Annotated in this window: 54 protein-coding genes; 22 read left to right on the forward strand and 32 right to left on the reverse strand. The window is 67.5% G+C overall.

Annotated features, from left to right (window positions below; genetic code table 11):
* Positions 1-231: 231 nt before the first annotated feature.
* A complete protein-coding gene (locus tag J0J01_RS27580) occupies positions 232-2,022 on the reverse strand; it encodes an alpha/beta fold hydrolase (RefSeq protein WP_296386699.1) in 1,791 nt (596 codons plus the stop codon).
* Positions 2,023-2,061: 39 nt separating this feature from the next.
* Here J0J01_RS27580 and J0J01_RS27585 point away from each other — a divergent pair, with 39 nt between their 5' ends.
* Genes J0J01_RS27585 through J0J01_RS27605 form a run of 5 tightly spaced genes read left to right on the forward strand, consistent with a single transcriptional unit; the run spans position 2,062 to position 7,381 of the window.
* On the forward strand, positions 2,062-2,325 hold the full coding sequence (locus J0J01_RS27585) for an acyl carrier protein (protein WP_296386701.1): 264 nt from the start codon (positions 2,062-2,064) through the stop codon (positions 2,323-2,325).
* Positions 2,322-3,464: an acyl-CoA dehydrogenase family protein gene (locus J0J01_RS27590; RefSeq protein WP_296386703.1), complete on the forward strand. Its 1,143-nt coding sequence runs from the start codon at positions 2,322-2,324 to the stop codon at positions 3,462-3,464. The genes J0J01_RS27585 and J0J01_RS27590 overlap by 4 nt, the downstream gene beginning before the upstream one ends.
* Positions 3,461-4,378, forward strand: a complete 918-nt coding sequence (locus J0J01_RS27595; protein WP_296386705.1) for an amino acid--[acyl-carrier-protein] ligase — start codon at positions 3,461-3,463, stop codon at positions 4,376-4,378. The genes J0J01_RS27590 and J0J01_RS27595 overlap by 4 nt, the downstream gene beginning before the upstream one ends.
* The gene (locus J0J01_RS27600; RefSeq protein WP_296386708.1) at positions 4,362-5,333 is read left to right on the forward strand and encodes a DUF1839 family protein; all 972 of its coding nucleotides are present in this window, start codon (positions 4,362-4,364) and stop codon (positions 5,331-5,333) included. The genes J0J01_RS27595 and J0J01_RS27600 overlap by 17 nt, the downstream gene beginning before the upstream one ends.
* Positions 5,330-7,381 carry a glycoside hydrolase family 2 protein gene (locus J0J01_RS27605; protein WP_296386709.1) on the forward strand — a complete coding sequence of 684 codons (2,052 nt, stop codon included), beginning with the start codon at positions 5,330-5,332 and terminating at the stop codon, positions 7,379-7,381. The genes J0J01_RS27600 and J0J01_RS27605 overlap by 4 nt, the downstream gene beginning before the upstream one ends.
* 50 nt (positions 7,382-7,431) lie before the next feature.
* On the opposite strand, the gene J0J01_RS27610 is transcribed toward J0J01_RS27605, so the two are convergent.
* From J0J01_RS27610 to J0J01_RS27620, 3 genes are all read right to left on the reverse strand, one after another.
* A complete protein-coding gene (locus J0J01_RS27610; RefSeq protein ID WP_296386711.1) occupies positions 7,432-7,908 on the reverse strand; it encodes a cupin domain-containing protein in 477 nt (158 codons plus the stop codon).
* A 116-nt stretch (positions 7,909-8,024) separates the two neighbouring features.
* Positions 8,025-9,710, reverse strand: a complete 1,686-nt coding sequence (locus J0J01_RS27615) for an amidohydrolase family protein (protein ID WP_296386713.1) — start codon at positions 9,708-9,710, stop codon at positions 8,025-8,027.
* Positions 9,711-9,713: 3 nt separating this feature from the next.
* The gene (locus J0J01_RS27620; RefSeq protein WP_296386715.1) at positions 9,714-10,046 is read right to left on the reverse strand and encodes an EthD family reductase; all 333 of its coding nucleotides are present in this window, start codon (positions 10,044-10,046) and stop codon (positions 9,714-9,716) included.
* 35 nt (positions 10,047-10,081) lie between these two features.
* Between J0J01_RS27620 and J0J01_RS27625 the strand changes: the two genes are divergently transcribed.
* Positions 10,082-10,873, forward strand: a complete 792-nt coding sequence (locus J0J01_RS27625; protein WP_296386717.1) for a dienelactone hydrolase family protein — start codon at positions 10,082-10,084, stop codon at positions 10,871-10,873.
* 17 nt (positions 10,874-10,890) lie between these two features.
* Entirely contained in the window at positions 10,891-11,826 is a 936-nt protein-coding gene (locus J0J01_RS27630; protein WP_296386719.1) for an NAD(P)-dependent oxidoreductase, read from the forward strand.
* A gap of 30 nt (positions 11,827-11,856) precedes the next feature.
* Here the strand turns inward: J0J01_RS27630 and J0J01_RS27635 are convergent, their stop codons facing one another.
* The 7 genes from J0J01_RS27635 to J0J01_RS27665 form a co-directional block, all read right to left on the reverse strand.
* Complete coding sequence (locus J0J01_RS27635) at positions 11,857-12,810, reverse strand: tripartite tricarboxylate transporter substrate binding protein (RefSeq protein WP_296386721.1); 954 nt, start codon at positions 12,808-12,810, stop codon at positions 11,857-11,859.
* The gene (locus J0J01_RS27640; protein ID WP_296386725.1) at positions 12,807-14,180 is read right to left on the reverse strand and encodes an MFS transporter; all 1,374 of its coding nucleotides are present in this window, start codon (positions 14,178-14,180) and stop codon (positions 12,807-12,809) included. Before J0J01_RS27640 ends, J0J01_RS27635 begins: the two co-directional genes overlap by 4 nt.
* A gap of 219 nt (positions 14,181-14,399) precedes the next feature.
* The gene (locus J0J01_RS27645) at positions 14,400-15,338 is read right to left on the reverse strand and encodes an arginase family protein (protein ID WP_296386727.1); all 939 of its coding nucleotides are present in this window, start codon (positions 15,336-15,338) and stop codon (positions 14,400-14,402) included.
* A gap of 2 nt (positions 15,339-15,340) precedes the next feature.
* The gene (locus J0J01_RS27650) at positions 15,341-16,591 is read right to left on the reverse strand and encodes a M20/M25/M40 family metallo-hydrolase (RefSeq protein WP_296386729.1); all 1,251 of its coding nucleotides are present in this window, start codon (positions 16,589-16,591) and stop codon (positions 15,341-15,343) included.
* On the reverse strand, positions 16,588-17,253 hold the full coding sequence (locus J0J01_RS27655) for an amino acid ABC transporter permease (RefSeq protein ID WP_296386731.1): 666 nt from the start codon (positions 17,251-17,253) through the stop codon (positions 16,588-16,590). The genes J0J01_RS27650 and J0J01_RS27655 overlap by 4 nt, the downstream gene beginning before the upstream one ends.
* Positions 17,254-17,256: 3 nt before the next feature.
* Positions 17,257-18,057 (reverse strand): ABC transporter substrate-binding protein, encoded by an 801-nt coding sequence (locus J0J01_RS27660; RefSeq protein WP_296386733.1) that lies wholly within the window; start codon positions 18,055-18,057, stop codon positions 17,257-17,259.
* Between the two features lie 19 nt (positions 18,058-18,076).
* A complete protein-coding gene (locus tag J0J01_RS27665) occupies positions 18,077-18,835 on the reverse strand; it encodes an amino acid ABC transporter ATP-binding protein (protein ID WP_296386734.1) in 759 nt (252 codons plus the stop codon).
* A 118-nt stretch (positions 18,836-18,953) separates the two neighbouring features.
* On the opposite strand from J0J01_RS27665, the gene J0J01_RS27670 reads away from it, so the two are divergent.
* Both J0J01_RS27670 and J0J01_RS27675 read left to right on the forward strand, forming a co-directional pair.
* Positions 18,954-19,838, forward strand: coding sequence for a LysR substrate-binding domain-containing protein (locus tag J0J01_RS27670; RefSeq protein WP_296386736.1), 885 nt, complete (start codon positions 18,954-18,956; stop codon positions 19,836-19,838).
* Complete coding sequence (locus J0J01_RS27675; RefSeq protein ID WP_296386738.1) at positions 19,835-21,124, forward strand: M28 family peptidase; 1,290 nt, start codon at positions 19,835-19,837, stop codon at positions 21,122-21,124. The genes J0J01_RS27670 and J0J01_RS27675 overlap by 4 nt, the downstream gene beginning before the upstream one ends.
* Before the next feature lie 102 nt (positions 21,125-21,226).
* On the opposite strand, the gene J0J01_RS27680 is transcribed toward J0J01_RS27675, so the two are convergent.
* Both J0J01_RS27680 and J0J01_RS27685 read right to left on the reverse strand, forming a co-directional pair.
* Entirely contained in the window at positions 21,227-22,354 is a 1,128-nt protein-coding gene (locus J0J01_RS27680) for an alpha/beta hydrolase (protein WP_296386740.1), read from the reverse strand.
* A gap of 71 nt (positions 22,355-22,425) precedes the next feature.
* Positions 22,426-22,785 (reverse strand): hypothetical protein, encoded by a 360-nt coding sequence (locus tag J0J01_RS27685; protein WP_296386742.1) that lies wholly within the window; start codon positions 22,783-22,785, stop codon positions 22,426-22,428.
* A 170-nt stretch (positions 22,786-22,955) separates the two neighbouring features.
* On the opposite strand from J0J01_RS27685, the gene J0J01_RS27690 reads away from it, so the two are divergent.
* Positions 22,956-23,291, forward strand: a complete 336-nt coding sequence (locus J0J01_RS27690; protein WP_296386744.1) for a metalloregulator ArsR/SmtB family transcription factor — start codon at positions 22,956-22,958, stop codon at positions 23,289-23,291.
* Entirely contained in the window at positions 23,288-23,821 is a 534-nt protein-coding gene (locus J0J01_RS27695; protein ID WP_296386746.1) for an SRPBCC family protein, read from the forward strand. Before J0J01_RS27690 ends, J0J01_RS27695 begins: the two co-directional genes overlap by 4 nt.
* 3 nt (positions 23,822-23,824) lie before the next feature.
* Here the strand turns inward: J0J01_RS27695 and J0J01_RS27700 are convergent, their stop codons facing one another.
* Positions 23,825-24,196: a hypothetical protein gene (locus J0J01_RS27700; RefSeq protein ID WP_296386748.1), complete on the reverse strand. Its 372-nt coding sequence runs from the start codon at positions 24,194-24,196 to the stop codon at positions 23,825-23,827.
* 127 nt (positions 24,197-24,323) lie between these two features.
* Between J0J01_RS27700 and J0J01_RS27705 the strand changes: the two genes are divergently transcribed.
* The gene (locus tag J0J01_RS27705; RefSeq protein ID WP_296386837.1) at positions 24,324-25,421 is read left to right on the forward strand and encodes an FUSC family protein; all 1,098 of its coding nucleotides are present in this window, start codon (positions 24,324-24,326) and stop codon (positions 25,419-25,421) included.
* A gap of 192 nt (positions 25,422-25,613) precedes the next feature.
* On the opposite strand, the gene J0J01_RS27710 is transcribed toward J0J01_RS27705, so the two are convergent.
* From J0J01_RS27710 to J0J01_RS27730, 5 genes are all read right to left on the reverse strand, one after another.
* The gene (locus J0J01_RS27710) at positions 25,614-26,780 is read right to left on the reverse strand and encodes an acyl-CoA dehydrogenase family protein (protein WP_296386750.1); all 1,167 of its coding nucleotides are present in this window, start codon (positions 26,778-26,780) and stop codon (positions 25,614-25,616) included.
* Positions 26,781-26,789: 9 nt separating this feature from the next.
* Positions 26,790-27,584 (reverse strand): alpha/beta fold hydrolase, encoded by a 795-nt coding sequence (locus J0J01_RS27715; RefSeq protein ID WP_296386752.1) that lies wholly within the window; start codon positions 27,582-27,584, stop codon positions 26,790-26,792.
* A 102-nt stretch (positions 27,585-27,686) separates the two neighbouring features.
* On the reverse strand, positions 27,687-28,472 hold the full coding sequence (locus J0J01_RS27720) for an SDR family oxidoreductase (RefSeq protein ID WP_296386755.1): 786 nt from the start codon (positions 28,470-28,472) through the stop codon (positions 27,687-27,689).
* Positions 28,469-29,380, reverse strand: coding sequence for a DMT family transporter (locus tag J0J01_RS27725; protein ID WP_296386757.1), 912 nt, complete (start codon positions 29,378-29,380; stop codon positions 28,469-28,471). Before J0J01_RS27725 ends, J0J01_RS27720 begins: the two co-directional genes overlap by 4 nt.
* 6 nt (positions 29,381-29,386) lie before the next feature.
* Positions 29,387-30,172, reverse strand: a complete 786-nt coding sequence (locus J0J01_RS27730; protein ID WP_296386759.1) for a Crp/Fnr family transcriptional regulator — start codon at positions 30,170-30,172, stop codon at positions 29,387-29,389.
* A gap of 109 nt (positions 30,173-30,281) precedes the next feature.
* Between J0J01_RS27730 and J0J01_RS27735 the strand changes: the two genes are divergently transcribed.
* From J0J01_RS27735 to J0J01_RS27755, 5 genes are read left to right on the forward strand one after another with little or no spacing between them, the layout of a single operon-like run.
* Positions 30,282-31,628: a substrate-binding protein gene (locus tag J0J01_RS27735; RefSeq protein WP_296386760.1), complete on the forward strand. Its 1,347-nt coding sequence runs from the start codon at positions 30,282-30,284 to the stop codon at positions 31,626-31,628.
* Between the two features lie 33 nt (positions 31,629-31,661).
* Positions 31,662-32,537, forward strand: coding sequence for a branched-chain amino acid ABC transporter permease (locus J0J01_RS27740; protein WP_296386762.1), 876 nt, complete (start codon positions 31,662-31,664; stop codon positions 32,535-32,537).
* A 10-nt stretch (positions 32,538-32,547) separates the two neighbouring features.
* Complete coding sequence (locus J0J01_RS27745; RefSeq protein WP_296386763.1) at positions 32,548-34,371, forward strand: branched-chain amino acid ABC transporter ATP-binding protein/permease; 1,824 nt, start codon at positions 32,548-32,550, stop codon at positions 34,369-34,371.
* A gap of 10 nt (positions 34,372-34,381) precedes the next feature.
* Entirely contained in the window at positions 34,382-35,080 is a 699-nt protein-coding gene (locus tag J0J01_RS27750; RefSeq protein ID WP_296386765.1) for an ABC transporter ATP-binding protein, read from the forward strand.
* Positions 35,081-35,139: 59 nt separating this feature from the next.
* On the forward strand, positions 35,140-35,883 hold the full coding sequence (locus J0J01_RS27755; protein WP_296386767.1) for a UPF0149 family protein: 744 nt from the start codon (positions 35,140-35,142) through the stop codon (positions 35,881-35,883).
* A gap of 3 nt (positions 35,884-35,886) precedes the next feature.
* On the opposite strand, the gene J0J01_RS27760 is transcribed toward J0J01_RS27755, so the two are convergent.
* The 4 genes from J0J01_RS27760 to J0J01_RS27775 are packed head-to-tail and all read right to left on the reverse strand — an operon-like array spanning position 35,887 to position 39,552.
* The gene (locus J0J01_RS27760) at positions 35,887-37,008 is read right to left on the reverse strand and encodes an ABC transporter permease (RefSeq protein ID WP_296386769.1); all 1,122 of its coding nucleotides are present in this window, start codon (positions 37,006-37,008) and stop codon (positions 35,887-35,889) included.
* Between the two features lie 3 nt (positions 37,009-37,011).
* Entirely contained in the window at positions 37,012-37,938 is a 927-nt protein-coding gene (locus J0J01_RS27765; protein WP_296386771.1) for an ABC transporter ATP-binding protein, read from the reverse strand.
* 4 nt (positions 37,939-37,942) lie between these two features.
* Entirely contained in the window at positions 37,943-38,938 is a 996-nt protein-coding gene (locus tag J0J01_RS27770) for an HlyD family efflux transporter periplasmic adaptor subunit (protein WP_296386772.1), read from the reverse strand.
* Complete coding sequence (locus J0J01_RS27775; protein WP_296386775.1) at positions 38,935-39,552, reverse strand: TetR/AcrR family transcriptional regulator; 618 nt, start codon at positions 39,550-39,552, stop codon at positions 38,935-38,937. The genes J0J01_RS27770 and J0J01_RS27775 overlap by 4 nt, the downstream gene beginning before the upstream one ends.
* A 121-nt stretch (positions 39,553-39,673) precedes the next feature.
* Between J0J01_RS27775 and J0J01_RS27780 the strand changes: the two genes are divergently transcribed.
* Positions 39,674-40,612 carry a tripartite tricarboxylate transporter substrate binding protein gene (locus J0J01_RS27780; protein WP_296386776.1) on the forward strand — a complete coding sequence of 313 codons (939 nt, stop codon included), beginning with the start codon at positions 39,674-39,676 and terminating at the stop codon, positions 40,610-40,612.
* Positions 40,613-40,711: 99 nt separating this feature from the next.
* Here the strand turns inward: J0J01_RS27780 and J0J01_RS27785 are convergent, their stop codons facing one another.
* The 5 genes from J0J01_RS27785 to J0J01_RS27805 all read right to left on the reverse strand — a co-directional run bounded on the left by J0J01_RS27785 (position 40,712) and on the right by J0J01_RS27805 (position 48,138).
* Positions 40,712-42,124: a hypothetical protein gene (locus tag J0J01_RS27785; protein ID WP_296386777.1), complete on the reverse strand. Its 1,413-nt coding sequence runs from the start codon at positions 42,122-42,124 to the stop codon at positions 40,712-40,714.
* Positions 42,125-42,192: 68 nt separating this feature from the next.
* Positions 42,193-43,575, reverse strand: a complete 1,383-nt coding sequence (locus J0J01_RS27790) for a hypothetical protein (RefSeq protein WP_296386779.1) — start codon at positions 43,573-43,575, stop codon at positions 42,193-42,195.
* 9 nt (positions 43,576-43,584) lie between these two features.
* Positions 43,585-44,694: a serine protease gene (locus tag J0J01_RS27795; RefSeq protein WP_296386781.1), complete on the reverse strand. Its 1,110-nt coding sequence runs from the start codon at positions 44,692-44,694 to the stop codon at positions 43,585-43,587.
* The gene (locus J0J01_RS27800) at positions 44,691-46,748 is read right to left on the reverse strand and encodes a DNA/RNA non-specific endonuclease (RefSeq protein WP_296386783.1); all 2,058 of its coding nucleotides are present in this window, start codon (positions 46,746-46,748) and stop codon (positions 44,691-44,693) included. Before J0J01_RS27800 ends, J0J01_RS27795 begins: the two co-directional genes overlap by 4 nt.
* A gap of 166 nt (positions 46,749-46,914) precedes the next feature.
* On the reverse strand, positions 46,915-48,138 hold the full coding sequence (locus J0J01_RS27805; RefSeq protein ID WP_296386785.1) for an acyl-CoA dehydrogenase family protein: 1,224 nt from the start codon (positions 48,136-48,138) through the stop codon (positions 46,915-46,917).
* 115 nt (positions 48,139-48,253) lie between these two features.
* Here J0J01_RS27805 and J0J01_RS27810 point away from each other — a divergent pair, with 115 nt between their 5' ends.
* From J0J01_RS27810 to J0J01_RS27825, 4 genes are all read left to right on the forward strand, one after another.
* Complete coding sequence (locus J0J01_RS27810) at positions 48,254-49,348, forward strand: mandelate racemase/muconate lactonizing enzyme family protein (RefSeq protein WP_296386787.1); 1,095 nt, start codon at positions 48,254-48,256, stop codon at positions 49,346-49,348.
* A gap of 69 nt (positions 49,349-49,417) precedes the next feature.
* Positions 49,418-51,280 carry an AMP-binding protein gene (locus tag J0J01_RS27815; protein WP_296386789.1) on the forward strand — a complete coding sequence of 621 codons (1,863 nt, stop codon included), beginning with the start codon at positions 49,418-49,420 and terminating at the stop codon, positions 51,278-51,280.
* 11 nt (positions 51,281-51,291) lie between these two features.
* A complete protein-coding gene (locus tag J0J01_RS27820; protein WP_296386792.1) occupies positions 51,292-51,663 on the forward strand; it encodes a nuclear transport factor 2 family protein in 372 nt (123 codons plus the stop codon).
* Between the two features lie 93 nt (positions 51,664-51,756).
* Positions 51,757-52,221, forward strand: coding sequence for a nitroreductase family deazaflavin-dependent oxidoreductase (locus J0J01_RS27825; protein ID WP_296386793.1), 465 nt, complete (start codon positions 51,757-51,759; stop codon positions 52,219-52,221).
* A gap of 84 nt (positions 52,222-52,305) precedes the next feature.
* Here J0J01_RS27825 and J0J01_RS27830 read toward each other — a convergent pair whose 3' ends face one another.
* From J0J01_RS27830 to J0J01_RS27845, 4 genes are all read right to left on the reverse strand, one after another.
* A complete protein-coding gene (locus tag J0J01_RS27830) occupies positions 52,306-53,256 on the reverse strand; it encodes a TIGR03619 family F420-dependent LLM class oxidoreductase (RefSeq protein WP_296386795.1) in 951 nt (316 codons plus the stop codon).
* Positions 53,256-54,143 carry a TauD/TfdA family dioxygenase gene (locus tag J0J01_RS27835; protein WP_296386797.1) on the reverse strand — a complete coding sequence of 296 codons (888 nt, stop codon included), beginning with the start codon at positions 54,141-54,143 and terminating at the stop codon, positions 53,256-53,258. The genes J0J01_RS27830 and J0J01_RS27835 overlap by 1 nt, the downstream gene beginning before the upstream one ends.
* An 11-nt stretch (positions 54,144-54,154) precedes the next feature.
* Entirely contained in the window at positions 54,155-54,775 is a 621-nt protein-coding gene (locus J0J01_RS27840) for an NIPSNAP family protein (RefSeq protein WP_296386798.1), read from the reverse strand.
* Positions 54,776-54,870: 95 nt separating this feature from the next.
* Complete coding sequence (locus J0J01_RS27845; protein WP_296386800.1) at positions 54,871-56,049, reverse strand: LLM class flavin-dependent oxidoreductase; 1,179 nt, start codon at positions 56,047-56,049, stop codon at positions 54,871-54,873.
* Positions 56,050-56,064 lie beyond the last annotated feature (15 nt).

Here is a 56,064-nt window from a genome sequence, read left to right on the forward strand (position 1 = left end):
TACAATCTGGTTCGAATCCCCAAGCTCACGGCCGCCTGACCCGGCTCCCACGGATCGACAGATCACCTGACGCCGCCAGACTTTCCAGTGATCGGGCCCCGCCAAGGCCAAAAACTCCGCAGTGAGGAGTTCTTCAGCAGTCTGCTAGACCCTTTAGACAAACCTGTGCTGGCGATGCTCAGGCTGCGGGCGTGTACATGTGATACAATTGCACGTTATATGCGATACAAATTACACCCCGTCCGACGCTGGCCGCCCGGCGAGGACGAACTCGACCATCATGGTCTCGGCCGGCACCCGGCCGGCGGTGATGGTCAGGGAATGATCCATGCCGGGCACGATGCGCATCTCGGCGCCGGGATAGGCGGCGAGCCCCGCGCCGTCGGCGCCGAACTCGGCGGCAAAGGATTCGATGTCCTCCGGGCCGTTGGAGAAGAGGTAGAGCGTACGCACGCCGCGCTGCGACAGCGTCGCCATGGCGCGATGGGCGAAGCTCTTGGTCGAGCGCAGGCCAGCCCGCTGCGCCAGGCGTTCGAGCCGCCCGACCGTCTGGCTGTGCAGATGGAACAGCGCCGCGCGCCGCAGCGCCGCGAGGTTCGAGCGGCCGCCGAGCAGGTTGCCCCAACTGCTCGGCCGCAGCAGCTTGGCGAGATAGTGCCCGGCCGAGCGGCCGCGCTGCTCGAGCTGGCCCAGCGCGTTGGAGGCGGGGACCATGAACACCGGCAGGTTGATCAGCACCAGCGCCGAGACCCGCGGCTCGACCGCGCCCGCATGCAGCGCATGAAAGGCGCCGAGGCAAAGCCCATGCATGGCGAAGCGGCTGAAGCCCAGCGTCTCCAGGGTATCGACCGCCGCCTTGACGTCGGCGGCGCGGTCGGTGAAGGCGTGGCTCAGCACGCGCTCCTTGCCCGGCGGCCCGGCGCTGTCGCCGATGCCTGCGAAGTCGAAGCGGAACGACGCGATGCCGGCCTCGGCCAGCCGCCGCGCCAGCACGACGTTCTGCCGTGCCGCGCCGTAGCTCGGCTCTCGGCCGCCGGTCGGGATCAGCACGATGTCGGTCGGGGTGCCGCGCTCGGGCCGGCAGAGCACGCCAAAAAGCCGGTTTTCCGGGCCGAATCGCAGAGGCGTATCGATGCAGCCGGGCGGCTGCAGCACGAACACCGGCAGGTCGATCGTCGCCATCGACGGCGGCGCCGGCGGCACCGCCTCCTTCAGCCAGGCGATGGCCGGCGTGAAGTCGGCGAGCGGCACCTCGTCGAGCAGCTCCTGGTGCACCAGCGCCTCCAGGCCGTCGAAGCCGCCGCGGGTGACGGCGACGCCGCGGCCGCTCCAGGCGCGCGCGCAGTCGTCTGCCGCCTTCGATTCGGGGCGGGCGAAGATCGCGACCGTCATGTCGGCCGGCGGCACCACCTCGCGCAGGTCTGTTTCGCCGATCTGCGCCACGGTGAGCGAGCCGAAGCGATTCTCGCGGATCTCGAGGCCAAGCTCGCGGGGCATCGATGCGCCGCGCTGCAGGTCGCCCTCGAGGATCAGCTGGCGGATGTGGCTGCGGCCGACGATCACCGGCTCGAACAGCATCAGGCCCGCGACGTCGCGCCGCGCCGCCGCGACCAGGGTGGCGAGCGCGCCGCCGGTGGCCAAGCCCAGGAGCACGACCCGCCGGGCGCCGCTCACGCCGCGCAGCCAGTCGATGGCGCCGTCGATGCTGCGCTGCCAGCTCGTCCAATGCAGTCCCGTCTGGTTGAGATCGCCGTCCAGCGAGTTGCCGGCGGCGGGATAATCGAAGCGCAGCGTCGGATAGCCCGCCGCCGCGAGATCCTGGGCGAGCAGGCGCACAGAGGCATAGGCGAGCGATGCCTCGCGCATCACGCCCGAGCAGATGAGGACCGCAACTTCCCTCTGCCTGCTTTCGCCTGGTCCATGGAACCAGCCGAAGCAGCCGTTGAAACCAACCGGTGTCAGTGTGTCGGGCTCCCCGCCGGCACTGGAATTTTCATCGCAATTGCGATATAATTGTATCACGACTTCTGCTCAGTAGGAAACCGTGAAATCGTGTCGATCATGTCAGTCAGTACGGTCCGAGCCCGCATCCGCGCCGTCCTCAAGGGGACGGATTACCTGCAAGTCGACATCGACGGCCTGGCCGACGATGCCGACCTGTACGCAGCAGGCCTCAGCTCGCATGCAACGGTCAACCTGATGCTGGCCCTGGAGGAGGCGTTCGATGTCGAATTGCCCGACCGGCTGCTGCGCCGCCGCACCTTCTCCAGCGTCTACGCGATGGCCGAGGCCCTGGCCGAGATCGGCGTGAAGGAAGCGGCATGAGCCAGTGGCTCGCCGCGGCGCGCGCGGTGGGTGGCGTGGCGGAGCGGCATGCCGACGACGTCGACCGCGACGCGCGCTTTCCCGGCGAGGCGATCGCCGCCCTGAAGCAGGAGAAGCTGCTCGGCCTGCTGGTGCCCGAGAGCGCGGGCGGCCCGGGCGGGACCATCGCCGACGCGGTTGCGATCTGCCACGCGCTCGGCCAGCACTGTGCCGCGACGGCGATGATCTATGCCATGCACCAGATCCAGGTCGCCTGCATCGTCCGCCATGGCGGCACCGATTGGCACCGCGCCTTCCTGCGCCGCCTCGCCGGCGACCAGCTGCTGCTCGCCTCGGCGACCTCGGAGGCGGGAGTGGGCGGCGACGTGCGTTCCAGCATCTGCTCCATCGAGCAGACCAACGACCGCTTCGCGCTCGCCAAGGAGGCGACGGTCATCTCCTACGGCGCCGATTCGGACGGCATCCTGGTGACGGCGCGGAAGACGCCGCATTCGCCGGCCTCCGACCAGGTGATCGTGGTGGTGCCGAAGGCCGGCTGCGTGCTCGAGCAGGACAGCGGCTGGGACACGCTCGGCATGCGCGGCACCTGCTCCAACGGCTATCACCTCAAGGCGACCGGCGAGATGGCGCAGCTCCTCCCGGTCTCCTATGCCGAGGTCTCGGCGCAGACCATGCTGCCGGTCTCGCACCTGGTGTGGAGCGCGCTGTGGTCGGGCATCGCGACCAACGCGGTGGCGCGGGCGCGCGCCTATGTGCGGGCCGAGGCGCGCAAGAAGAACGGCACGCCGCCGGCACGGCTGGCCGAGGCGGCGAGCCTGCTGCAGCTCATGCGCTCCAACGTCGTGGCGGCGCTGCGCCAGTTCGAGGCCGCGTCCGCCTCGCCCGACGAGCTGCTGTCGATGCCTTTCGCGGTGGCGATGAACAACCTCAAGGTCGGCAGCTCGCAGATGGCGGTTCAGGTGATCAACCACGCACTGCTGATCTGCGGCCTGGCGGGCTATCGCAACGATTCGCCCTACAGCCTCGGCCGGCACCTGCGCGACGCCCATTCGGCGGCCCTGATGGTCAACAACGACCGCATCCTGGCCAACACCGGCACGCTCTTGATGGCGCTGCGCGAGGACCCGGACCTGCTATGACCGTGGCCGATCTGCATCGCGCCTACCGCGACGAATTGCTGGCGCACGGCCTGCTGATCTCGATGGGCGTCGACGGCCTGTACGGCCGCAGCGGCACCTTCGAGGCGGTGGTCGAGGGCATCAACCGCGCGGTCGGCGCGGTCGGCGATGCCGATCGGCCGGAGGTCATGCGCTTCCCGCCCGGCATCGGCAAATGGCAGCTCGAACAGAGCGGCTACCTCAAGAGCTCGCCGCACCTGGTCGGCACGGTGCACAGCTTCACCGGCTCCGATTCCGATCATCGCGCCATGCTCGACACTCTGGCGAAGGGCGAGGACTGGACCGCGAACCAGCGCACCACCGAGGTCGCGCTGGCACCGGCCGCCTGCTACGGCGTCTACCCTGCGATCGGCGCGCGTGGGCGCCTGGGGGCGGAGGGCGCGCTGGTCGATTGCTATACCTACTGCTTCCGTCATGAGCCCTCGGTCGATCCGGCGCGCATGCAGATGTTCCGCCAGCGCGAGCATGTGCGGCTGGGCAGCGAGGACCAGGCGCTGGCCTTCCGCGAGAAATGGAAGGCGCGCGGCCAGGCGATCGTCTCTTCTTTTGCCCTGCCGTTCGAAATAGACATCGCCAACGACCCGTTCTTCGGCCGCACCGGCCGCCTGCTGGCGGCCAGCCAGCGCGAGGAGAGCCTGAAGTTCGAGCTTCTGGTGCCGATCCACGCGACAGAGCACCCGACGGCCTGCGTCAGCTTCAACTACCATCGCGATCTGTTCGGCCAGGCGTGGAAGATCGAGACGGCGGACGGCGCGACGGCCCACACGGCCTGCGTCGGCTTCGGTGTCGAGCGCATCACGCTGGCGCTGTTCAAGCACCACGGCTTGGCGGTCGGCCGGTGGCCGCAGAAGGTACGGGATGTCCTCGGGCTCTGACTCGGCCGACCTCCTGGGCCTCAGCGAGGCCGGTTGGACGCCGCGGCTGCTGCACACCGACGATCGCATCTGGCTCGAGACCAACTGCTACGTCGACGTCTGGGCCGAGCTCCTGCCGGCGCTCGGCCATCCGGCGGAGGCGGCGCTCGCCTTCACCGTGCTCCAGGACTTCGAGGGCGATCATTTCACCTTCTTCAAGTTCCCGCTCGAGGACCTGCAGATCCTGTTCGGCCTCGCGGTGCAGGAGCTCGCCATCTACGACACGGTCGAAAGCCACACGCTCGGCCAGCTCGAGCGCGGCCGGCCGGTGCTGATCGAGGTCGACAGCCACTGGCTGCCCGATGCCGGCCCGGCCTATCGCAAGGCGCATGTGAAGACGACGGTCGCGGCGATCGCGCTGGACCGCGCCAATCGCCGTTTCGGCTACTTCCACAACACCGGCTACCACGAGCTGTCGGGCGAGGATTACGACGGCCTGTTCCGCAAGCCGCCGGCTCCCGACACCCTGTTCCCCTACGTCGAGTTCGTGAAGCGCGACGGCGAGGCGCTGACCGGCGAGGCGTTGCGGCACTGCTCGATCGACCTGTTGTACGCGCATCTGCGGCATCGGCCGAGAAGCAATCCGATCGCGGCCTGGCGCGCCGCACTGCCGAAGCATCTCGCGACGCTGGCGGCGCGCGACATGGACTACTTCCATCTCTACGCCTTCAACCTGCCGCGCCAGCTCGGCGCCAACTTCGAGATGCTGGGCACTTATCTCGACTGGCTGGCCGAACCGGCGCTGGCCGACGCCGCGGCGGCGGCGCGGCGCATCGCCGAGGGCGCCAAGGCGATCCAGTTCCAGCTCGCGCGCATGGCCAACCGCCGCCGCTTCGATCCGGCCAAGCTTGTGCTTGACTCGATCGAAGCCGACTATGATCGGATCATGACGGCGCTCCTCGCGCAGTATCCTTGATCGAGTGGCAGCTCGCGCTGGCCGCTCCGGGCGCGCCGATGCCGGTCGACGGCTGGATCGCCGCACCCGTCCCCGGCACCGCCGCCGAGGCCCTCAAGATCGAGGCTACGGCGCCGACGCCCCTGCACGACAAGGACGTCTGGTACCGCACGCGCTTTCCCGGCACCGGCCGTCGCCTCCTGCGCTTCGAGGGGCTGGCGACCATCGCCGAGGTCTGGCTGAACGGCGCGAAGATCCTCGACTCCGACAACATGTTCCTCCGCCACGACATCGAGGTCGAGTTGCGGGAAGACAACGAGCTGCTGATCGCTTTCCGCTCGCTCGATAAGGCGCTGGAGAGCCGCAAGGGACGGGCGCGCTGGCGCACCAGGATCGTCGAGAACAACGCCCTGCGGCTCGTGCGTACCACCTTGCTCGGCCACATGACGGGATGGCAGCCACCGGTCCACGCCGTCGGCCCGTGGCGGCCGATCAAGCTGCTGGAACGCGATCTCGATGTCGACCTGCGTGCCACGCTCGATGGCGATGACGGTGTGCTCGACGTGTCATTGCGGCTCGACGGCGAGGCCGAGATGGTCGTGGGCGACCGTCGCGCGCCGCTTGTGCGCAACGGCGACCGTTTGACCGGCACCTTGCGGCTGCCGAAAGTCGAGAAGTGGTGGCCGCACACGTATGGTACGCCGACGCTCCATGCCGTGAAACTGCGGACGGCCGCGGGCGAGATCGATCTCGGCCGTACCGGCTTCCGTTCGATCGCGGTCGATCGCGACGGCGATGGCAAGGGCTTCGCCCTGGTGGTCAACGGCGTGAAGATCTTCGCCCGCGGCGCCTGCTGGAGCGCCGCCGACCTCGTCTCGCTGGCGGGCGACCGGGAGCGGCTGGCGCCGTGGCTGACGCTGGCGCAAGAGGCGCACATGAACATGATCCGCGTCGGCGGCACCATGACCTACGAGAGCGACGATTTCTTCGCGCTGTGCGACGAGCTCGGCCTGCTGGTCTGGCACGACTTCATGTTCGCGAACATGGATTATCCGATCGCCGATCCGGCCTTTCGCGCCAGCGTCGAGCAGGAGGCCGCGCAGTTCCTGCGGCGCACGCGGCCGCATCCGTCGCTCGCCGTGCTGTGCGGCGGCAGCGAGGTGGCGCAGCAGGTGGCGATGATGGGCCTGCCGCCGGCGCTGTGGACCGGCCCGCTCTACGAGGAGATCCTGCCGGCCGCCGTCGCGGCGCTGCGGCCCGACGTGCCCTACGTGCCGCATTCGCCGGTCGGCGGCGACCTGCCGTTCTCCACCCACACCGGCATCTCGCACTACTACGGCGTCGGCGCCTACAGGCGGACGCTCGAGGATGCTCGTCGCGCCAACGTGCGCTTCACGTCGGAGTGTCTCGCCTTCGCCAACCTGCCCGACGCCGCAAGCGCTCAACCGTCGTGGCCGGCGCCGCGCGACCGCGGCGCCGACTGGGATTTCGAGGATGTCACCCGGCACTATGCGCGACTGCTCTTCGGGTCGGACGCGCCGGAGGCCATGCGTGCCGCGCCCGGCGCGGTCATGGAGGCGACGATCGCCGAATGGCGTCGCGCCGGCTCGTCCTGCCGGGGGGCGCTGGTCTGGATGCTGAAGGACTTCGTGCCCGGCGCGGGCTGGGGTGTGATCGATGCTTCGGGCGCTCCCAAGCCCGCGTGGCATGCGCTGCGTCGCGCCTTCCGGCCGGTGCAGGTGGCGCTGACCGACGAGGGCCTGAACGGGCTCGGCATCCATCTGATCAACGAGACGGCTGGGACGGTGCGGGCCCGGCTCTCGTTGCGCTGCCTCAAGGACGGCGCTGTGGTGATGCGCCGCGAGCGCGACGTCGAGCTGCCGCCGCGCAGCAACCAGACCCTGAGCTCGGCCGAGCTGATCGGCTCGTTCTTCGACATCGCCTGGGCCTACAAATTCGGCCCGCCGCCGCTGGACGTAACGATCGTGTCGCTGGGCGAATGGGCGCGCGCGGTGCATTTTCCGGTCCTTGCGTCGCCGGAGAGTCACTCCCACTTCAAGTCGGGCTGAGTGGCATCGGCGCGCGGCGCCGACCACGCCGATCGGCGACCTGACCGGCCTTAGTGCGGCGTGCCGTCCTTGCGGGTGAACACGTACTTGCCGTCGGCGCCGGCCTTGGCATGGTTGTCGATGTCGGGATAGGTGATCTCGTCGAACGGCGTGCGGTCGCCGACCACTAGGATGACGGCGTCCTTGTCCGTCTTGTTGACGAAGCGATGGGCGTTGCCGCAGCCGGCGGCGAAGCCCGCGCACATGCCGGGTCGCAGCGTCTGGCTGCCCTCGCTGGTCTCCAGCACGACCTCGCCCTCGACCACCCAGATGAACTCGTCCTGCCTGGCATGGGCATGGCGGGCCGAGGACTGCGCGCCCGGCTCGATCCGGGTCAGGTTCACGCCGAAGTTGGTGAGGCCGACATGGTCGCCCAATCGACGGTTCCAGCGCCGGCTGTTGTCGGCCTTGAAAATCGCCGGATAGGCGGTGGCGTTGCTTTCGATCAGGTCCTTCGGGTCGAAGGCGGGAAGGCGGGGTTTATCCATGGCACGGTATCCTAACACCGCGAGGGGGAGGGGCGAGTCGACGGGATTCGCGAGAAAGTCCTGTCCCATCGATATCGGACGCTTCCCGCCGAAGCGGGAAGTTTCGGTAGACGCCGTCAGGCTGCGAAATGGCGCAGCACTTGGCCGGGTCGGCTCTTGGGATCGGCGCAGAAGCCCTTGGCGTCGGCCACCTGCGAGCCGTTGACCCAGACGCCGTGCAGGCCGACCGCGCCGGCGGTCAGCCGTGCGGCGCCGGCGGGCAGGTCGTGGGCGCGCCGCTTGGGGCCGCGGGCCACGGTCGCCGGGTCGAACAGCATCAGGTCGGCGGCCTGGCCTTCCTTCAGCAGGCCGCGATCCTGGATGCCGAACAGCTTGGCCGGCTGGCCGGTCAGGCGATGGACGGCCTGCGGCAGGTCGAGTACGCCCAAGTCGCGGCTCCAGTGGCCGAGCAGGTGCAGGCCGAAGCCGGCGTCGCAGAAGAAGGTGAGATGCGCGCCCGCATCCGACAGCGAGATGTGGATGTCGGGATCGGCCAGGATCTTGCCGACCTCGGTGTCGTCGTTGTGCAGGAGCTGCGCCACGAACAAGGTCCCGAGGTCTTCCGACAGCGCCATGTCGAGGATGCAGTCGAGCGGGTCCTTGCCGCTCTGCTTGGCGAGATCGGCGAGGGTCGCGCCCTCGAGCTTGCGGTTCTCCTCCTTCGCGGTCTCGACGACGAACAGCTTGTGCCATTCGCTGTCGAACAGCAGCCGGCCGCGCCGCTCCTCGAGCTCCTTGCGCACGGTCGCGCGCCAGTTGGGATCGCGGTAGATCCTCTCGAGCTCGCCCGGGTCGTGCGCAGCCATCGCCGGCTTCCAGGCCTGCATGCTCTCGAACAGGTACGGGCTCTTGAAGGTGAAATCCATGCTGAGCGGGCAGGGCGAGGTCTGCGCCACCAGCTGGCGGCCGCGCGCGCGTGCCTGGTTGACTTCGTCGAGGGTGGTGAAGGCGCGCGTCGGGTTGGTGTTGGAATGGAACAGCGCCGCGATCAGCACCGGGCGCCGGGTCTCCGCCGCGATCTCCTCGAGATAGGGGATCGAGGTCATGCTGCCCTTGGTCAGCATGTAGAGGCCGCGGCCGCTGTCGGCCATGGCGCGGACCAGCGCGCGCAGCTCCTTGTCGTCGGCGAGCCGCGAGGGCATCGGCGTGCCGCCTTCGCCATTGTGCGCCTCGGCGGTAGAGGACGCGAAGCCGACGGCGCCCGCCGCCATCGCCTCGCGCACGATCCTGGCCATCGCAGCGATCTCGTCGTCGGTCGCGGTGCGCTCGGTCGCGTCCTCGCCCATCACGAAGGTGCGGATCGCCGAGTGCCCGGCATAGCAGGCGACGTTGGGGCCGACGCCCTGCGTCTCGAGCATGTCGAGATATTGCGGGAAGCTCTCGAAGCCCCAGCGGATGCCGGCGCGCAGCGCGTCGAGCGACATGCCTTCGACATGCGTCAGGTGCCGCATCGTGAGGTCGCGGTCCTTGGGCTTGCACGGCGCGATGGTGAAGCCGCAATTGCCGAGCACCGCCGTGGTGACGCCGAGCGCCGGCGAGGGATCGACGAACGGGTCCCAGGTGATCTGTGCGTCGTAATGGGTGTGGCCGTCGATGATGCCGGGGGCCAGCGCGAGGCCGTCGGCCTTCACCGTCTCCCTGGCCGCGCCGAGCCTCGGGCCGATCTCGACGATCCGGCCGTCGCGGACACCGAGGTCGCCGCGCGCCGGCTTCGCGCCCGTACCGTCGAAGATCTCCGCATCCTTGATGACGAGGTCGAGCATGGCTCACTCCACGATGACTTTCTCCTCGACGATATAGGTCTTGATCCCGCCGATGAAGAGCGCGCCGTCGGCATGCAGGGCCTTCATTTCCGGCGTGCGGGATGCCGTTTCGAGCGCGGCCTGGTCGTCGAACCACAGCTCGGCGATGCCGTCGATCTCGACGGCCGTCGTCTCGATGTCGGCGCGCGTGCGTTCTCCGCTTATGTGGTTCTGCACGTAGCGGCGCAGGCCCGGCACCTTGTGGGCGAGCGGCGCATGGCTCTCGACCCAGTGCTTCACGAACTGCTCGTGCGTCCAGCCGTTCTTGCGCGTCAGCAGGCCGACCGTCTTGATCATTTGGCGGGTCTCCCGTTTGGCCCCTAGTATGGGCCATGCGCCGCGCCCTCGCGATCCTGCTGCTCGTCCTCGCCGCCGGCGGGGCGCGGGCCGAGACCGTGCGCTTCCCCTCGGTCGCGGTCGGCAATGTGGCGGCCGGGCCGGAGATCACCGGCTGGCTGTACCGGCCGGACGGGCCGGGGCCGTTCCCGGCGATGGTGCTGGCCCATCCCTGCAACGGCGTCTCCGAGCACACCAACGGCTGGGGCCGGCTGCTGGCGAGCTGGGGTTACGTGACGGTCGCGCCCGATTCCTTCGGGCCACGCGGCGAGAAGAGCGTGTGCGGCCGCGGCCGGGCGGTGACCGGCGGCATGCGGGTCACCGACGTCGCGGGCGCGCTCGACTGGCTGAACGCCCAGCCGTTCGTGAAGCGCAACACCATCGGCCTGATCGGCCACAGCCACGGCGGCTGGACGACGATGCGCGCCGTGCAGGCCAACGTCGGCCTGGCGCAGCGCGGGCTCAGGGCCGCGGTCGCCTACTATCCGGCGTGCTCGACGCAATTCGACCGCACCGTCGCGGTGCCGCTCTTGATCCTGATCGGCGACAGGGACGACTGGACGCCGGCCGAGGACTGCCGGCGCCTGCAGGCGGCGGGTTTCGCGCAGCCGGCGCTGGTCGAGGCAGTCTACTATCCCAACGCCTATCACAGCTTCGACAACCGCGCGGTCGGCGACCGCACCATCACGGTGGCCGACGGCAAGAGCCATCGGCTCGCCTACAATCCCGTGGCCGGCCCCGACGCCGAGGCACGCGCGCGGGCCTTCTTCGACAAGTACCTGAAGTAACAGTGGCGGAGGAAACGATGCGGGTCGGATTCATCGGGCTCGGTTTGATGGGCTCGGGCATGACCAACAATCTGCAGAAGGCGGGGCACCAGCTCGTGCTGCACGATCTGCGGCGCGAGGCGGCGGAGAAGCTGATCGCGAACGGTGCCGAATGGGCGGCAAGCCCGCGCGACGTCGCCGCTTCGGCCGAGGTGGTGTTCACCTCGCTGCCCGGCCCGCCGGAGTTCGAGGCGGTGGCGGCCGGCAGGAACGGGCTGATCGAGGGCATGCAGCGCGGCCAGGCGCTGTTCGACCTGTCGACCAACTCGCCGACGGTGATCCGCCGCCTGCACAAGCTGTTCGCCGACAAGGGCGCGCACCTGCTCGACAGCCCGGTGAGCGGCGGCCCGGCCGGCGCGGCCTCGGGCAAGATGGCGCTGTGGATCTCGGGCGACGAGCCGAGCTACAGCAAGTACCGCCCGGTGATCGACGCGATGGGCGACCAGATCTTCTACATGGGCGATGTCGGCGCCGCATCGGTCGCCAAGCTGGTGCACAATCTCGCGGGCTACATGGTCAACACCGCGCTCGCCGAGTGCTTCACGATGGGCGTGAAGGCGGGCGTCGATCCGCTGCTGCTGTGGAAGGCGGTGCGCCAGGGCGCCAACGGCCGGCGGCGGACCTTCGATACGCTGGCCGAGCACTTTCTGCCCAACCACTACGACCCGGCGCGGTTCGCGCTCAAGCTCGCCCACAAAGACGTGTCGCTCGCCACCCAGGTCGGCAAGGAGATGGGCGTACCGATGCGGCTGGCCAACCTCACGCTCGAGGAGATGACCGAGGCGCTGGGCCGTGGCTGGCAGGCGCGCGATTCACGCTCGTCGATGATCCTCCAAGCCGAGCGTGCCGGCGTGAAGATCGCCGTCGATCCGGAGGACCTGCGCGCCATCCTGCGCGCCGACTCGAACTCATAACACCTCCCCCGTATGACGGGGGAGGAAGTATCAGTCGAGCTTGATGTCGGCCTGCTTGGCGAGCTCGCGCCATTGCGCGATCTCGCGGGCGATCAGGGCCTTGAACGCGGCCGGTCCGGTGCCGACCGGCTCGACCGCATCCTTGTCGAAGCGCGCCTGCACGTCGGGCCGCTTGACCGCGCGCTTGGCTGCCGCGGCGAGCCTGTCGATCACCGACTGGGGCGTGCCGGCGGGCGCCAGCAGGCCCATCCACAGATAGCCCTCGAAGCCCGGCACGCTCTCCATCACCGTCGGCACGCCGGGAAGCTGCTTCAGCCGCCGGTCGCTGGTGACCGCGAGCGCGTTCAGCCGCTTGTCGGCGACGAACTGCGCCGAGGTCGTGTAGGTGTCGAGCTTGGCCTGGACCTGGCCGGCGACCAGGTCGGCGAGCGCCGGGGCGGCGCCGCGATACGGCACGTGGGTCGCCCGCATCCGCTCCTTGACTTGCAGCAGCTCCATCGTGATGTGCGGCAGCGTGCCGTTGCCGGCATGGCTGACATTGAGCTTGCCCGGGTTCTGGCGCGCATACGCGACGAAGCCCTCGTAGTCCCTGAACGGCAGCGAGGGATGGCTGACCAGGAGCATCGGCACCTGGCCGATCACCGCGATCGGCGTCAGGTCCTTCTCGGTGTCGAACGGCATCGCGCGGCGCAGCGCGGCGTTGATCGTGTGGTTGGGCGTGGTGAACAGGATCGTGTAGCCGTCGGCCGGCGCCTTGGCGACGATCTCGGTGGCGATCACGCCGCCCGCACCGGCCTTGTTGTCGACGATCACCGGCTGGCCGAACTCGGCGCTCAGACGCTCGGCGGTGAGGCGGGCCACCACGTCGGTGACGCCGCCCGCCGGGAACGGCACGATCAGGCGGATCGGCCGCTCCGGATACTCGGCTCGCGCGACCGTCGTGAACGGCAGCGCGAGCAGCAAGGCGAGCAGGACGCGCCTCACTGCGCCGGCGCGAGCCGCCGGCTGCGGTCCTCGGCCGTCGTCGGATCGGGAATGCGCAGGAACAGCCAGCACACCACCGCCGAGATGAAGCTCAGGAGCGCCAGCCCATAGACGCCGCCGGAGAAAGTGCCGGTGGCGTCCTTCATGATGCCGACCCACAGTGGCCCGATGACGCCGCCGAGGTTGCCCAACGAGTTGATCCAGGCGATGCCGGCGGCGAGCGCCGTGCCGCTCAGGAACATCGGCGGCATGGCGAAGAACGGCCCCTTCGACCCGTAGAATCCCATGGCCGCCAGCGACATGCCGACCAGCGCCCACCACGTGCCCATGGTGAGGCCGGCCATCACCAGCCCGCCGGTCGACAGCAGGCAGGCGAGCAGCAGGTTCCAGCGTCGCTCGTTCATGCGGTCGGAGATGCGGCCCCACACCACCAGGGCGATGCCGCCGCAGACATAGGGAATCATGGTCAGCATGATCGCCATGGTGTCGCTGACGTCGGTGCCCAGTTGCTTGATGATCTGCGGGATGAAGAACAGCATGCCGAGGCTGGCGGTGACGATGCCGAGGTAGTTGAGCGCCAGCAGCAGCACGCGCGGGTTCCACATCGATTCGAATATCGAGTAGACGCGGACCTGTTCCTTGGCCTTGCGTTCGCTGGCGATCTTGTCGGTCAGCCAGTCTTTCTCTTCCTGCGTAAGGAATTTGGCCTGCTGCGGCCGGTCGGTCATCACGAAATAGCAGAGGATACCGAGCACGATGGTCGGGAAGCCCTCGGCAAAGTACATGATCTGCCAGCCTCTGTAGCCGAACAGGCCGTGCAGGCTGAGCAGGGCGGTCGAAACCGGCGAGCCGAGCGCCACCGCGACCGGCAGCCCGACCAGGAAGCCCGAGACGATGCGGGCGTGATGCTTGGCCGGGAACCAGTAGGTGAAGTAGAGGATCAGTCCGGGGAAGAAGCCCGCCTCGCCCATACCGAGCAGGAATCGCACGATCGCGAAGTCGGTGATCTTCATGTCGACCGTCCAGCCGAACAGGCCGAACGCGATCGTGAAATAGGTCTCGTTGGTGACGAACGCAGTCGCCGCCGCGAAGATGCCCCAGGTGATCATGATGCGGGCGATCCAGATGCGCGCGCCCACCTTCTCCATGATGATGTTGGAGGGCACCTCGAACAGGAAGTAGGCCCAGTAGAAGGTCCCGACCGCGAAGCCGTACTCGGCGGCGGACAGCTTGAGGTCGCCGCGCATGGTGAGCGCGGCAAAGGTGCTGTTGATGCGGTCGATGTACGCCAGGATGTAGCACAGCACCGCGAACGGCAGCAGACGCACGTACACTTTACGCATGGTCGAGGCTTCGAGCGACGCGTCCATGAACGATCCTCCCAAGGATCTATGTTTTTTGGATTCCGACCTCCGCTTTACGCACGCAAAGCAACAACCGACGCTAGAGCATATTCCGTTCGGCTGGAATCAGGCGAACGGAATATGCCTGCTGCAACAACAACCCCCGTGCGCGCATTTCCGAGCAGATGGAACCGCGAGCGGTTCCATCTGCTCGGAAATCGCTCTAGCAAACGCGTCTGTCGGGAGCTAGCAATCGCCTGCCAAACCCATCTGCCTGCACAGCAGAACGAGCGTTTCGTAAATCACATGCGCGCAGAGATGCGCCGCCATGCCGTTGACGTCCTGCGGCGGGCTCACGGTGTTCACATCGACTGCGACGATGTTGAGATCGGTCAGGCAGCGCAGCAGATCGATGCCTTCGCGCGCGCTCAAGCCGCCCCAGGTCGGCGTGCAGACGCCCGGCGCGACGGAAGGATCGAACACGTCCATGTCGAAGCAGAGATAGACCGGGCGTTTGCCGACCCGGTCGCGGAACTCGGCCATGCGCTGCGCGAAGCCGCCGCGCACCAGCTCGTCGAGCGTGACGACCTTGTAGCCGAGGCTCATGGCGCGCGGCACGACGCCCTGGGCGTAGGTCGTGCCGCGGATGCCGACGTGCCAGGAGAATTCGGGATCGACCAGCCCTTCCTCGGCGACGTGGGTGAACTGGGTGGCGGAGTTGTATTTCTCCTCCGATCCGTAGGGATAGGAATCGGTGTGCGCATCGATGTGCAGCGCCGCCATCCCGCGGTGCTTCTTGCCGACCGCGCGCGCCACCGGGACGGTGACCGAGCCGTCGCCGCCGATGGTGACCGGGATGGCGCCGGCCTGCACGATGCGGTCGACCGCCTGCTCGGTACGCGCGAAGGCGTCGTCGATCTTCGACGGCGTGAGCTTGACGTTGCCGCAATCGACCAGCCCGAGCGCCGCGATCGGATCGAAGTCGCCGATGGTGGCGCCGAAGCGGCGGATCAGCGCCGACTGCTGGCGCACCGAATCGGGGCCGCCGCGCGCGCCGATGCGCATGTTGGTGCCGCAGTCGAACGGGATGCCGAGGATCGCCGCCTTGTTGCCCGGCCCGGGCCGACCGTAGGGCGCGTCCATGAAGGTCATGGGCGAGGTGAAGAGCTCGTCGTCGGAGTACATGGTCAGCCGCCTGTGAGGAAATCGAAGGCCGTCAGCGTGTGGATCTTGGCGACGGCGAGCAGCTCGTCGACCAGAACATACTCGTCCGGCCCGCCCATGTTGAAGGGCGTCAGTCCCAGCACCACCGTCGGCACGCCGGCCGGCCGGTACCAGCGCGAATCCGACCCGCCGACGCGCATGTTCACCGCCGGCGCCGTGCCCAGCACTTCGGCTGCGACCTTCGCCGTGCGCACGACGATCTCTGAATCGGGCGGTGTGAACGAGGCCTCGAAGCGGCGGATGGCGCGCCAGGTCACGCCCTCCAGCGGCGCCAGCCAGTCGTCGAGCTTCGCCGCCAGAACGTCGGTGGTGATGCCGACCGGCAGGCGGATGTCGGCGCGCGCGATGGCGTGCGTCGGCACCAGGTTGGGCGACGTGCCGCCTTCGATCATGCCGATGTTCACGGTCACCCGTTGCAGGGTCTTGGATTCGCCGACGCCCGACAGGGGCTCCGAGATCGTTTTGGCCGTGGCGATCGCCCGGGTGACGACCGGCGGCGCCTGAAAAGGAATCGTCTCGAGATCTTTCAGTCGATCGAGTGCGGCCCGCAGACGGTCGATGGCATTGACGCCGCGATGGACATGAGCGCCGTGCGCCGGCGAGCCGGTCGCCTCGACCTCGACCCACATCAGGCCCTTCTCGCCGAAACGCACGACCTTGGGGGAACCGACATCGCCGCAGATATTGGCGTCGCCTTTGGCATGCGGCACATGCTCCAGCATCCAGCCGGTGCCGAGCGAACCCATGTTCTCCTCGTCGCCCGCCAAGGTCAGCACGATCTCGCCCGACCACGCCTCGCGGTTCTCGGCCAGCAGTTGAGCGGCCAGCAGCGAGCAGGCCATGCCGCCCTTCATGTCGCAGACGCCGCGGCCGTAGAGCTTGCCGTCCCTCAGCACGCCGCCCAGCGGCGGCACCGTCCAGGGCAGCTGCTCGAGGATCGGGAAGGTGTCGAGATGACCGTTGAAGATCAGACGGCGGCCCGGTCGGCCGCTCTTGATGCGGCCGATCAGGCTCTTCACCCGAGGCGCGGGCTCGATCACCTCGACCTCGATGCCGGGGATCTCGCGCAGCAGCGCCTCGGCGACCTTGGCGATCTCCTCGGTGTCGCTCGGCGGGTTGGGCGAGGCGACGGCGACCAGCCGCTGGCTGACGGCGATCAGGCGATCGAGCGAGGCGTCGACGGCCTGCGCCAGCGTGGAGCGCAGGTCGGTCATTGTGCCTGCAGCCGCCGTTCCCACCAGCGGATGCCCATGGCGAGCGGCCAGCAGATCAGGAAGTAGACCACGGCGATGAAGGTGAAGGTCTCGAGCGGACGGAAGTTGGTGGCGCTGAGCTCCATGCCGCGTCGGGTGATCTCGCTGACCGAGATCACCGCGCCGAGCGAGGAGAACTTGATCAGCTGCACGAAGTTGGAGGCAAGCGGCGGCAGGGTCATGCGGATCGCCTGCGGCAGCACGATGCGCACGAAGTTCTGCAGCGGCGTCAGCCCCAGCACCTGCGCCGCCTCGGAATGGCCGCGCGGCACGCTCTGGATGCCGGAACGATACACTTCGGAGATGAAGGCGCCCTGGTAGAGCGAGAGGCCGATAACCAGGGCGACCAGCGATTCGATACGCACGCCGAACACGATCGGCAGCACGTAGTAGACCCAGAGCAGCTGCACCAGGATCGGCGTGTTGCGGATGATCTCGCCGAAGGTGACGCCGATCCAGCGCGCCGGCGGGAACTTCGACATGTCGAGCAGCGCGATCACCAGTCCCGCCAGCATCGCCAGCACCAGGGTGATGCCGGAGACGATCAGGGTCATCTGCAACCCCGCCATCAGGAAGTCGAAACTTCCCCAGACGGTGTCCCAGCGGAACTGGTATTTGAACATCGGTTACTGCGCGACGATCGGATCGAGCTTGTGCTTCTTGGCGTACTTCAGGAGCCGGCCGTCGAGCTTGATGGTGTCGACGAACAGGTTGATGTAGTTCAGCCAGATCTGGTCGCCCTGCGGCACGACGTAGGCATAGGGTGTGATCGCGAGCTTCTCGTTCGGCATGATCGTCACTGCCCAGTCGAATTCGTCGGTGACTTTGATCGCGGTCGGGAAGTCGGTGATGATGATGTCGACGCGCTGCGCCACCAGCTCGGCCTCGCGGGTGTTGGGCGGCGCCACCGACACCACCTCGGCGTTCTTCAGGTAGCTCTTCATGAACGGCTCGATGTAGCTGCCGAGCGAGACGGCGGCCTTGATGCCCTTCTGGTCGACGTCCTCCCACTTCTTGACCTTGCTGTCCTTGCGCGTGACCGCATAGATGTTGGTCAGCAGGTAGGGATGGGAGAACTCGACCGCCTGCGCGCGCTTCAAGGTCGCGCCGACGCCGAACATGCCGATCTCGCACTTGTTGGCCTGCAGGTCGGCGATGAAGCTGCCGAAGCTCGATTCGACGATCTCGAGCTTGGCGTCGAGCTCCTTGGCGAGCTCCTCGGCCAGGTCGGCGTCGATGCCCTCGATCTTGCCGCTCTTCGGATTGCGGAACGAGATCGAATAGTAGAGCGGAAACTGGCAGACCCGGAGCTTCTTGCTCTTGGTCACCTCGTAGAGCCGCGACTGCGTTTGCTGCGCCTCGGCCGGCAGGGCGGCCGTCATCAGGCCCGCCGCGGCGAGCATTCCCAGGATTGCCTTCGGTCCCATCGCTGTCTCCCTTCTCCCGTCAGTCCTCGAACTGCTGCAGGAAGCGCTGCGCGCGCTCCGTCTTCGGCGAATCGAAGAAGGCGGAGCCCAGCGCCTCCTCGACGATCTCGCCGCGATCCATGAACACGGTGCGCGTGCCGACATGGCGCGCGAAATTCATCTCGTGGGTCACGACCAGCATGGTCATGCCCTCCTGCGCGAGCTGACGCATGACCAGCAGCACCTCGCGGCGCAGCTCGGGATCGAGCGCGCTGGTCGCCTCGTCGAACAGCAGGACCTTGGGCGCCATGGCGAGCGCCCGGGCGATCGCCACGCGTTGCTGCTGGCCTCCCGACAATCGTGCCGGATAGGCATCGCGCTTGTCGGAGAGGCCGACCTTGGCCAGCAGCGTCTCGGCGCTGGCCACCGCCTGGTCCTTCGGCAGCTTCTTCACCCGGAGCGGCGCCTCGATCAGGTTCTCCAGCACGGTCATGTGCGGCCACAGGTTGAAGTGCTGGAACACCATGCCGATGTCGGAGCGCACGGCGCGCGCCGCGGCCTTCACCGGCTTCTCCTGCTGCGGCGTCGAGATCGCCGTGCCCTGCATCACGATGCGGCCCTCGCTCGGCGTCTCGAGCAGCGCGATGCAGCGCAGCAGCGTCGTCTTGCCCGAGCCGCTGGGGCCGACGACGCAGACCACGTCGCGCTCCATCACCGGCAGCGAGACGCGGGTCAGCACCTGGTTGGTGCCGAACGTCTTGCTGACGCCCTCCGCGACGATGATCGGTATGCCGGCCATGTTCAGAGCATAAGCAAATCCTATGCCGTCAAACAAGGGCCTGTCCGAATGTAGCGATGTCTTTGCTTATGGTTACGCATTTACGCTATGAATCGGCAATAAGGAGTTCTTATAGCGTATGGACGTCAAGCTCCTCGAAGCGTTCCGGGCGGTGGTCGACAGCCGCTCGGTCACGGCCGCTGCCCAGGCGCTGGGCATCACCCAGCCGGCGGTGTCGGTCCAGATCGCCAAGCTCGAGGAGAGCGTCGGCTTTCCCTTGTTCGAGCGCGCCGGCGGCCGGCTCAAGCCGACGCCCGAAGGCATGCTGTTCTATACCGAGGCGAGCCGCGTGCTCGGCGAGTTCGACCGCCTCGCCGCGACCACGGTGCAGATCCGCGAGGGCCAGTCGGGACGGCTGGTCATCGCCAGCCACCCGGCGGCGGCGATCTCGATCCTGCCGGCGCTGGTCGCCGCCTTCGTCGCCGAGCGGCCGGGCGTGTCGGTGCGCCTGGTGTCGCGCCATTCCGACGTGGTCAGCCAGCTCCTGCCGACCGAGGGCTACGACCTCGGCATCGCCGAGCTGCCGGTCGACGAGACCGACGTGCGGCTGGTGCGCTACCAGATGCGCTGCGTCGCGATCCTGCCGCCGCGCCATGCGCTCGCCTCGCGCAAGCTGCTGACGCCGGCGCTGCTGTCGGGCCAGCCGATGGTGGCGCCGGCGCGCTCGCCGCAGATGCTGAGCCGGGTCTACGGCACCTTCGCCGGCGCCGATGCGCAGATCAATGCGGTGGTCGAAGCGGAGTTCTTCGCGAGCTGCTGCGCGTTGGTCGCGGCCGGCACCGGCTGGTCGCTGGTCGATCCTTTGTCGGCGCAGAGCTTCAGCCATCTCGGCCTGGTCACGCGGCCGTTCGAGCCCGCGGTGATGTACGAGATCGGCGTCTTCCATCGCCGCGACCGCGAGCCGTCGGTGCTGGCGGCGGCCTTCCTCGAACTGCTCGATGCCAAACTCGGGAGCGCGCGATGAGCACCGGCTATCAATTGCCCTCCATGCTGGCGGCGCGTCTGGCCGCCGATCGCGATCTGTGGCGCGACTTCAGCGACATCTGCGACTGCGGCGGCCGGCTCGCCGGCACGGACAGCGAGAAGAAGGCCTTCGCCCTGCTGCGCGAGCGCGTGCGTGCGGCCTCGCCGGCGAATTCGGGTCGGTCGATCCCGGTGCCCTACAATGGCTGGCAGGCGAGACGCGCGACGTTGCGCCTGCCGGGCGGAACGATGGCCGCGTGTCATCCATTGGTGCGCACCATCGCGACGGCGAAGGACGGCCTCACGGCCGAGGTGATCGATATCGGCCGCGGCACGCCGGAGGAATTCGCCGAGCATGCCGCGGAGATCAAAGGGCGCATCGTGCTGGTGCGGCACGAGCTGATGTTCGCGGCCGGCACCATCCATCGCCGCCGCAAGTACGACATGGCCCGCGCCAACGGCGCCGTCGGCTTCCTGATCGCGGGACCGTTGCCGGGGCACGTCGTGGCCGGCTCGTCGGGCCGTGACAGCGGACCCGGTTTGCCGGCGCTCGGTATCGCACCGGAGACGGCAGCCAAGCTGGCGCGCCGGCCCGACGGCTGGCCGACCGTCACCATGAGGATCGAGACCGACGAGGGGCCGGCCGAGACCGAGACGCTGGTCTACGATTATCCCGGCACGACCGACGAATGGGTCGTGCTGTCGGCGCATGTCGACGGGCATGACCTGGCCGAATCGGCGATGGACAACGGCACCGGCTTGGCCTCGGTCCTGGCCGTGACGCGCGCCCTGTCCAGCGAAGCCGCGAAGTGGCGGCGCGGGCTCCGCGTGATGTTCTTCAGCGTCGAGGAATGGGCGTTGACCGGCTCGGCGCAGTACGTGCAGGCGCTGTCGGAGGCCGAGCGCGCAAAGATCGCGCTGAACGTCAATCTCGATTCGGTCGCCGGCAGCCCGAACCTCGCGGCGCTGAGCAGCGGCTATTCCGGCGTCGAGCCGTTCCTGATGCAGGTCGCGGCCGCCAACGGCCAGTCGCTGCGCACCGTGCGGCCGCTGATGACCAACTCCGACCACGCCAACTTCGCGGCGGGCGGAATCCCGGCGATCCGGCTGGTCGCGGGCTTCGACGATCCCAATGCCCATCTGCGCGTGGTGCTGACGCCTGCCGATACGCGGGACAAGGTGGCGCAAAGCGAACTGCGCCAGGCGACGTTGCTCACGGCAGCGCTGGTCGCCGCTGCCTGCAATGCCGCTCCGGCCGAGGCGGCGAAGTGGCGAACCAAATTCTAGTCACCTCCCCCGTCATGCGGGGGAGGCCGGGAGGGGGAAGGCCACGACGCGTCCTGTTGCTTTCCCCCACCTCTATCCTCCCCCGTATGACGGGGGAGGAGGTCATGACGTCTTGAGGAACTGCAGCAACAGCCGGTTGACCTCGTCCGGCTGCTCCTGCTGCACCCAGTGGCCGGCGCCTTCGATCAGGTGGATCTCCTTCATCTTCGTGCAGGCGGTCTTCTGCATGCGCTCGATCGCGCCCGGTACCTGGTAGATGCCCCAGTCGCTGCGGCCGGAGATGAAGGTCGAGGGCACGTCGACGGTGCGGCCGGTGAAGACCTCGAGCTCGCCGTTGGTGCGGCCGGTGGTGCGCACGCGATACCAGTTCAGCCCGCCCTGGAAGCCGTTGCGCCGGTACTCCTCGCTGTAGACCTTGAGCTCCGCTTCGGTCAGCCACTTGTTGCCGGCGATCTCGGCAGCGGACGGCATCTCCTTGGCCACCGACTCGGCCATGCCGTCGGCGAGATCCATGATGTAATAGGTCGGCATCTTGGCGAGCTCTTCGGCCGTCCAGCTTTTCAGCTCGAACGGCTTGTTGGCGTTCCAGTCGGCGCTCTTGTGATGGTAGTAGGCGCGCAGGAAATCGTGCACGCCCTGCTTGGCGTGCCACATGTTCTCGTTGGCCGGCCGCGTCGAGTAGTACCACTGGTAATGCTTGCGCGGCCGCGCGAGTGCTGCGAGCGCCGCGTGGATGTCCGGCCGCTTCGCCGGCGGTGCGCCGACGGGGACCGTGGGCGGGCCGCCGAACGGCGCGCTCATCAGCACCATGCGCCTGAAGATGTCGGGCCGCACCAGCGCCGCGTAGGCCGCGACCGAGGCGCCGAAGTCGTGGCCGACCACCGCCTCGGCGGTGCGATGGCCTGACGCGAACAGTACGCCGATCGCGTCGCGCAGCAGGTTCATGAACCGGAAGCCGGTGAGGTCGCCGTCATAGTCGGCGTCCCAGCCGGTGGTGCGGCCGTAGCCGCGCTGGTCGGGCGCGATCGCGTGGTAGCCCGCCGCCGCCAGCGCCGGCAGCACCTTGCGCCAGCTATAGGCGATCTCGGGAAAGCCGTGCAGCAGCAGGACGGCCGGGCGGCCCGGCGTCTCGTGGCCGGCCTCGAGCAGGTGGATATCGAGACCGTTGATGCCGGGCACGATACGGGCGCGCACGCCCGAAGGCAGCACGGAGGCGGGCAGGGGTTCCATGCCCGGACTCTAGTCATGAAAAAGACCGGCCAGGCAATGGCCCCGACCGGCCTTCCATCCTCCGGCAGTCTCTACTGCTGCGCGCTGCCGGGAACCGGACGGGTTGCGACATGCCGGTGGGTCTCGCTGGCAATGCACTGGTGATAGCCCAGCGTCATCGGGTCGATGTCGTAGGACATGCAGGCCTGCCGGGCATCGGCGAGGCGCCGGGCTTCGCGGGCTGCCGCTTCCGGCTCGCCGTTGACGTAGGCGTGGGCGGCGCGCGCGACACAGGTGTCGAACGCCACCGTGTTGGGGCCGACGCCGTTGTCGAGGCAGGTCTGCTCGGCGTGCGCCAGCGCGTCGCCGGCCTGCGCGTGCACCGCGTAAGGGGCTGCACCGGCGATGAAGGCGCCGAGCGCGAGGCAGACCATGTTCACACGACTGAGCATGGGGCGGGACATCGGCTGCTCCTGTCGAAACATCTCATGCAGACAAAACGCCCGGTGCGCCGCGCTGTTGCTGCCCGGATAAGGCGTTTGTGTGGCGTTCGGCACGCCACGGTTACGCCATATTCAACTTTCTGGTTGAATGTTCCGCGCAATCCTTTAAATTCAACCTAATGGTTGAACAAGCCCCCGCTGCCCTCGATCGCGTGTTCGGCGCGCTCAGCGACCCGACGCGGCGTGCCATGCTGCGCCGGCTGGCGGGCGGCACCCGCACCGTGGGCGAGCTCGCCGAGCCGTTCGACATGTCGTTCGCCGCCGCGGCCAAGCACGTGAAAGTGCTGGAGCAGGCCGGGTTGCTCAGCCGAACCATCGAGGGTCGCTCGCATCGCTGCCGGATCGAAGCCGGGCCGCTCGCCACGGCCGACCGGTGGTTGGCCTATTACGAGCGCTTTTGGTCGATGCGGCTCGATGACCTCGAGCGTGCTCTCAGCAAAAGGAGCCGGAAATGAAGGGCTATCCCGAGATCCTGTCGCCGGGCGAGATTCGCTTCCAGCGACTGCTGCCCGGCCCGATCGAGACGGTCTGGTCGTACCTCACCGACGCGAAGAAGCGCGGCGAATGGCTGGCCAGCGGGCCGATGGAGCCCCGCGTCGGCGGCATGGTGTCGTTGCGCTTCAAGCATTCGGAGCTGTCGCCCGACCAGGCGCCGCCGCCGGAGAAGTACCGCAAGATGGACGAGGACGGCCATCAGGCCGAGGAGACGGTCACCGTGTTCGAGCCGCCGCACCGGCTCGCCTTCACCTGGGGCGGCACCTCGGAGGTGACGTTCGAGCTGGCGCCGCGCAGTGGCGGCAGGGTGCTGCTGACGCTGACGCATCGCAAGCTGCCCGACGACGCCGAGCGTGTCGGCACGGCCAGCGGCTGGCATTGCCATCTCGCCATCCTGGCCGAAAAGCTCGAAGGCCGGACTCCGCCGGCCTTCTGGGATGTCTTTCGCAAGATCGATGCGGAATACGCTTCAGGTATTCCGCGCAAGTGACGCCTACTGCTGCGCCTCGGCGACGTTCGCGCCGCTCTGGTCGTCGCCCAGGATCAAGAGCTCGCTGCGCGCCTCGATCTCCTTGTTGACGCAGGCCCTGTAGCCCGCCGTCTCCGGTCGCTGGCCGCGTTCCAGGCAGTTCTCGCGGGCATCGCCCGCGGCGCGCGCCAACTGGTTCGCCAAGGTGCGCTCGCCCCATTCGTAGGCGCGCGTCACGTGGCTCAGGCAGAGCTCCCAGGCCGTCGAGCGCGGCTGCACACCATGCTTCGCACAGGTCTGCTCGGCCTCGCCCTGGGCGGGCTGTGCCGCGTAGGCGGTCACGGCGATCGCCATGCCTGCCGCCGCGAGGACCGCGAGATAGGGGGTCGGACGCATGAAAATCGCCTTCCACTGACTGCCAAACCAACGCCCTCCCGGCGGCGACGGTTGCCAAAAAGGCCGCAATTGCCTGCCCCTTGAGATCGCGGGGAAATTCCGGGAGTCTGCGCGGAACGTGAAGGATTTGACGGTTTTCTGGCGGTGGCTGCGCACCCGGCCGGCGCTGCGGCGGGTGCATCTCGCGCTGGCGGCGCGAATCACCGTGGCCGCCATCGTGGCCCTGGTGGCGGCCCAGCTGCTCGGCCTGCCGCTGCCTCTATGGGCGGTGCTGACGGCGGTGATCGTCACCCAGATGAGCGTCGGCCGCTCGCTCAAGGCGACCGGCGACTATTTCGTCGGCACCCTGGGCGGGGCGATCTATGGCGGCGCGGTCGCCGTCCTGATCCCGCACGAGAGCGAGCTGTCGCTGCTGGTCGTGATGGTGATCGCGGTGGCGCCGCTGGCGCTGCTGGCGGCCGGCCGACCGAACATGAACGTGGTGCCAATCACTGCGATCATCATCCTGCTGCTGCCCGGCCTGACCCACACCAACCCGCTCGATTCGGCGATCAACCGCGTGCTCGAGGTGGCGCTGGGCGCGATCATCGGCCTGCTGGTGTCGTTCCTGGTGCTGCCCTCCAGCGCCCATCGCCAGATGCGCCAGGCGGCGGCGCGCATCCTCGACCTGATGGCCCGGGCGCTGGCGGCGCTGATCGACGGGCTGGGTCATGGCCTCGATGCCGACGAGCTGCACGATCTGCAGGACGGCATCGGCCAGGGGCTGAACGACCTCAACACGATCGGCGGCGAGGCCGAGCGCGAGCGCCGCGCCCGGCTGTCATCGGAGGCCGACACCGGGCCGCTGCGCCGCACTCTGCTGCGCCTGCGCCACGACCTGGTGATCGTCGGCCGCGCCGCCTCGACGCCGCTGCCCGCGGCGATGCAGGCCCGCCTGATGCCGCGGCTCGACGCGATCGCGCGGGCGGCGTCGGGCTACCTGCGCGGCTGCAGCACCGCGCTGCTGGCGCATGGCGACGCGCCGGCGATCGACGCCTTCGAGCAGGCGCTCGCGGCCTACGAGATCGAGGTCGAGGCGGTGCGCGCCGACGGGCTGACGCGCACGCTGCCGGCCGACGGCGCCGAGCGCTTCTTCGCCGTCGGCTTCGCGCTCGAGCAGATGCACCAGAACCTGCGCGACCTCAGCCGCGTGGTCGGCGAGTGGGCGAAAGCCGACGAGGAGTAGGAATCGCGATTCGCTTTATGGGCAATGGAACGCGAATCGATCGTTGATTCTCTTGGATAAAATTCGCGGCCAATGCCCATATTAGGTCCGGCGCGATGAAGCGACTATCCTGCGTGCGCGGCGGCAACCCGCGTTCGCAGGAGTCTCGAATTGGTGAGTCTGGCAAAAAACGGCGAAAACGGATCGAAACGGTCAGTAGCTCTTGGGCAGGCCCAGCACGCGCTCGGCGACGTAGCACAGGATAAGCTGCTCGCTGACCGGCGCGATGCGCGCGATCATGACCTCGCGCAGGAAGCGCTCGACGTGGAACTCCTTGGCGTAGCCGTAGCCGCCATGGGTCAGGATCGCGCGCTCGCAGGCCTCGTAGGCGGCGCGGGCGCCGAGATACTTCGCCGAGTTGGCCTCGGCGCCGCACTCCTGCTTGTTGTCGTAGAGCCAGGCCCCCTTGAAGGTAAGCAGGTTGGCGGCTTCGAGCTGCATCCAGCTCTCGGCCAGCGGATGCTGGATCGCCTGGTTCTTGCCGATCGGCCGGCCGAACACGATGCGCTCCTTGGCGTATCGCGTCGCCCTGGCGAGCGCGGCCTTGCCGATGCCGATCGCCTCGGCGGAGATCAGGATGCGCTCGGGGTTGAGGCCGTGCAGGAGATAGTGGAAGCCCTTGCCTTCCTCGCCGATGCGGTCCTCGAGCGGCACCTTGAGGCCGTCGATGAACACCTGGTTGGTGTCGATCGCCTTGCGGCCCATCTTGTCGATCTCGGTGACCTCGATCTTGGAACGGTCGAAGTCGGTGTAGAACAGCGACAGCCCGTCGGTCGGCTTCCTGCACTTGTCCTTGGGCGTGGTGCGGGCGATCAGCAGCATCTTGTCGGCGACCGACGCCGTGGTGGTGAAAGTCTTCTTGCCGTGGACGACGTAGCCGTTGCCGTCGCGCTCGGCCTTGGTGTCGAGCATGGTGGTGTTGAGGCCGGCATCGGGCTCGGTGACGGCGAAGCAGCCCTTGACCTTGCCCTTGATGATGTCGGGCAGGATGCGCTTCTTCTGCTCCTCGGTGCCGAACACCACGATCGGGTTGGGCCCGAACACGTTGAGGTGGATCGCCGAGGCGCCCTGAAGTGCCGCGCCCGACTCGGCGACCGTCTGCATCATGATCGCGGCCTCGGTGATGCCGAGGCCCGCGCCGCCGTACTCTTCCGGCATGGCGATGCCGAGCCAGCCGGCATCGGCCACCGCCCGGTAGAAGTCCTCCGGGAAGCCGCCTTCCTTGTCCTTCTTCAGCCAGTAGCGGTCGTCGAACTGCGCGCACAGCTTCGCGACGCTGTCCTTGATCGCGAGCTGGTCGTCGGTGAAGGCGAAATCCATCGTCTGTTCCTAACGGTTGGCGGCCAGCCAGCTCATCATGATGCGGTTGAACTGCTCGGGCCGTTCGACATTCGGCAGGTGCCGCGCGTTGGCGATGCCTTCGTAGCGGCCGCCGGGGATCTTCGAGGCGATCAGCTTGTTGCGGTCCGGCGGCGTGCCTTCGTCCTGGTCGCCGCAAATCACCAGAGTCGGCGCCTTGATGGTCGAGAGCCGGTCGAGATAGTCGAAGTTCTGGATCGCCGACATGCAGCCGGCCGAGCCCGCAGGCGTCGTGCCGCTGATCGTGTCGCGGACCTCGGTCCAGCGCTGCGGGTTCACTCTCTTGAACTCCGGCGTGAACCAGCGATCCATGGTGCCGTCAGCGAGCGCCGTCAGGCCCCTGCTGCGCACCGTCGCCTTGCGTTCCTCCCAGGTGCCGGCCGAGCCCGGCGGCGTCGAGGGCTGGGTGTCGCACAGGCAGAGCGAGGCGAGATAGCCCGGGTGCGCGAGTGCAAAGCCCTGGCCGATCATGCCGCCGATCGAGAGGCCGATGTAGTGCACCTTCTTGATGCCCAGCACGTCGAGCGCGCCTTTCACGTCGCCCGCGAGCTGGTCCATCGTGTAGTCGCCGTCGACCGGCGCGCTGCCGCCATGGCCGCGCATGTCGAGCCGCAGGACGCGGTAGCCCGCGCCCAAGAGCGGCACCATCTGCTCGACCCACATGCCGCCGTCGGCATTGAGCGAATGGGTGAAGCACACCACCGGCGCGTTCGGCGGCCCGGCGAGATCGAAATAGACTTTGCGGTTGTCGAGAGAGAGAAGCATGAAACCCCCTGTCGTCCTGAGCGAAGCGAAGGACCTCATGACCGGCGCCATGAGATCCTTCGCTTCGCTCAGGATGACAAGGCGCGCTCATGGGCTCCCGAATTACATGGCGGAGATGCCGCCGTCGATCACCACTTCCGAGCCGGTCATGAAGCTCGATTCGTCCGACGCCAGGAAGACCAGCGCCCAGCCGACTTCCTCGGGCCGGCCGAGGCGGCCGATCGGCACCTGGCGGCCGAGCTTCTGCTGCATGACCTCGTTGCCGAAGCGGTCGCGGTACTTGTCGAGGATCGGCGTGTCGATGAAGGTCGGGTGGACCGAGTTGCAGCGGATGTTGTAGCCGGACTTGGCGCAATGGAGCGCCACCGACTTGCTGAGCAGCCGGACGCCCGCCTTGGCCGAGTTGTAGGCCGCCATGTTGGCGCCGGCGATAATGCCCGAGATCGACGAGATGTTGATGATCGAGCCGCCCAGCCGCCCCCCAGTTTGCTTTCCAGTGTGCTTCTTGATCTCGGCGACGCCGTGCTTGCAGCCCAGGAACACGCCGTCGAGGTCGATGGCGTGGACCTTGCGCCATTCGTCGAGGGTGATGTCCTCGACCGTCTTGCTGAGGCCGATTCCGGCGGAGTTCAGCAGCACGTGCAGGGCGCCGAACTTGTCGACCGCCTCCTGGATCGCGGCCTTCCAGTTGTCCTCGCTGGTGACGTCGAGCTTCACGAAGTGACCGGCCGAGCCCAGCTTGTCGGCGACCGCCTTGCCGCGGTCGGCGGCGATGTCGGCGACGACGACGCTGGCGCCTTCCTGCGCCATCAGGGCGGCGGCATTGGCGCCCAGTCCCGAGGCGCCGCCGGTGATCAGCGCGACCTTGCCCTTGAGGCGATCGGTCATGTCTTCTTACTCCCTGCGAGTGCCTCGCGATGCGCGATGTAGCTCGTGGACGCCACGATGATGGCCGCGCCGACGAACGTCCAGACGTCCGAGGTCTTGCCCCAGACCGCCACGTCCATCAAGGCGGCCCACACGATGCCCAGGAACGTGATGGGTTGCAGGGCGGAAATGTCCAGCAGGCGATACGACCAGGTGATGAAGAAGTAGCCCAGCGTGCCGAAGACGCCGGCGCCGGCGAACAGCAGGAGCTGCGCGGCGGTCGGCGTCTGCCAGTACCACAGGCCGAACGGCGCGAAGCAGATCGCCGCGACGACGCTCTGCCAGAACACGACGACGGCCGGACGGTCGCGGCTCGACACCGCCTTGGCGACGAGATTGGAGCCGGCGATCAGCGGGATCGAGCACAGCATCATCACGACGCCGGGATTCATCTGCATCAGGCCCGGCCGCACGATCACCAGCATGCCGACGAAACCGATCGCGACGGCGATCCAGCGCCGCAACCGTACCGTCTCGCCGAGGAACAGCACGGCGCCGATCGTGACGAAGATCGGGCCGGTGAAGCCCAGCGCCGCCATGGTCGCGAGCGGCAGCCAGACCACGGCCTCGTACCACAGCGCGTAGCCGCCGAAATGGAACAGGCCGCGGAAGGCATGCATCCTGAAGCTGCGCGTGCCGAGGCCGGCGATGCCGTTCTGCCACAGCACGATCGGCAGGATCACGGCGATGCCGCCCAGCCAGCGGCCCCACGACACCAGCAGCGGCGGCATCTCGTGCGCCAGCTCCTTCACCGAGCCGTTGAGGCCGGTGAAGAAGAAGCCGGAGACGATGGCGACGGCAAAGCCGCGCGTGACCCGCGAGGGGATCAGGCGCGCAAGAGCATCAATGTGTTCGACGGCAGGCGGCAACGCGAGTCAGGCGATCAGTTCCTGCCCACGTTGGATCGGCGCCGGGATGCGCGCAAGCGTCGCCGACTGGAAGTGCGCGACCACTTCGAGCGCCCGGATGTCGGTGAACTGCACGCGACGCTCGGAAACCACGAGCATCCGCTCGTTGCGCAGCCGGGTCAGCATGCGATTGAGGTGCGGAACGCTGAGCCCCAGCGTGTCGCTCATGACCTCCTGCGAGATCGGCAGGTCGAATGCCGCGGGCTCGGCGCGACCGACCATCCGGAGCCGCGCATGGATCTCGAGCAGGAAATGGGCGAGCCGTTCGATCGGCGTGCGGCGGCCGAGGTCGACGATGCGCTCGGCGTAGAGCGTGGCGTGCTGCACGGCGAGCCAGGAGAGCGCGAGCGCGAACTTCGGCCGCCGATAGCAGGCAGCGATGAAGGCGTCGTGCGCGCACACTTCTATCTTCATGTCGGTGAGGGCGATCACCGAGAACGGCGCGCGGTCAAGGAAGCTGCCCGGCAGGCCGACGATGTCGCCCGGCACCAGCACGTCGACGATCTGCCGCTTGCCGTTACGCAACACCTTATATCTGGCGGCCATGCCGTCCTTGACGAAGCAAAGCTTGCTGTAGGGATAGCCGTCGACCACCAGGTCGCGCCGCCTCTCGACTCGCGCTTCATATTCGATGAGCGAGCGCAGGGTTTCGACGTCGTCGGGCGTGAGATCGACGAAGTGCTTCAGCCGTGCTGTAAACGGGCTTTCCCACCGCCTGCTGAGCTTGGCGATCTTGCGATCCGACCCCGGCATTCCCTCGGTTCCTTACTTATTTTCATTAATCTTGATCAATATGCCGGGTTAAGGCGACCCCTCCGAAAGGCGAACACTGTTTCCCCCGGTGTGTTCACGGGAGGAAAAGATGAGCGCTAACAGCCATTCGCGGCGCGATTTTCTGCGTCAAGCCGTCGCAACCGGCGCCGGCATGGGTGCCCTGTCGACCGGTCTCACTCCGTTCATGGCGATGCCCGTCTGGGCCAAGGACGAGCCGCCGATCGGCACCTGGCCGGCCGGTTCGCAGGGCAATTCGGTGGGAATCGGCGCCGCCGTTCCGCGCACCGGCACCTACGCCGTTCAGGGCGAGGACGAGCTCAAGGGCTGGCAACTGGCCGTCGAGCACCTCAATTCCGGCAACGACCTGATCAAGAAGTTCTCGCCCAAGACCGGCAAGGGCGTGCTCGGCAAGGAAGTGAAGCTGCATGTCGCCGACTCGGCCGCCAAGCCCAACCAGGCGGTGCAGGCGGAGCAGGGCTTCATCACCCAGAACAAGATCGTGCTGATGACCGGCTCGACCTCGTCGGCCGTCGCCGTCGCGCTCAATAAGCTCGCGCAGCGCGAGAAGGTTCTCTACGTCACCGGCATCTCCGGCTCGAACGACACCACCGGCAAGGACTGCGTCCGCTACGGCTTCCGCCAGAACTTCTTCGGCCAGACCGCGGCGGCGGCGATCGCGCCGGTGCTGGTCAAGCAGTTCGGCAAGAACAAGAAAGTGGCGTACATGACGCCGGACTACACCTACGGCCACACCGTCACCAAGGCGGTGCAGGACGCCACCAAGGCCGCCGGCTGGACAACGGTGACCAACCAGGTCTCGCCGCTCGGTGCGCCCGACTTCTCGTCGTACCTGCTGAACATCGCCAACTCCGGCGCCGACCTGCTGATCAACGTCAACTGGGGCCACGACGCAGTGCTGTCGATCCAGCAGGCCAAGCAGTTCGGCGTGCTCGACAAGATGAAGCTGGTGGTGCCTTACCAGGTGCCGTTCCTCGCCCGCGAGACCGGCGGCCTGATGCAGGGCGTCTACGCCGCCACCGACTACTGGTGGACGATCGAGGACAAGTATCCGCTGGCCAAGCAATTCAACGCCGAGTTCGAGAAGAAGCACGGCTACAAGCCGGAGTGGGGCGCGGCGAACGCCTATGTGAGCTTCGCCCACTGGGCGCGCATGGTCGAGGCGGCCGGCACTTTCTATCCGCCGGCGGTCATCAAGGCCTACGAGAAGGGTGAGACGATCCCGTCGCTGGTCGGCGACGTGAACTATCGTCCCGAAGACCACCAGTGCATCCGGCCGGTGATCATCGTGAAGGGCAAGATGCAGAAGGACATGAAGAACAAGGAGGACTTCTACGACATCGTCGAGATCGTCCCGGGTGCGGGCCTGATGCAGAAGCCGGACGAGTTCGGCTGCAAGCTCGGCGACTACACCTGATCGTTGCTCGCGAAAGGAATTGGGAGTCTCGCGTTGTTCACCTGGGCCAATTTCTTTTCGCAGGTCTTCAACGGCCTGGCGCTGGGAGCGCTTCTCGCGCTCATCAGCTCCGGGCTGACGATCATCTACGGCACGCTCGGCGTGCTGAACCTGGCGCACGGCGCCATGTTCATGATGGGCGGCTATGCCGGCTACGTCGTCTTCGACGCGACCGGCTCGTTCATCCTCGCGGTGGCGGCCGGCGCGCTGTTCCTGCTGGTGGTCGGCGTGCTGCTCGAGCGTATCGTCATCCGCCACTTTTATCACCGGCCGCATGAGGACCAGCTGCTGGTGACCTTCGGGATTTCGATCGTTATGGTCGAGGCGGTGCGGCTGATCTTCTCCAGCCTGTCCAAGAACGTCCCGGCGCCGCCGCTGCTGTCGGGCATCACCTCGCTCGGTATCACCTTCTATCCGACCTACCGCATCGCCGTCGTCGGCATCGTCGCGGTGGCGCTGCTGGTCCTCTACTTCGTGCTTTATCGCACCAAGCTCGGCATGATCGTGCGCGCCGGCATCGAAGATTCGGAGATGGTCGATTCGCTGGGCATCGACGTCCACCGCGTCTTCATGGTCGTGTTCGGCATCGGTGCCATGGCGGCGGGCTTCGCCGGCATCGTCAACGCGCCGATCGTGTCGCTGACGCCCGATGTCGGCGAGGCGATCCTGGTGCAGACCTTCGTCGTCGTCGTGATCGGCGGCGTCGGCTCGTTCCCCGGCGCGGTGCTGGGCGGACTGATCGCGGGAGAGATCATCAGCATCACCTCGATGATCGACCCGGCCTACGCCTACATCATGCTGTTTGCCGCCATGACCCTCGTCCTCGTGCTGCGCCCGTACGGTCTGCTGGGCGTCCGGGGACGCGAATGAACGCCGGTTTGTGATGCCTCCGCGTCGTTATCTCGCCGAGCTCCTGACCGCGCTCGGGCTGCTGATTGCGCCCTTCGTGCTGCCGTATCTCGGGTTCGCGCCGAACACGGTGAACCGTATTCTGGTGTGGGGCCTGTTCGGCATCGGTTTCGACCTCCTGTTCGGCTACACCGGGCTGCTGTCGTTCGGCCAGGCGGCGTTCTACGGCACCGGCGGCATGGTCGCGGCCTGGCTGCTGACGCGCGCCGACTTCCCCTCGGTCTGGCTGGCGCTCGTCATCGGCATGGTCGCGGCGGCGGCGGTCGGCTGGCTGGTCGGCCTGATCGCGCTGCGCCGCACCGGCATCTATTTCGCCATGATCACGGTGGCGATCGGCGAGGTGTTCTACTTCGTCGAGTTCAATCCGCTCGCCGACTGGACCGGCGGCGAGAATGGCCTGCCGGGCGTGCCGACGCCCAGCCTCCATCTCGGCTTCACCACCATTCACTTCACCACCGGCTGGGCCCTCTATCCGTTCCTCGCCGCGTGCTACTTCATCGGCATCGTGATCGCGCTGCGCATCGTGCACTCGCCGGTCGGCGCCGTGCTGAGCGCGATCCGCGACAACCCGCTGCGCGCCGCCGCGGTCGGCCACGACATCCACAGTTACAAGCTCACCGCCTTCGTCGTCGCCGCGGCCTATGCCGGCCTGGCCGGCGGGCTGCTCGGCGTCCTGCAGGCCTTCATGCCGCCCGAGGCCTTCATCTTCGACACCTCCGGCCAGCTCGTGATGCAGACCGCGATCGGCGGCCCCGGCACGCTGTTCGGGCCGTTGCTCGGCGCGGCGGTGTGGCTGTCGCTGCAGGACTTCCTGCAGGCCGCGCTCGACCTCGGCGCGGCGTGGAAGCTGGTGCTGGGCGTGGTGTTCGTCCTGCTGGTCTGCTTCCTGCGGCACGGCCTGGTCGGCGGCCTCATCGACCTCTATCGCCTCGTCTCCAGGCGCAGCACGGCCGAAGCCGAAGCGCCGGAGGAGGCGACCCCGATCCATGCCGCCGTCGCCTCGATGCCGGCGCGCCGTCGCGAGGGCGATCTCACCGCCGGCACCGTCCTCGAGGCCAAGGGGCTGACCAAGCGCTACGGCGGCCTGGTCGCCAACGGCGACATCGACTTCACCGTCAAGGTCGGCGAGCTGCGCGGCATCATCGGCCCCAACGGCGCGGGCAAGAGCACCTTCTTCAAGATGCTGACCTGCGAGGTCCCGCCCAGCGCCGGCACGATCGTGTTCGAGGGCCAGGACATCACCGGCAAGGGCGTGACCGAGGTCTGCCAGCTCGGCCTCACCAAGAGCTATCAGGTGAACCAGCTCTTCACCCGGCTGACGGTGCGCCAGAACCTGACGATCGCGGCGCTCGCCGACCTGCGCGGCCGCTTCCGCCTGCTCGACCTGTTCCGCAGCCTGGAGAAGATCCCGGGCCTGCAGGATCGCGTGCAGCACACGCTCGGCCTGGTCGGCCTGACGGCGCGCGCCGACGTGGCCGTGTCGGCGCTGGCCTACGGCGAGAAGCGGCGGCTCGAGATCGGGCTTGCGCTCGCGACCTCGCCCAGCCTGCTGCTGCTCGACGAGCCGCTGGCCGGCATGAGCCCGCGCGAGCGCGTCGAGACCGTGCAGCTCCTGAAGTCGATCGCCCGGGGCCGCACCATGATCGTGATTGACCACGACATGGACTCGCTGTTCGAGCTGGTCGAATGGATCACCGTGCTGCAGGAAGGCAAGGTGCTGGCCGAGGGCACGCCGGATCAGATCAAGACCGATCCGGCGGTGCGCGAGGCCTATCTCGGCGGAGTGCACGCATGAGCCTGCCCCTATGAGCTTACTCGAGGTCGACGGCCTGAACTCCTACTACGGCGATTCGCACATCCTGTTCGACGTCTCGCTGCGCGTGGAGAGCAACGAGGTGGTGGCGCTGCTCGGCCGCAACGGCGCGGGCAAGAGCACGACCTTGAAGAGCCTGATGGGCGTGGTGACGCCGCGCACCGGCAAGGTGACGTTCGACGGCAGGAACGTCGCCGGCCAGAAGAGCCACGCCATTGCCCGGGCCGGCATGCAGTTGGTCCACGAGGACCGGCGCATCTTCGGCAGCCTCAATGTCGAGGAGAACCTGGTGCTGGCCGGCCTCAGCGCGCCCCGGCGCTGGCCGGTCGAGCGCATCTGGGAGATGTTCCCGCGCCTCCGGGAGCGCCGCACCAGCCGCGGCACCGACTTGTCGGGCGGCGAGCAGCAGATGCTGGCGATCGCCCGCGCGCTGATCCGCGATCCCAAGCTGATCCTGCTCGACGAGCCGTTCGAGGGCCTGGCGCCGGTGATCGTGCAGGACCTGCTGGCGACCTGCCGCACCCTGGCCGAGGCCGGGCAGACCATCGTCGTGGTCGAGCAGAACATCTCGGCGGCGCTGACGCTGGCCGACCGCGTCTACATCATCAACAACGGCCACATCGTCGAATCGCTGGCGACGGAAGCGCTGCGGGCGCAACCCGACATCCTGCACCGCCACCTCGGCGTCTAATCCATCCACAGCAAGACGTCCTCTTGCGAACGGCCGCCAGGCCGCGCAGCGTTGCGGTCATGGCCTACGCCCCGATCTCCGACGACTACGATCTCGACTTGCTCGACGAGCATCTGAGCTCTCCAGAGCGGCCGGACGATGCCATGCTGTTGAGCGAGCTCGACGGCTATTTGACAGCCATCGCGCTCTCGCCCGGTCTCATCCCGCCGAGCGAGTGGCTTCCTGCCATTTGGGGCGGCGAGGGCCTTCCCTTCGCGGGTGCAAAGGAGGCCGGCGGAGCCTTCGCGGCGATCATGGGTTTGTACAACGACAACCTTCGCGACCTTGCCGACCGGAGCAGGCCCTACGAGCCGCTGTTCATCATCGATCGCGACGGCAGCACCTTCGCGGATATCTGGGCGCAAGGATTCTTTCGGGGCGTCGGCCTGCGGCTGGAAGAATGGCGGCCTTTGATCGAGGACAAACAGGCTTTCGACGCTTATGCGCCCATAGCGATCCTGTCCACGGATCGCAGCGAATTGCCGGAAGTTTCCGACAAGCGGCGCGACAAGATCTCGCGCAGCGCTCCACAGTTCTTCCCGGACTGCATCGCGCAGATACAGGCCTTTTGGCGAAACCGCGGTCTCGGACCCCGCTCCGCCGCTCCGCCGCGCGTCGGTACAAGCCCGAAGTCGGCCTGGATGGCCCGCCAACGCGCCGCTTGGGCCGAGAACGTCGCTCCCCTGCGATCGGCCAAGGTGGGACGCAACGACCCCTGTCCCTGCGGCTCCGGCAAGAAGTACAAGCGTTGCTGCGGCGCCTGACCGTCAGTCGAGCGTCACCTTGTAGCGGCTGACCGCCAGCGCCGAGACGACCAGCAAGATGGCGGTCAGCGCCAGCAGCTGGCCGGAGATGTCGCCGAACGCCGCGCCCTTCAGCATCAGCCCGCGGACCAGGCGCATGAAGTGGGTCGCGGGCAGGCCTTCGCCGATCCATTGCGCCCAGTTCGGCATGCCGCGGAACGGGAACATGAAGCCCGACAGCAGGATCGACGGCAGCAGGATGAACACCGAGGCCTGCATCGCCTGAAGCTGGTTCTGGGTCACCGTCGAGATGGTGAAGCCGATCGCGAGATTGACGGTGATGAACAGTGCCGTGCCGAGGCAGAGCAGCGCGACGCTGCCCTCTGTCACGACGTCGAACAGCACGCGGCTGATCAGCAGGATCACCGCGACCTGCACCGAGCCGATGGCGATGTACGGCAATATCTTGCCGATCATCACCTCGAGCGGCCGCACCGGCATGGCCAGCAGGTTCTCCATGGTGCCGCGCTCGCGCTCGCGGGTGACGGCTAATGCGGTCATCATCACCATGGTCATGGTCAGGATCACCGCCAGCAGGCCGGGCACGATGTTGAGCCGCGCCTTGCCCTCGGGGTTGTAGCGCCGCTGCAGCACCAGCTCGACGCCGCCCGCCTTGGGGTTGCGGTCGGCGAGCGGGCCGATCAGGTCGCGGCGCAGCGCCTGCTCGATCGCGGGCTGGGCGGCGGCCAGCGGGTTGGCGGCGGCCAGCGGATCGGTGGCGTCGGCGTCGATCAGCACCTGGGCGCGCTCGCCGCGCACCAGCCGGCGCGTGAAGTCGGACGGGATGGTGACGACGAACTGCACCTTGCCCTGCTGCAGCAGCGCGTTGGCTTCGGCCTCCGAGCGCGGCCGCTCGGTGAACTTCATGTAGCCGGTGCTGCTCAGTGCCGAGACGATGGTGCGCGTGACGGTCGTGTCGTCGGCCGAGATCACGGCGGTCGGCAGGTTGTGCGGATCGGTGTCGATGGCGTAGCCGAACAGCAGCAGCTGCATGATCGGCACGCCGAACATCATGGCGAAGGTCAGCCGGTCGCGGCGGAGCTGCTGGATCTCCTTGACGATGATGGCGAGGAGGCGCTGCCACATGGATCAGCCGTCGAGCGCGTTGTCGCGCGCCCGTCCCATCAGATGGATGAACACGTCCTCGAGCGTCGGCTCGGCCTCTTCCCACTTGAGGCTGTCCTCGTGCCGGAACGGCTCGATCGTCCGCACCAGTGCCTCGCGATCGGGGCCACAGACATGAAGCGCTGTGCCGAACGCCGCCGCGGCCGTGACGCCCTCCGCGTCGCGCAGCTTGGGCGCGAGGCGGTCGGCGCCGGGACCGCGGGCGATGAAGGCGGCGAGGCCGGACTGCTCGATGATCTCTGCCGCGGTGCCGCGCGCCATCAGCTCGCCATAGGCGATGTAGGCGATCTCGTGACAGCGCTCGGCCTCGTCCATGTAGTGGGTCGAGACCAGCACGGTGATCCCCTCGGCGGCATAGGAGTGGATCTCGTCCCAGAAGGCGCGGCGCGCCTTGGGGTCGACGCCAGCGGTCGGCTCGTCGAGCAGCAGCAGCTTGGGCTCGTGCAGCACGCAGGCCGCCAGCGCCAGCCGCTGCTTCCAGCCGCCCGACAGCGCGCCGGCGAGCTGCTTCTGCCGCGTCGCCAGCCCCAGCCGCTCGAGCGATCTGTCGACGCGGTTCTTGAGATGGTCGAGGCGGTAGACCCGGCCGACGAATTCGAGGTTCTCGCGGATGGTGAGATCCTCGTAGAGGCCGAAGCGCTGGGTCATGTAGCCGGCCTGCCGCTTGATCGCGTCGCGGTCGCGCACGAGATCGTGGCCGAGGCAAGTCCCGCCGCCTTCGTCGGGCGTCAGCAGCCCGCAGATCAGGCGCAAGGTCGTGGTCTTGCCCGAGCCGTTGGGGCCGAGAAAGCCGCAGATGCGGCCCTGCTCGATCGCGAGGCTCACATGGTCGACGACGGTGCGCCGGCCGTAGCGCTTGACGAGATCGTGGACATCGATGGCAAGGGCCATGATCTCACCTCGTCACCGGCGCCACGGTGATCGGCAGGCCTGGCGACAGCCGGGTGCCGGTCGGATCCGGCCGCGCCTCGATCAGGAAGACGAGCTTGGTGCGCGCCGTCTGGGAATAGATCACCGGCGGCGTGAACTCTGTGCGCGGCGAGATGTAGATGATGCGCGCCTTGAGGTCGGGCGGGCAGGAATCGCAGGTGAAGCTCACGGTCTGGCCCATCTGCAACAGCGCCACGTCCTCCTGCGGCACGAAGAAGCGCAGCTTCAGCCGGAACGGCGGCAGCAGCGACACCACCGGCGCGCCGGCCGGCACCCATTCGCCAACGTTGAAGAAGGTGTTCTCGATCAGCCCGTCCTCGGGCGCACCGGGCATCAGGTCGTCGAGCCGCTTCCTGGCCTGGTCGAGCGCCGCCTGGTCCTGGTCGGCCTGCGCCTTGGCGGCGGCGATCTCGTCGGGCCGCGCGGCCAGCTCGTTCACTTTCTCCTGCGCGATCAGCGAGGACTGGCGCATGCGGAGCTGCCGCAGCGTCGAGTCGGCGTTCTCGTAGTCCTTGCGCGTGCCGACGCCCTTGGCCAGCAGCTCGCTCTGGCGCTTGTACTCGATCTCGGCCATGGCGAGCGCAGCCTCGGTCTCGCGGCGCTGGGCGGTCGTGATCTCCTTCTCCTCCGGCCGCTTGCCCTTCAGCAGGTTCTCGTAGCGCGCCCTCGCTTCGGCGAGCGCGCCCTCGGCGCGCGCGACCTCGGCCTGCGCCACCACCGGATCGATGACGAACAGCCGGTCGCCCTTCCTGACCTGCACGCCGCGATCGACCGGCCGCTGCACCAGCCGGCCGGACACCGGCGGCGCGATCAGGCTGGTCTCACCCTCGACATAGCCGAGATAGCGGTCGCTTCCGGTGCTGAAGCCCAGCGCCGCCATCAACGGCGCGCGCCAGAACAGGCCCGCGGCGGTGGCCGCGAAGATCACGGCGACGACGATCAGGAGGGCACGGCGCTTCATGACGGCCTCAACGCGTGCAGCATCAGGTTGGCGTGGTGGCGGGCGAGGGCGCGGGCATCGAGCTTTTCGGCGCCGATCGGCTCGAACACCGTCTTCCAGATGATGCTGAGCAGCATCGGCCCGATCAGCGAGCGCACGGTCAGCATCGGATCGACAGGGCGGAACTCGCCGCTCGCCACGCCGCGGGCGATCAGCCCCTCGAAGATCGGGATGCCCCGGCCGATCACCTCTTTCAGATAGAAACGCCCGATGTCGGGGAAGGCGCGCGATTCGGCGATCACCACCTTGGCGATCGAGGGCATCGGCGTGTCCTCGACGCGGCTTGCCATGAAATCGAGGATGCGCGGGATCAGCTCGGCGACCGGACCCTGATGTGCCCTGGTCAGCGCCTCGACGGTCAGCAGGTTGCTGCCGATGGCCTGGCGGATGACTCCCTGGAACAACGCCATCTTGTCCTCGAAGTAGAGGTAGATCGCCGCCTTGCTGAGGCCCGCGCGCGCCGCGACGTCGTCGAGCCGCGTCGCCGCGAAGCCCTTCTCCACGAACAGCTCCAGCGCAGCCTCGACGATCTCGTTCGGCCGTTCGGCAGGGGCGCGGCGCTGCTTCTTCACCATCCTATAACTTACTTACCAGTCAGTTAGTTGCGAAGCAAGCCATGGCGCAGAACGTGCGCAAGTATCTCTTCCGGTTGGATTTTCGGGGAGGCGTAGCGTGCGGATTTTCGGCTTAGTCGCGTTGGCTGTTGTTTTGGCGGCGGGCGGGCCGGCGGCGGGCCAGGAGGCTTACCCGACGCGGCCGATCCGCTGGGTCGTGCCGTTCCCGCCCGGCGGGCCGACCGACACGCTGTCGCGCATCCTGGCCTCCAAACTGGGCGATGTCTGGAAGCCCGGCATCGTCATCGAGAACAAGGGCGGCGCGGCGGGCGCCATCGGCGTCGACTTCGCGGCCAAGTCGGCGCCGGACGGCTACACCATCCAGCTCGGCACCCAGAGCACCAACGGCTCCAACAAGATCTTCTATCCCAACCTGCCGTACGACCCGATCGCCGACTTCGAGGCGCTGACGCTCTTGGGGACCGCCTGCATGGCGCTGACGATCCCCAACAGCGTGCCGGCCGGCACGGCGCAGGAGCTGGTCGACTGGGTCAAGAGGCAGGACGGCGTCTCCTATGCGGCGGCCACCGGCTCGAGCCAGCACATCGCGGCCGAGCTGCTGGTCAAGCGCGCCGGCCTCAAGGCGACGCTCGTGCCCTATCGCGGCAGCGCGCAGGCGCAGCCCGACCTGATGGCCGGCCGGATCGCCTTCATGTTCGACAATCTGCCGTCGGCCCTGCCGCAGGCCCGCGCCGGCAAGGTCAAGGTGCTGGCGCAAACCTGCGCCACGCGCTCGCCCTCGGCGCCGGACCTGCCGACGATGGTCGAGGCGGGCTTCGCCGATTTCGTCGTCGATGGCTGGTACGGCATGTTCGCCCCGGCCAGGACGCCCAAGCCGATCGTCGACAAGCTGTCGGCCGACATCAACAAGGCGCTGAAGGACCCCGATTCGCTCGAGAAGTGGAAGACGCTGGGCTTCGATCCGATCGGCACGACGCCCGCGGAGTTCGCCAAGCGCCAGAAGGACGACCTTGCCTACTGGAAGAAGATGATCGACTACACCGGCGTGAAGGTGGAGTAGACGCGACGCGTCAGGGCCGCCGCAGCGGCACCGCTAGGTAGCAGCCGGACTCCTTGGGGAAGTCGACCGAAACGCATTGCAGGCCTTGCGGCAGTCCGGCTACGGACCGCTCAGATCGATCCAGACTTCGATGGTGCCGGCGGCGGGCTTGGTCGGGAAATTGAAGAGCTCGCGCACCGGCAGATCCTTGCCGTTGTTGAAGGTCTTGAGCGTCGAGCCGACCAGCTTCGCCATCGGCAGGTCCGCCGCCTGGAAGATGCGAACCTCTGCCAGCTGCCTGGTGCTGTCGAGCTTCTGCGCTTGCGGCACCTCGAAGCCCAGGTCGCCGAGATCGGTACGCAGGCTCTGCACCTTCGCCGAATCGCCGAAATACTGAACATAGACCCGGGTGCAAAATTCCTGCGGGGCCTTCACCGGCGCGAAGTACTGGTCGGACCCGGTCGGAGACCGATGCGCTTCCGGCTTCCCGGTGAGGACCAGTGTCGCGCCGCCGGGAACCAGCCCGATCTGCGGTGCCATCAGATAGGCCGCCGAGGGCATGCCGTTGCGCAGGCGGATGTTGGCGTTGTCGTTGACCTTGATGGTTTCGTTGCCCTGCAGGCTCGCCAGGGGAGCGGCGCCGGCGATGAGCCTCTGAGTGTCGTTGCCCAGCCAGAGCACGCCGTCGCAGGTACCGACGCTGGGCGGTGTGCGCTGGATCACCTGCTGCGGCGGGCTCTGGACGATGTTGCCGGACGAAGTGGGGTTTATCGCCTGCGTGGATTTGACGGCCAGATTGTCGAGCTCGGCCGACTGAGCGTCGCCAATACGCTGAAGCAGCTTCTTGAGCGGTCCCAGGGAATTTTCGCCCCCGGCATTCAACGCCTCGATGGCGGCCCGCGCCTCGTTGCGGGTGGCCGCGCTTTCGCGGCTGTTGGCGACGCTCATCGTCTGGAACGCGGTTTCCCGGTCCTTGAGAGCGACCCGCCGTTCCTCGGACAGGCCGCGATAGTAAAAGGCCACGACGGTCGCGGCGATTGCGATCGCTCCGAGCAGCAGGATGTAAAACGAGGCGGCAGCGATCGTCTGGCGACGCACCCTCTTGCGGCTGGCCTCGATGAATTGGTCGATCTCGGGATCCACGCCGGTCAGGGTGGCGGCTTCCTTCAGCGCATCGCCGTTCAATAGATATCCGACGTCGCGGCCCGATATTCGCCATTGCCGTGCCAGGGCACCGATGCGGATGGCGGCGCGCGTCTCAGGGGTCGCCTCGATCTGCTCGGCGCCGATCGGCGCGGTGAGCAAGGCGCCCTTCTCGGGCTGTGCAGGCGCCGTGCCGGTGTAGGGCAGCAACGCCGGAAGCTCGCCGCGCGGCCGCTCCCCGCGGTTGACGGCCTCGGCCGTCCAGAAATACAGCATCTTGCGCAGGGCTTCGCGGTCGCGGCCCGGCGCCACGTCGCGGCCGGCATCGATCAGGTCGCGGACAAACGATTCGCACTCCTGGCCCGATGCCTTCTTCAGCGGGTCGGCCATCAAGGCAAGATGGTGTTGGCGCAATTGGGAGAGGCCGACGGCGGGCGAGGCGCCGGGAGCAGCTTCGGTCATGGCGGACACGCGCAGTTTTGGGGAACGCGGGTGCGGATGGTCTTCAGGGCATCGCGCATCGGCAGAAGGCTCGCGAACAACAGCTTCAACGTCTGGTCCACGGCGAGAAAGTGCACCCGCGTCTTGAGGCGGAACTCGGTGAAGGCGGTGACGATCTCACCGAAGCGTTCCGTCGGGGAGGGCCCCGAGGGCGCGGGGGTGTCCAGCGTCGGCAACGCCGCCTCATAGAGGACCATCGCGCCGTTGAGAGCGGCGTCCATGAACGGCGCGCCCCCTTCCGGGGCGTCGACGAGGGTCCGCAGGGTTTGCCGGACGCCACGCCAGACGCGGGACAAATCGTTGAGGAAACCGGGCCCTGGATTGGCGAGGATCCGCGCCATCTCGGCGATGCGGATGTCGGTGACCTGCCACAACGCATGCTCCAGGATGTTGGCGCGCATCGCTTCGGTGACCCGATCGAGGCTTTCTGCCGCCTGCTGCATTTTCCCATCCAGCGGCAGGCCCGGGCCGATCGCCGATTCGAGCAGGCCCCGGAGCTGCTTTATGGGAAGTTCCCGCGAGAGCCCGAAGATGCAGCCGTCGATCCGCGGCGGCTCTTCCGTCACGAGCAGCCGGAGCTCGGCGAGCGCGAACGCCTGCTGGTCGGCATCGCTCGACCCCAGCGCGGATGCCGCGTGGATCGCGATCTCCAGGCAATGCCGGCAGATGTCGTTGGCCTCCTCGGGGACCCGGCCCTGGACGTCGTTGGCCGTCCGGCGAATCGTTTCGACGATCGCCTTCAGCGACGCCAGGGGCAGGGTGGGCTCGCTCGGCGCCTCGCCCTCGTCCAGCCAGTCGGCCCCCTGGACCTGAAGGATATGCAGGCTGTCGTGCAGTCTCTTCAGCGCCTCGAACTGGTCGAGGGCGATGACGATCCTGTCGATCTCTCCGGTCTGCGCCGGATTGCGATGGTCGCGCACGAAGGTGCAGGTTTGCCCGTTCTGGCACGTGCCGGCCTGCGGATTGACCGCCAGCCCGCCCGACAGCTCATTCAGCGCCTGGACGACGACCGTGACATGCGGCGTCTTCTCGAGCGCGGGGCGGACCAGCGCGCGCGCCCGCTCGACGATGGTGGCCCTGAACTTCTCGTCCTGCCACTTGTGCTCGACGACCCGTGAGAGGAAGGGAAGCAGCGTCCCCTCGCGCTTGATCTCCCCGAGGCACGTGTCGGTCACCACGACCATCGTGCACTCGCCAGCCCTGGCAGGAAGATAGCCGGCGCAGTCGCCGTGACCTGTATAGCGGTCCAGCACGGCGGTGAAATCTTCGAGCTTGAAGGTGCCCGCGATCGCCTTGCCGATGGCGTCGAGTTGCTGCGGAGTCAACAGGGTGCCGGACATGGGCGGGCCTCAGGGCGGCAGGAGGGCAGCGTGGCCGCGGGCGACGATGCTGGCGTGGATCTGGCCGATCGGAATGCCTTGATTATAGGTCGGCGGCGGGCGCTTCGGATCGCCGAGATGATGCAGCGCCACGAGGTCGAGATCCATGTTGAAGCAGGGTGATCCGGACGAGCCCGGCGACGTGTTGGTCTCGTAGCGCAACCGCCGGCCGTCGTGCCGGTAGCCGATGACCGACGTCGTATCGATGGCGAACCGCACCGGATCGCCCATCGGATGCTGGACGATGATCAGGGCGTCGCCGGCCTGCACCGGAGGACCGGACAGGGCGATGAAGCCGCGGTCCGCCCCCGGGATCGGGTCGAGCTGGAGCAGGGCGTAGTCGAGCTCGGCCGCGCCCGGCGGCGGGTCGTCGGGCTGGGCCGTGCGTTCGGCGGGGCTGCACGGCAGCTCGTCGACGATCGATCGCACGGGCACGACGGTCCCGGCTTCGACGGTGTTGTTCGAGAGCCGCCGGAAGTCGAAGCGGCAGCCCAGTCTGTCGGTGGCGCCGAGCTTGCGCGCCTCCTCGACCACATGACAATTGGTCAGGACGGCATTCGCCCCGACCAGGAAGCCTGTCCCCAAGGCAGTGCCCGACAGCTCGATCCGGCACACCTGCTTGCGCACCTGCTCGATCCGGTCGATCCAGACCGTCAGATCGACGGACTTCAGGGCCGGCTTGATATTCTTCTGCAGGCCGGGGCCCGCGCCGGCCTCGGCGGCCTGCGTCTTTCCCGCCTTCTGCAGCTGGAAGTCCAGCGGCGCCTGGCCGGCGTTGCCCGTCACCGCCGGGCAGAACTGCGCAATGACGGCGCGGATGTCCTTGTTCAACGGCTTCTCGCGATAGACCACCGTCAGGAACCGCTCCGTGCTGCCGTCCTTCGACAGCGTTTGCAGCAGGTTCAGGATCATCGTCCTGAGCGGATCGGGGCTGATCGGGCTGATATAGGCCTCGAACAGCTCGTCTCCGGTGGCGAGGTAGACCATCCTCTTCAGCGCCGCCAGGTCCAGGGCCTTCGTCAAGGCCTTGGCGAGGGCAACCACCTGTTCGGCGGTCGACTGGGCGCCGGCGTCGTTCACGGCAGGAACCGGATCTGCTCGAGGCTGGTCAGCGCCGCGGGCGTATCGCCGGCGAGCGCTTCGGTGGCACGCGCCAGGGGATCGACGCTGGCGAGACGGCCGAAGCTGATGCCGCTCTTCGCCTCGATCGAGCGGATCGGGACTTGCGTGGCGACGCTGAGCTGCGGCGACGTGAAGGCGCCGAAGACGAACTCTTCCTCCGGCTGCAGGCTCTGCTCCTGGTTCATCTCGTAGCCGGTGGCGCACAGCTTCTTGGTATCGTCGTGGATGAAGGCGACGATCTTCCAAAAGGTCCGCGGGATCCGCACGCCGTACATCGCCGGGTCGTCGTCCTCGAAATACGGGCCGGTGAAGACCGACACCTTCATCTCGTCTTCCTTGGTGTGGTCGAGCGCATAATCCTCGAGGGCCAGCCAGATCGGCGCGTTGAACGCCTGCATCTGGGGCGTCGTGTTGGTGACGTGCATGGAGTCTTCGTTGCCGCGTTTTGCCGTCGCGGCGTTGCCCCAACCCGGGTCCTCGCGCCGCGTCATGTGCCCGCGGCTGAACTTCGGCGGGCTGCCGTAGCACTCGTTCATGATCTGCTGCGTCTTGGGGATGCGCGGGTCCCACTTCCAGCCGACGCGCTTGCTCTTCTTCGACTGGCCGCCGTCGATGTTCACGGCACTGAAGAAGCACATGCGGCGGCTGCGGCTCATGACGACCGAGTAGTGCTCGTAGCGCAGCTCCGTCTCGTCCTTGCCGTCGAGCTTGAAGGCGAGGACGTCGTCGGTGTGGCGCTCGACCTCGGGCAGGTCCACCGTGAAGGCCTTGCCGTCGCCGAGGAACGACGGGATGTAGCCTTCGCGGTCGCGATAGTCTTCGATGACGGCTTCATTGTCGCCGGGTATGTCGCCGCCGGTATCGCCGGCCAGCGTGCGCAGCGGCGCCTGCGCCGACAGAACCCGGGGCTGATCGCCCAGCGACACGGTCACGGTCAGCGGTATGGTGAAGCTCGTGCTGGCCGGGCGGCCCGGCGCGGGCCGACGGGGCGCGACGGCGGCGGCGGGAGGCTTCGGCGGCTTCGCTTCCACGCGGCTCGACCGTCGTCCGGCCTGGACGTCGGCCAGGATCCGGCTCACGACGTCGCAGCGCACGGCATAGTTGGCGGTGAGGAACGTGCCGCTGAAATGCAGCCCGAGCGCCTTGCCGCTGTCGAGATCGATCACGGTGGAGCCCGAATTGCCGCCCAGCGTGGTGCAATTGTGCTGGAGCTCGCGGGCCTCGACCACGGTCACGGCGCCGGGGGCGAGACGCTTCTTGTTGTAGATCCGCCCGTAGATCTTCTCCATGAGATCCGGTTCGGGGATGCGACTGTCGTAGGCCGGATAGCCGATGGTCGCGACGAACGGCGCCGCTCTGGCCTGGTCCGCGAGCATGATGGGCGTGGCGAGCTTGGGGTCGCCGCCCGTAATCTTGACCTCGAAGAAGGCGACGTCCGGGCCGGGCGGATCTTCGATGTGAAGCGGCTTGACCAGCTCGAAGACCAGCGTGTCGGCGTTGCCGATCTCCTGCAGGAAATCCACGCTCGCCGCGATCGGCCCACCGCTGCCGGGCTTGAAGGTGAAGCCGTCGCCTTTGCGGGCCGCGAATTCGTTGGCGACATGGCGATTGGTCACCAGGATGTTCTCGGCGACCAGCCAACCGGTGCCCACCCAGTCGAGGCGCGCGCCCTTGAGCTCGATGCGGCCGACCGCGCGGATCGCCGCGCTGAGCGGGGCCTTGGCGTTCTCCAGACGCTGGCGCCAGATCACGCTGTCGGCCTGGTCGGCGAAGTCGAGCTTGGTCTCGTTGTGCTGGATCGCCAGCACGGGGCGGGTCTGGCGCAGGATGATACTTTCGAGACCGATCTCGTTCTCGATCGGGGATCCTGCCGACATCGATTCCAGAGCCGGCACGGACGGCAACGAAGATTGCGCCGTGTCGCGGCCTTCGTTGGCGAGATTGGGGTCGCTGGCGCGGACCGCATCGTTGAGCGCTCGCAGGCGTGCGAGCCTTTGCTCCAGCTCGGCCATGTGATCAGCCTCCCCTCTTCTGGAACATGCGCTGCCCTCCGCAGTACGCAGATGCATTCATAACGCAAAACTCGGAGAAGCTGCAACCGATAGTAGGGTGACCAAAAAAAGGCCGCCCTTCGGCGGCCTTTCACTGGGACAGGGTGTCTGACCTAGTTGTACTTGTTTAGTTGTACTTGGCGATCTCGAGCCGGCCGACCTGGTCGCGATGGACCTCGTCCGGGCCGTCGGCCAGGCGGAGCGTGCGCTGGTGGGCGTACATGCTTGCCAGCTTGAACACCTGGCTGACGCCGCCCGCGCCGTGGAGCTGCAGGCAGCGGTCGACCACCTTGGAGCTGATGTTCGGCACCGCCACCTTGATCATGGCGATCTGCTGGCGGGCTTCCTTGTTGCCGTACTTGTCCATCGCCCAGGCGGCCTTCAGCACCAGCAGGCGGGCCATGTCGATCTCCATGCGCATGTCGGCGACATGGGCCTTGGTGACGCCCATCTCCGAGATGCGCTGGCCGAAGGCGACGCGGCTCTTGGCGCGCTTGATCGCCATCTCGAGCGCGCGCTCGGCGACGCCGATGGCGCGCATGCAGTGATGGATGCGGCCCGGGCCGAGGCGGCCCTGCGCGATCTCGAAGCCGCGGCCCTCGCCCAGCAGGATGCTCGACTTCGGCACGCGCACGTTGTCGTAGACCACCTCGGCATGGCCGTGCGGCGCGTCGTCATAACCGAACACGTGCAGCATCTTGACGATCTTGATGCCGGGCGTGTCGCGCGGCACCACGATCATCGACTGCTGGCGGTAGGCCGGCGCGCTGGGATCGCTCTTGCCCATCAGGATGATGACCTTGCAGCGCGGGTCGCCCATGCCCGACGACCACCACTTGCGGCCGTTGATCACGTAGTCGTTGCCGTCCGCCTCGATGCGGCACTCGACGTTGCGCGCGTCGGACGAGGCGACCGCGGGCTCGGTCATCGCGAAGCAGGAGCGGATCTCGCCGTTGAGCAGCGGCTTCAGCCACTTCTCCTTGTGCTCCTTGCTGCCGTAACGGGCGAACACTTCCATGTTGCCGGTGTCGGGCGCCGAGCAGTTGACCGCCTCCGAGGCGATCGAGGCGCGGCCGAGGATCTCGCAGATCGGCGCGTATTCGAGGTTGGAGAGGCCCATCGTGCCATGGGTGTCGCCGGAGTCGCGATCGGCCGGCAGGAACATGTTCCACAGGCCGCGCTTCTTCGCCTCGGCCTTGCACTCCTCCAGGACGGGCGGGAGCTGCCAGCGGTCCTTCGAGGCGTTGAGCTGGTCCTCGTAGACCGTCTCCGCCGGATAGATGACCTCGTCCATGAACTTCAGGAGCTTCTCCTGCAGTTCCTTTGTGCGGTCCGAGTATTCGAAATCCATGCCCGTCTCCCTGTCGCGTGCTGCGGCGGACTCTGGCGGAAATCCGTGGCAATGTGAACGGCCATTCAGCCGCGCTATGGCGTTTCGGCGTGCGGCCTGCCGGAGGAAATCACCCATGAAAATCACGGGTTACGAAGCCATCGCCCTCAAGGTGCTGGAGGACGATCCGCTGGCCAACATGCCGGAGGAGGCGGGCCGTACGCGCCCGGCGGTGGCGCTCAGGCTGCGCACCGACCAAGGCATCGAGGGCATCGGCGTCACGCTCTACGGCCGGATGATGAAGACCCTGCACACCGCGGTCGACGAGCTGGCGGCGCTGACCGTCGGCGAGGATCCGATGCGCATCGAGGCGATCGCCGCCAAGCTGCGCAACAACAGCGGCGATGCCGGGCCGGGCGGCATCTTCACCCTGGCGCTGTCCGCCATCGACACCGCGCTGTGGGACATCAAGGGCAAGGCGCTGAACCAGCCGCTGTGGAAGCTGCTGGGCGGCCATCGCGATCGCGTGCCGACCTATGCTTCGGGCTCGCTGCGCCGCGGCCTCACCGACAAGCAGGCGCAGCAGGCGGCCGAGACGCTGCTCAGGAAGGGCTTCAAGGAGATGAAGACCCAGATGGGCCTGCCCGGCGATCCGACGCCGGCCGACGAGGTGCGCCGCGTCAAGGTGATCCGCGACGTGATCGGGCCCGACATCAAGCTGATGTGCGACATCAACCAGCGCTGGCGGCCCGAGCAGGCGATCGACATCGGCCATCGTGTCGAGGAAGCGGGCGTCGGCCTGTTCTGGCTCGAGGACGTGACCGCGGCCGACGACTACCAGGGCCTGGCGCGCGTCACCGCCGCGCTCAAGACGCCGGTCGCCGGCGGCGAGTACGTCTGGGGCATCCAGCCGTTCCGGCAGATGATCCAGGCGCACTCGGTCGACATCGTGATGATCGATCTCGCGCGCGTCGGCGGCCCGACGCAATGGATGAAGGTTGCCGGCATGGCCGAGGCCTTCAACCTGCCGGTGGTCAGCCATGTCATGCCCGAGACGCTGGTGCACATGGTGGCGGCCTGCCCCAACGGCCTCACCGTCGAGTACATGCCGTGGATGGTGGCGCTCTACCAGGAGACGCCGGCGATCGAGAACGGCCAGATGGTGCTGTCGCAGAAGCCGGGGCTCGGCCTCACCTTCGACGAGGCGGCGATCAAGAAGTTTCGCGCATAGCGGCGCTCTTGCGGACCGGTCCGCTGGCGGCCTACATGGACCGCCAACGAGAACAAAGAGGAACCGCCGGTGGATAGTCTGTTGCAGGCCCCGTTCAAGCCGATCGATTTCCTGAGCCGCGACATCACGGTCGAGCGGCGCGCCGACGGCACGATCCTGCTGCAGTCGAACCATGCGCTGAAGCCCTACGAGAAGCACGTGCCGGCGTTCCTGGCGAAGTGGGCGCGCGAGGCGCCGGATCGGGTCTGGCTGGCGCAGCGCCGCGGGCCCGGTCGTGAATGGCTGAAGGTGACCTACGCCGAAGCCAAGAAGCAGGTCGATACGGTGACGCAGGCGCTGATCGATCGCGGCTTCGGGCCGGACAAGGCGGTGATGATCCTGTCGTCGAACTCGATCGAGTTCGCGCTGCTGTCGATGGCGGCGATGCAGGCGCGCGCGCCGCTCGCCCCGGTGTCGCCGGCCTACTCGGTGATGAGCCGCGATCACGCCAAGCTGAAATACGTCTTCGATCTCATCAAGCCGGGCCTGGTGTTCGTGCAGAACGGTGAGATCTACGCCGATGCGCTGGTCGCCCTCGATCTCGACGGCGTGTTGCTGGTCCATGTCGACAAGGCGCCGCCGAAGATGCAATCGCTGCCGTGGAGCGAGCTGGCCGCCACCCTGCCGACCGACGCCGTGCAGAAGTCGATCGACCGGATCGAGCCCAAGACCGTCGGCAAATTCCTGTTCACCTCGGGCAGCACCGGCATGCCCAAGGCGGTGATCAACACCCAGGAGATGATGTGCGCCAACCTGGCGATGGGCCAGATGGCGCGCGTGCGCAAGCCGAGCGATCCCGTGCCGGTGATGCTCGACTGGCTGCCGTGGAACCACACGATGGGCGGCAACGCGACCTTCCAGGGCAATCTCGCCGAAGGCGGCACGACCTGGATCGACGACGGCAAGCCACTGCCCGGCCTGTTCGAGGAGACGCTCAGAAACCTGCGCGAGATCTCGCCGACTTACTTCGCCAACGTGCCGGCGGGCTACGCCATGCTGGCGACCGCGCTCGAGAAGGACGAACTCCTGGCGCAGAAATTCTTCAAGAACCTCAACTCGCTCGCCTATGGCGGCGCGACCCTGTCGAGTGATCTGTACGACCGCATGGAGCGCCTGGCGGTGAAGCACACCGGCTATCGGCTGCCGTTCGTCACCGGCTGGGGCTCGACCGAGACCGCGCCGACGGCGACCACGGTGCACTGGGCCTCCGAGCGCGTCGGCCTGGTCGGCCTGCCGTTCCCCGGCGTGCAGCTCAAGATGGTGCCGACCGGCGAGGCGGGGCGCTACGAGCTCCGCCTCAAGAGCGTGATCGTGACGCCGGGCTACTATAAGCAGCCCGACCTCACGGCCCAGATGTTCGACGACGAGGGCTTCTACCAGATCGGCGACGCCGGCCGCTTCGTCGACCCGAACGATCCCGCCCAGGGTCTGGTGTTCGACGGCCGCGTGGTCGAGGACTTCAAGCTCTCCAGCGGCACCTTCGTGCTGGTCGGCACGCTGCGCAGCACGGCGGTGGCCGCGGTGTCGCCGGTGCTGCAGGACGCCGTCGTCTGCGGCCAGGACCGCGACTATGTCGGATTGCTGGGGTTCCCCAATGTCGCAGCCTGCCGGCGGGTCGCGGGCGACGAGGACGTGCAGCTCCCGGCCGACAAGGTGCTGGCGCATCCCAAGGTGGTCGAGACGATCAAGCGCGGGCTGGCCGCGATGAATGCCGAGGCGAAGGGATCGTCGATGAAGGTCACGCGCGTGCTGCTGATGGACGAGCCGCCCTCGGTCGACGGCCACGAGATCACCGACAAGGGCTACATCAACCAGCGCGCCACGCTCGATCGTCGTAAGGCGCTGGTGGACAGGCTCTATGCCGGCGGCGAGGGTGTGATCGAGATCGACTAGCGGAGGACGCCATGGCAGGCAACGGACAGACGGTGATCGACCTCGACAACAAGCGCATGCAGGCGATGGCGGCGAAGGATGTCGCGACGCTCGAGGCGCTGATCGCCGACGACCTGGTCTACACCCATTCCTCGGCGCGGCTCGACACCAAGCGCAGCCTGATCGACGGCATGACCTCGGGGAAGACGGTCTACACCGCCGTCGAGCCGTCCAACGTCAAGGCGCAGGATCTCGGCGACGCGGTCGTGCTGACCGGCGAATGCCAGATCAAGGTCACGTCCAACGGCACGCCGAACGCCTTCGGCGTGCGCTTCACCGATGTCTATGCCAAACGCAGCGGGCGCTGGCAGATGGTGACGTGGCAGTCGACCCGACTGCCCTAGTCCCGCCCCGCAAACGGACAATCCGGCTTGCGAACATGCGGCAGGACGCCCAAATGATGCGGGGTGCTGACCGGTCAGTGTGAGGAGACGGTGATGATCGAAGCGAAGATTCCCGAGAATCTGCCGAAGTGGATGTCGGACCACGTCGACCGCTATCTGAAGAGCGGCGGCGAGGACGGCCATATGTACACGATCAAGCCGCAGGGCATGGACAAGGAGATCACCGTCCCCGCGCTGCTGCTGGTGACCAAGGGCCGCAAGAGCGGCGAGAAGTACCTGTTCCCGCTGTTCTACGGCGACACCGACAATGGTGGTCAGTACATCGTCGCCTCCAAGGGCGGCGCGCCGGATCATCCCGGCTGGTACAAGAACCTCGTCGCCAATCCCGAGGTCGAGGTGCAGGTCGGCGCCAAGACGGTGAAGGCCAGGGCCCGCACCGTGTCCGGGCCTGAGCGGGCGAAGCTGTGGGAAGGCGCGCTGAAGTTCTGGCCGCCCTACGCCGACTACGCGAAGAAGACGCCGCGCGAGATTCCGGTCGTGGTGCTGGATCCGGTGTAAGACCCCCCACCCCGACCCTCCCCCTGCGGGGGAGGGAGGCATGATCATGAACCCTCCCCTGCAGGGGGAGGGTTGGGAGGGGGATCAGATCTTCTCGATCACGGCTGAGCGGAAGCGTTTCATCTCGGCCAGCACCGCGTCGGCGGTCGGCCGGCCGAAGTCGATGTCGATCGCGCCGACGCCCATCTTCTCCAGCGCCCGGAAGTCGGCGATCAGGTCGGCTTCGCTGCCGGAGAACAATCGCCGCTCGCCGTCGTTGGCCTTGGCCGGCACCGCCGCGCCGTAGCGCTTCACCCGGAAGCTGACGCCGACCGAACCGGGATCGCGGCCGGCCTCGGCCGTCGCCTGGCGCAGGCGGGCGATGCCTTGTTCGAGCCGCGGCAGGGTGTCGAGCAGGTGCTGGTTGTTGCTGCCGATCGGATACCAGGCCTCGGCAATGCGCGCGGCACGGCGGATCGCATTCAGGCCCTCGCCGCCGACCCAGATCGGCACCGGCTGCTGCACCGGCTTGGGCTCGAGCACGATGCCGTCGAACTTCACGTACTTGCCCGCGAACTTCGGTTGGGCCTCGGTCCACAGCACGCGGAAGGCGTCGATATATTCGTCGGTGACCTTGCCGCGGTCGGGGAACGGCGTGGTGACCACCGCATCGAACTCGGTCTTGAGCCATCCCGCGCCGATGCCGACCACCAGCCGCCCGCCGCTCAGCACGTCGAGCGTCGACAGCATCTTGGCCGCCAGCACCGCCGGCCGATGCGGCACGACCAGCACGGCCGCGACGAGACGGATGCGCGAGGTCTTGGCCGCGATCCAGGCCATGCCCATGAGCTGCTCGTGGCGTTCGAGCGGCGCCTCCTCGTAGAACGCGCCATCCTCCGAGTAGGGGTAGCCCGGCACCTTGGTGTCGGGCAGCACGACATGGTCGGTGACGGTGAGGTAGTCGAAGCCCATCGCCTCGCCCTCGACGGCGAGGCGGGTCATGTCGACGACTTTGGAGAGCGGCCCCGAGTTCGGGAGATTGAAGCCGATCTGCATCAGGCGGCGAGCTGCTTGGCGGTCGGGCCGTCACCGGCCAAGGTCGTGCGTCGCATGTCGCGCGGCTCGTGCGCCGGGAAGGGGCGGGCGCGATGCATGGTCTGTCGGTTGTCCCACATCACCAGATCGCCGATCCGCCACTTGTGGGTGTAGACGAACTCGCGCTGGGTGGCGTGCTCGATCAGGTCGCGCAAGTAGCCGCGCGCCTCGGGCATCGGCCAGCCGACGATGCCGCCGGCATGGCTCGACAGATAGAGCGACTTGCGCCCCGTCACCGGATGGGTGCGCACCATGCACTGGCGCACCGGCTTGAAGCGCTCGCGCTCCTCGTCGGTGAAGTCGTAGAAGCCGATGATCTGGCGCGAGTACATCTGGCTGTGCTCGCACACCATGTCCTGCACTTCCGCCTTGGTCTCGTCGTCGAGCGCGTCGTAGGCGGCGCGCATGTCGGCGAACTGCGTGTTGCCGCCCTTCGACGGGATGCTGACCGCGCGCAGCAGCGAGTACTTGGCCGGCGTCACCTTGAACGAGCTGTCGGAATGCCACAGCCGGTTGCCGATCGCGAACAGCCGCCGCCGATCCTCCCGCGCATAAGGCTTGTCGTTCTTGTCGAGGTTGGAGACGTCGGCGAAGGTCGTCGGCAGGCGCGTCTCGTTGGCGGCACGCAGGCTGGTGCCGATCGCATGCTCGATGTCGCCCAGGCTCTGGGTGAAGGCGAGCTGCTGCGCGTCGCTGATGTGCTGCTGGTTGCGGAACACCAGCACGGCGTACTTGTCCATGCCGGCGTGGATGGCGGCCACGTCCTCAGCCGTCATCGGCTTGGCCATGTCGATGCCGTCGACCTCGCCCCCTAAGCAGGGACCGACCTGCCGGATCGTGATCGCCATCCTGACCTCCCTTACTTGAGCGGAGAGAACTTGGCTGGGATGGCGAGCGTCGTCTCCTGGCGCAGCATCACGATGCTGGGGTCGCGCGGCGGCGGCCAGATTCCCTTGGCGACGGCCTCGCCGCGGATGCGCTCGCGCTCGCCCATGTTCTTGTAGGCCCAGACATGGGTCCACTGGTTGAGCGAGCCGATGTCGGAGAAGCCCGCGAAGATCAGCGGCGAGAGGGCGACGCGCGCCTTGATGTGCTTGGACCAGACGTCCATCACTTTGGGAACCATGTTGGGGGCATAGGTGTAGGTGCGGAACTCGTAGATACCGCCATGCTCGCCCGGCGCGAAGTTGGGCGAGAACGGTGCGCCGAGCAGGATCTTGCTCTCCATGTTGACCACGAAGTCGGCGATCGCCGGCGGCCAGACTTTCTTCTCGACGACCTCGGCGCGGATCTTGGCGCGCTCGTTGGTATCCTTGTACGGCCAGATGTGGATGATCTGGTTCAGCGTGCCCACTTCGCTGCGCCAGAAGCCCGCCAGCGGCGAGTACTTGACCCGCTCGGCGATTTTGTCGGCGAAAGCCTGCTCGGCCTGCGGCACGGTGCCCGGCTTCAGGGTGTAGGTGCGGACTTCGTAGATCATCGTTTTCTCCCTTGGTTCCGTGTCATCCCGAGCGTAGCGAGGGATCTATGCTCATGGCCTTCTAGATCCCTCGCGTCGCTCGGGATGACAACGGGTCAATCGGCTGCCGCCTTCATCTGCTTGAAGGCGGGCATCACTTCGTTGGCGAACCGTTCGATCTGCTCCAGCGTGACGGAAAGCGGCGTGCCGAGCGGCATGGTGCAGATGACGCGGTCGAGGCCGGCGTAGCGCTTCTCGACCGCCTTGAGCTGCTCGATGATGTCGGCCGGCGTGCCGGCGAGGAAGCCGCCCGCCTTCACCGCATCCTCGATGCGCGGCAGCTTGGTGTTGGGCACCAAGGCCGGATTGCGCATCGCCGCGATCTGCTCCTCGGTGATCGCGCGGACGAGACGCAACTCGCCGAACATCTTCATGTTCTCTTCGTAGGCCGTCGCGGCGGCGCGCATCGCGGCCTCGCGGCTTTCGGCGATGTGGAACTGGTAGCCGAGCGCCAGCCGCTCGCCCAGCTCGAGCTGGATGCCGCGGCGGGCGTAGGCGTCGCGGAACCCGGTCATGTGGCGGTCGACGGCGCCGCCCTCGGCCGAGCCGCCGCCGATCACGCCGCAGATTCCGTGCTTGGCCATGAAGTCGAAAGCGCGCGGCGAGCCCGACTGGATCGGCTGCCAGCATTCGACCGGCAGGCGCTGCGGCCGTGGCACCAGGCTGATCTCCTTCAGCGTGTAGCCGCGGTACGGCACCTCGGGCGGCAAGGTGTAGTACTTGCCCTTGTGGCTGAAGCGTTCCTCGCTGAAGGCCTTGAACAGGATGTCGACACCTTCCTCGAACAGCTCGCGGTTGGCCTCCTGGTCGGTGAGCGGCGAGCCGAAGGTCTCGACCTCGCGGGTGTGATAGCCGCGCGCGACGCCGAAGATGACCCGGCCGCCGCTCAGTATGTCTGCAACCGCATAGTCCTCGGCGAGCCGGAGCGGATGCCACATCGGCACCACGTTGAAGCCGCAGCCGATCTTGAGATGCTTGGTCTGGTTGACCAGGTGCATCGCCAGCATCAGCAGATTGGGGATGCACTCGGTGCCTTCGGGCTGGAAATGATGTTCCGCCATCCAGAAGGTGTCGTAGCCTAGGCCGTCCATCTTCTGGGCGTAGGCGACCGCCTTGTGCAGTGCACCAGCGAGCTGGTCGTTGGAGTACCAGCGGTCGTTGATCGGCGTCCCGAGATAGCCGAGATTCTCCATATCGACGGTGCCGACATAGGAGCTGTCGAACTTCGTGATCATGGCGCAAACCCTCCA

Origin of the sequence: Reyranella sp. (assembly GCF_017305915.1) — a bacterium.
Taxonomy (GTDB): domain Bacteria; phylum Pseudomonadota; class Alphaproteobacteria; order Reyranellales; family Reyranellaceae; genus Reyranella.

Bases quoted from the DNA above. Each gene is read 5' to 3' on its own strand.
- J0J01_RS27585 (WP_296386701.1), top strand. From the start codon at position 2,062: ATGTCAGTCAGTACGGTCCGAGCCCGCATCCGCGCCGTCCTCAAGGGG.
- J0J01_RS27590 (WP_296386703.1), top strand. From the start codon at position 2,322: ATGAGCCAGTGGCTCGCCGCGGCGCGCGCGGTGGGTGGCGTGGCGGAG.
- J0J01_RS27595 (WP_296386705.1), top strand. From the start codon at position 3,461: ATGACCGTGGCCGATCTGCATCGCGCCTACCGCGACGAATTGCTGGCG.
- J0J01_RS27600 (WP_296386708.1), top strand. From the start codon at position 4,362: ATGTCCTCGGGCTCTGACTCGGCCGACCTCCTGGGCCTCAGCGAGGCC.
- J0J01_RS27610 (WP_296386711.1), bottom strand. From the start codon at position 7,908: ATGGATAAACCCCGCCTTCCCGCCTTCGACCCGAAGGACCTGATCGAA.
- J0J01_RS27615 (WP_296386713.1), bottom strand. From the start codon at position 9,710: ATGCTCGACCTCGTCATCAAGGATGCGGAGATCTTCGACGGTACGGGC.
- J0J01_RS27620 (WP_296386715.1), bottom strand. From the start codon at position 10,046: ATGATCAAGACGGTCGGCCTGCTGACGCGCAAGAACGGCTGGACGCAC.
- J0J01_RS27625 (WP_296386717.1), top strand. From the start codon at position 10,082: ATGCGCCGCGCCCTCGCGATCCTGCTGCTCGTCCTCGCCGCCGGCGGG.
- J0J01_RS27630 (WP_296386719.1), top strand. From the start codon at position 10,891: ATGCGGGTCGGATTCATCGGGCTCGGTTTGATGGGCTCGGGCATGACC.
- J0J01_RS27640 (WP_296386725.1), bottom strand. From the start codon at position 14,180: ATGGACGCGTCGCTCGAAGCCTCGACCATGCGTAAAGTGTACGTGCGT.
- J0J01_RS27645 (WP_296386727.1), bottom strand. From the start codon at position 15,338: ATGTACTCCGACGACGAGCTCTTCACCTCGCCCATGACCTTCATGGAC.
- J0J01_RS27650 (WP_296386729.1), bottom strand. From the start codon at position 16,591: ATGACCGACCTGCGCTCCACGCTGGCGCAGGCCGTCGACGCCTCGCTC.
- J0J01_RS27655 (WP_296386731.1), bottom strand. From the start codon at position 17,253: ATGTTCAAATACCAGTTCCGCTGGGACACCGTCTGGGGAAGTTTCGAC.
- J0J01_RS27660 (WP_296386733.1), bottom strand. From the start codon at position 18,057: ATGGGACCGAAGGCAATCCTGGGAATGCTCGCCGCGGCGGGCCTGATG.
- J0J01_RS27665 (WP_296386734.1), bottom strand. From the start codon at position 18,835: ATGGCCGGCATACCGATCATCGTCGCGGAGGGCGTCAGCAAGACGTTC.
- J0J01_RS27670 (WP_296386736.1), top strand. From the start codon at position 18,954: ATGGACGTCAAGCTCCTCGAAGCGTTCCGGGCGGTGGTCGACAGCCGC.
- J0J01_RS27675 (WP_296386738.1), top strand. From the start codon at position 19,835: ATGAGCACCGGCTATCAATTGCCCTCCATGCTGGCGGCGCGTCTGGCC.
- J0J01_RS27680 (WP_296386740.1), bottom strand. From the start codon at position 22,354: ATGGAACCCCTGCCCGCCTCCGTGCTGCCTTCGGGCGTGCGCGCCCGT.
- J0J01_RS27685 (WP_296386742.1), bottom strand. From the start codon at position 22,785: ATGCTCAGTCGTGTGAACATGGTCTGCCTCGCGCTCGGCGCCTTCATC.
- J0J01_RS27690 (WP_296386744.1), top strand. From the start codon at position 22,956: ATGGTTGAACAAGCCCCCGCTGCCCTCGATCGCGTGTTCGGCGCGCTC.
- J0J01_RS27695 (WP_296386746.1), top strand. From the start codon at position 23,288: ATGAAGGGCTATCCCGAGATCCTGTCGCCGGGCGAGATTCGCTTCCAG.
- J0J01_RS27700 (WP_296386748.1), bottom strand. From the start codon at position 24,196: ATGCGTCCGACCCCCTATCTCGCGGTCCTCGCGGCGGCAGGCATGGCG.
- J0J01_RS27710 (WP_296386750.1), bottom strand. From the start codon at position 26,780: ATGGATTTCGCCTTCACCGACGACCAGCTCGCGATCAAGGACAGCGTC.
- J0J01_RS27715 (WP_296386752.1), bottom strand. From the start codon at position 27,584: ATGCTTCTCTCTCTCGACAACCGCAAAGTCTATTTCGATCTCGCCGGG.
- J0J01_RS27720 (WP_296386755.1), bottom strand. From the start codon at position 28,472: ATGACCGATCGCCTCAAGGGCAAGGTCGCGCTGATCACCGGCGGCGCC.
- J0J01_RS27730 (WP_296386759.1), bottom strand. From the start codon at position 30,172: ATGCCGGGGTCGGATCGCAAGATCGCCAAGCTCAGCAGGCGGTGGGAA.
- J0J01_RS27735 (WP_296386760.1), top strand. From the start codon at position 30,282: ATGAGCGCTAACAGCCATTCGCGGCGCGATTTTCTGCGTCAAGCCGTC.
- J0J01_RS27750 (WP_296386765.1), top strand. From the start codon at position 34,382: ATGAGCTTACTCGAGGTCGACGGCCTGAACTCCTACTACGGCGATTCG.
- J0J01_RS27755 (WP_296386767.1), top strand. From the start codon at position 35,140: ATGGCCTACGCCCCGATCTCCGACGACTACGATCTCGACTTGCTCGAC.
- J0J01_RS27760 (WP_296386769.1), bottom strand. From the start codon at position 37,008: ATGTGGCAGCGCCTCCTCGCCATCATCGTCAAGGAGATCCAGCAGCTC.
- J0J01_RS27765 (WP_296386771.1), bottom strand. From the start codon at position 37,938: ATGGCCCTTGCCATCGATGTCCACGATCTCGTCAAGCGCTACGGCCGG.
- J0J01_RS27770 (WP_296386772.1), bottom strand. From the start codon at position 38,938: ATGAAGCGCCGTGCCCTCCTGATCGTCGTCGCCGTGATCTTCGCGGCC.
- J0J01_RS27775 (WP_296386775.1), bottom strand. From the start codon at position 39,552: ATGGTGAAGAAGCAGCGCCGCGCCCCTGCCGAACGGCCGAACGAGATC.
- J0J01_RS27785 (WP_296386777.1), bottom strand. From the start codon at position 42,124: ATGGCCGACCCGCTGAAGAAGGCATCGGGCCAGGAGTGCGAATCGTTT.
- J0J01_RS27790 (WP_296386779.1), bottom strand. From the start codon at position 43,575: ATGTCCGGCACCCTGTTGACTCCGCAGCAACTCGACGCCATCGGCAAG.
- J0J01_RS27800 (WP_296386783.1), bottom strand. From the start codon at position 46,748: ATGGCCGAGCTGGAGCAAAGGCTCGCACGCCTGCGAGCGCTCAACGAT.
- J0J01_RS27805 (WP_296386785.1), bottom strand. From the start codon at position 48,138: ATGGATTTCGAATACTCGGACCGCACAAAGGAACTGCAGGAGAAGCTC.
- J0J01_RS27810 (WP_296386787.1), top strand. From the start codon at position 48,254: ATGAAAATCACGGGTTACGAAGCCATCGCCCTCAAGGTGCTGGAGGAC.
- J0J01_RS27820 (WP_296386792.1), top strand. From the start codon at position 51,292: ATGGCAGGCAACGGACAGACGGTGATCGACCTCGACAACAAGCGCATG.
- J0J01_RS27825 (WP_296386793.1), top strand. From the start codon at position 51,757: ATGATCGAAGCGAAGATTCCCGAGAATCTGCCGAAGTGGATGTCGGAC.
- J0J01_RS27830 (WP_296386795.1), bottom strand. From the start codon at position 53,256: ATGCAGATCGGCTTCAATCTCCCGAACTCGGGGCCGCTCTCCAAAGTC.
- J0J01_RS27835 (WP_296386797.1), bottom strand. From the start codon at position 54,143: ATGGCGATCACGATCCGGCAGGTCGGTCCCTGCTTAGGGGGCGAGGTC.
- J0J01_RS27840 (WP_296386798.1), bottom strand. From the start codon at position 54,775: ATGATCTACGAAGTCCGCACCTACACCCTGAAGCCGGGCACCGTGCCG.
- J0J01_RS27845 (WP_296386800.1), bottom strand. From the start codon at position 56,049: ATGATCACGAAGTTCGACAGCTCCTATGTCGGCACCGTCGATATGGAG.